At 37.9% G+C, this 43,696-nt stretch carries 37 protein-coding genes and 1 pseudogene; 10 read left to right on the forward strand and 28 right to left on the reverse strand.

The genetic code is table 11. The features are described 5' to 3' along the window. Nucleotides 1-294 precede the first annotated feature (294 nt). Complete coding sequence (locus K9V48_RS18130; protein WP_224140561.1) at nucleotides 295-1,299, forward strand: DUF3231 family protein; 1,005 nt, start codon at nucleotides 295-297, stop codon at nucleotides 1,297-1,299. A 163-nt stretch (nucleotides 1,300-1,462) separates the two neighbouring features. Here K9V48_RS18130 and helD read toward each other — a convergent pair whose 3' ends face one another. Further along, entirely contained in the window at nucleotides 1,463-3,814 is a 2,352-nt protein-coding gene (gene helD, locus K9V48_RS18135) for an RNA polymerase recycling motor HelD (RefSeq protein WP_224140563.1), read from the reverse strand. A 700-nt stretch (nucleotides 3,815-4,514) separates the two neighbouring features. Between helD and ybaK the strand changes: the two genes are divergently transcribed. Further along, nucleotides 4,515-4,997, forward strand: a complete 483-nt coding sequence (gene ybaK, locus K9V48_RS18140) for a Cys-tRNA(Pro) deacylase (RefSeq protein ID WP_224140565.1) — start codon at nucleotides 4,515-4,517, stop codon at nucleotides 4,995-4,997. Nucleotides 4,998-5,189: 192 nt separating this feature from the next. On the opposite strand, the gene K9V48_RS18145 is transcribed toward ybaK, so the two are convergent. From K9V48_RS18145 to K9V48_RS18155, 3 genes are all read right to left on the reverse strand, one after another. Further along, nucleotides 5,190-5,747: a YdhK family protein gene (locus K9V48_RS18145; protein ID WP_224140567.1), complete on the reverse strand. Its 558-nt coding sequence runs from the start codon at nucleotides 5,745-5,747 to the stop codon at nucleotides 5,190-5,192. A 208-nt stretch (nucleotides 5,748-5,955) separates the two neighbouring features. Next, the gene (locus tag K9V48_RS18150) at nucleotides 5,956-6,633 is read right to left on the reverse strand and encodes a response regulator transcription factor (RefSeq protein ID WP_224140569.1); all 678 of its coding nucleotides are present in this window, start codon (nucleotides 6,631-6,633) and stop codon (nucleotides 5,956-5,958) included. Beyond that, nucleotides 6,630-8,006, reverse strand: a complete 1,377-nt coding sequence (locus K9V48_RS18155; protein ID WP_224140571.1) for a HAMP domain-containing sensor histidine kinase — start codon at nucleotides 8,004-8,006, stop codon at nucleotides 6,630-6,632. The genes K9V48_RS18150 and K9V48_RS18155 overlap by 4 nt, the downstream gene beginning before the upstream one ends. A gap of 581 nt (nucleotides 8,007-8,587) precedes the next feature. Between K9V48_RS18155 and K9V48_RS18160 the strand changes: the two genes are divergently transcribed. From K9V48_RS18160 to K9V48_RS18170, 3 genes are all read left to right on the forward strand, one after another. Continuing rightward, the gene (locus tag K9V48_RS18160; RefSeq protein ID WP_224140573.1) at nucleotides 8,588-9,148 is read left to right on the forward strand and encodes a hypothetical protein; all 561 of its coding nucleotides are present in this window, start codon (nucleotides 8,588-8,590) and stop codon (nucleotides 9,146-9,148) included. A gap of 378 nt (nucleotides 9,149-9,526) precedes the next feature. Beyond that, complete coding sequence (locus K9V48_RS18165) at nucleotides 9,527-10,633, forward strand: GerAB/ArcD/ProY family transporter (RefSeq protein ID WP_224140574.1); 1,107 nt, start codon at nucleotides 9,527-9,529, stop codon at nucleotides 10,631-10,633. Between the two features lie 257 nt (nucleotides 10,634-10,890). Further along, on the forward strand, nucleotides 10,891-12,015 hold the full coding sequence (locus K9V48_RS18170; RefSeq protein WP_224140576.1) for a GerAB/ArcD/ProY family transporter: 1,125 nt from the start codon (nucleotides 10,891-10,893) through the stop codon (nucleotides 12,013-12,015). A 199-nt stretch (nucleotides 12,016-12,214) separates the two neighbouring features. Here the strand turns inward: K9V48_RS18170 and K9V48_RS18175 are convergent. After that, nucleotides 12,215-12,454 (reverse strand): annotated as a pseudogene (locus K9V48_RS18175) (helix-turn-helix domain-containing protein); the annotation flags it as partial. A gap of 156 nt (nucleotides 12,455-12,610) precedes the next feature. Here K9V48_RS18175 and solA point away from each other — a divergent pair. The 3 genes from solA (at nucleotide 12,611) to K9V48_RS18190 (ending at nucleotide 15,345) form a co-directional block, all read left to right on the forward strand. Further along, nucleotides 12,611-13,747 carry an N-methyl-L-tryptophan oxidase gene (solA, locus tag K9V48_RS18180; protein ID WP_224140578.1) on the forward strand — a complete coding sequence of 379 codons (1,137 nt, stop codon included), beginning with the start codon at nucleotides 12,611-12,613 and terminating at the stop codon, nucleotides 13,745-13,747. A gap of 221 nt (nucleotides 13,748-13,968) precedes the next feature. Further along, nucleotides 13,969-14,727 carry an AAA family ATPase gene (locus K9V48_RS18185; protein ID WP_224140580.1) on the forward strand — a complete coding sequence of 253 codons (759 nt, stop codon included), beginning with the start codon at nucleotides 13,969-13,971 and terminating at the stop codon, nucleotides 14,725-14,727. Between the two features lie 267 nt (nucleotides 14,728-14,994). After that, the gene (locus tag K9V48_RS18190) at nucleotides 14,995-15,345 is read left to right on the forward strand and encodes a hypothetical protein (protein ID WP_224140582.1); all 351 of its coding nucleotides are present in this window, start codon (nucleotides 14,995-14,997) and stop codon (nucleotides 15,343-15,345) included. A 156-nt stretch (nucleotides 15,346-15,501) separates the two neighbouring features. Here the strand turns inward: K9V48_RS18190 and K9V48_RS18195 are convergent, their stop codons facing one another. From K9V48_RS18195 to K9V48_RS18210, 4 genes are all read right to left on the reverse strand, one after another. Then, nucleotides 15,502-15,987: a DUF2798 domain-containing protein gene (locus K9V48_RS18195; RefSeq protein WP_224140584.1), complete on the reverse strand. Its 486-nt coding sequence runs from the start codon at nucleotides 15,985-15,987 to the stop codon at nucleotides 15,502-15,504. A gap of 238 nt (nucleotides 15,988-16,225) precedes the next feature. Then, nucleotides 16,226-17,413, reverse strand: a complete 1,188-nt coding sequence (locus K9V48_RS18200; RefSeq protein ID WP_224140585.1) for a PDZ domain-containing protein — start codon at nucleotides 17,411-17,413, stop codon at nucleotides 16,226-16,228. Between the two features lie 81 nt (nucleotides 17,414-17,494). Next, complete coding sequence (locus tag K9V48_RS18205) at nucleotides 17,495-17,842, reverse strand: swarming motility protein SwrAA (RefSeq protein WP_224140587.1); 348 nt, start codon at nucleotides 17,840-17,842, stop codon at nucleotides 17,495-17,497. Nucleotides 17,843-18,162: 320 nt separating this feature from the next. Next, the gene (locus K9V48_RS18210) at nucleotides 18,163-19,620 is read right to left on the reverse strand and encodes a S41 family peptidase (protein ID WP_224140589.1); all 1,458 of its coding nucleotides are present in this window, start codon (nucleotides 19,618-19,620) and stop codon (nucleotides 18,163-18,165) included. 683 nt (nucleotides 19,621-20,303) lie between these two features. On the opposite strand from K9V48_RS18210, the gene K9V48_RS18215 reads away from it, so the two are divergent. Next, entirely contained in the window at nucleotides 20,304-21,977 is a 1,674-nt protein-coding gene (locus tag K9V48_RS18215) for an alkaline phosphatase (RefSeq protein ID WP_224140591.1), read from the forward strand. Nucleotides 21,978-22,330: 353 nt separating this feature from the next. Here K9V48_RS18215 and K9V48_RS18220 read toward each other — a convergent pair whose 3' ends face one another. The 3 genes from K9V48_RS18220 to K9V48_RS18230 all read right to left on the reverse strand — a co-directional run bounded on the left by K9V48_RS18220 (nucleotide 22,331) and on the right by K9V48_RS18230 (nucleotide 25,376). After that, nucleotides 22,331-23,440 (reverse strand): citrate/2-methylcitrate synthase, encoded by a 1,110-nt coding sequence (locus tag K9V48_RS18220; protein ID WP_224140593.1) that lies wholly within the window; start codon nucleotides 23,438-23,440, stop codon nucleotides 22,331-22,333. 359 nt (nucleotides 23,441-23,799) lie between these two features. After that, nucleotides 23,800-24,450, reverse strand: a complete 651-nt coding sequence (locus tag K9V48_RS18225) for a 3-oxoacid CoA-transferase subunit B (RefSeq protein ID WP_224140594.1) — start codon at nucleotides 24,448-24,450, stop codon at nucleotides 23,800-23,802. Nucleotides 24,451-24,680: 230 nt separating this feature from the next. Then, nucleotides 24,681-25,376: a CoA transferase subunit A gene (locus K9V48_RS18230; protein ID WP_263432880.1), complete on the reverse strand. Its 696-nt coding sequence runs from the start codon at nucleotides 25,374-25,376 to the stop codon at nucleotides 24,681-24,683. A 118-nt stretch (nucleotides 25,377-25,494) separates the two neighbouring features. On the opposite strand from K9V48_RS18230, the gene K9V48_RS18235 reads away from it, so the two are divergent. After that, nucleotides 25,495-26,376, forward strand: coding sequence for a LysR family transcriptional regulator (locus K9V48_RS18235; protein WP_224140596.1), 882 nt, complete (start codon nucleotides 25,495-25,497; stop codon nucleotides 26,374-26,376). Nucleotides 26,377-26,660: 284 nt separating this feature from the next. On the opposite strand, the gene K9V48_RS18240 is transcribed toward K9V48_RS18235, so the two are convergent. The 16 genes from K9V48_RS18240 to K9V48_RS18315 all read right to left on the reverse strand — a co-directional run bounded on the left by K9V48_RS18240 (nucleotide 26,661) and on the right by K9V48_RS18315 (nucleotide 43,119). Next, nucleotides 26,661-28,091: a murein hydrolase activator EnvC family protein gene (locus K9V48_RS18240; RefSeq protein WP_224140598.1), complete on the reverse strand. Its 1,431-nt coding sequence runs from the start codon at nucleotides 28,089-28,091 to the stop codon at nucleotides 26,661-26,663. Nucleotides 28,092-28,154: 63 nt separating this feature from the next. Beyond that, a complete protein-coding gene (gene ftsX, locus K9V48_RS18245; RefSeq protein WP_224140599.1) occupies nucleotides 28,155-29,045 on the reverse strand; it encodes a permease-like cell division protein FtsX in 891 nt (296 codons plus the stop codon). Next, nucleotides 29,038-29,724 (reverse strand): cell division ATP-binding protein FtsE, encoded by a 687-nt coding sequence (ftsE, locus tag K9V48_RS18250; RefSeq protein WP_224140601.1) that lies wholly within the window; start codon nucleotides 29,722-29,724, stop codon nucleotides 29,038-29,040. Before ftsE ends, ftsX begins: the two co-directional genes overlap by 8 nt. A gap of 715 nt (nucleotides 29,725-30,439) precedes the next feature. Further along, nucleotides 30,440-30,754 (reverse strand): cytochrome c551, encoded by a 315-nt coding sequence (gene cccB, locus K9V48_RS18255; RefSeq protein WP_224140603.1) that lies wholly within the window; start codon nucleotides 30,752-30,754, stop codon nucleotides 30,440-30,442. Between the two features lie 69 nt (nucleotides 30,755-30,823). Further along, nucleotides 30,824-31,690: a YitT family protein gene (locus K9V48_RS18260; protein WP_224140604.1), complete on the reverse strand. Its 867-nt coding sequence runs from the start codon at nucleotides 31,688-31,690 to the stop codon at nucleotides 30,824-30,826. A gap of 740 nt (nucleotides 31,691-32,430) precedes the next feature. Next, nucleotides 32,431-33,532, reverse strand: a protein-coding gene (gene prfB, locus K9V48_RS18265; RefSeq protein ID WP_224140615.1) for a peptide chain release factor 2 whose coding sequence is annotated in 2 segments (ribosomal slippage) — nucleotides 32,431-33,459 and nucleotides 33,461-33,532 — 1,101 coding nt in all. Because the reading frame shifts where the segments join, the coding sequence is not laid out codon by codon here. Next, nucleotides 33,458-33,622: a hypothetical protein gene (locus tag K9V48_RS18270; protein WP_224140616.1), complete on the reverse strand. Its 165-nt coding sequence runs from the start codon at nucleotides 33,620-33,622 to the stop codon at nucleotides 33,458-33,460. Before K9V48_RS18270 ends, prfB begins: the two co-directional genes overlap by 75 nt. A 123-nt stretch (nucleotides 33,623-33,745) precedes the next feature. Continuing rightward, complete coding sequence (secA, locus tag K9V48_RS18275; protein ID WP_224140605.1) at nucleotides 33,746-36,250, reverse strand: preprotein translocase subunit SecA; 2,505 nt, start codon at nucleotides 36,248-36,250, stop codon at nucleotides 33,746-33,748. A 195-nt stretch (nucleotides 36,251-36,445) separates the two neighbouring features. Continuing rightward, nucleotides 36,446-37,339 carry a ribokinase gene (rbsK, locus tag K9V48_RS18280; RefSeq protein ID WP_224140606.1) on the reverse strand — a complete coding sequence of 298 codons (894 nt, stop codon included), beginning with the start codon at nucleotides 37,337-37,339 and terminating at the stop codon, nucleotides 36,446-36,448. A gap of 166 nt (nucleotides 37,340-37,505) precedes the next feature. Then, nucleotides 37,506-38,060 (reverse strand): ribosome hibernation-promoting factor, HPF/YfiA family, encoded by a 555-nt coding sequence (hpf, locus tag K9V48_RS18285; protein WP_224140607.1) that lies wholly within the window; start codon nucleotides 38,058-38,060, stop codon nucleotides 37,506-37,508. Nucleotides 38,061-38,506: 446 nt separating this feature from the next. Then, entirely contained in the window at nucleotides 38,507-38,860 is a 354-nt protein-coding gene (gene fliT / locus K9V48_RS18290; protein WP_224140608.1) for a flagellar protein FliT, read from the reverse strand. Continuing rightward, entirely contained in the window at nucleotides 38,860-39,261 is a 402-nt protein-coding gene (fliS, locus tag K9V48_RS18295; protein ID WP_224140609.1) for a flagellar export chaperone FliS, read from the reverse strand. The genes fliT and fliS overlap by 1 nt, the downstream gene beginning before the upstream one ends. Before the next feature lie 21 nt (nucleotides 39,262-39,282). After that, nucleotides 39,283-40,767 (reverse strand): flagellar hook-associated protein 2, encoded by a 1,485-nt coding sequence (locus K9V48_RS18300; RefSeq protein ID WP_224140610.1) that lies wholly within the window; start codon nucleotides 40,765-40,767, stop codon nucleotides 39,283-39,285. Between the two features lie 13 nt (nucleotides 40,768-40,780). Continuing rightward, complete coding sequence (flaG, locus tag K9V48_RS18305; RefSeq protein WP_224140611.1) at nucleotides 40,781-41,149, reverse strand: flagellar protein FlaG; 369 nt, start codon at nucleotides 41,147-41,149, stop codon at nucleotides 40,781-40,783. A 249-nt stretch (nucleotides 41,150-41,398) separates the two neighbouring features. Then, nucleotides 41,399-41,755 carry a DUF4387 domain-containing protein gene (locus K9V48_RS18310; RefSeq protein ID WP_224140612.1) on the reverse strand — a complete coding sequence of 119 codons (357 nt, stop codon included), beginning with the start codon at nucleotides 41,753-41,755 and terminating at the stop codon, nucleotides 41,399-41,401. Continuing rightward, the gene (locus tag K9V48_RS18315) at nucleotides 41,755-43,119 is read right to left on the reverse strand and encodes an acyclic terpene utilization AtuA family protein (RefSeq protein ID WP_224140613.1); all 1,365 of its coding nucleotides are present in this window, start codon (nucleotides 43,117-43,119) and stop codon (nucleotides 41,755-41,757) included. Before K9V48_RS18315 ends, K9V48_RS18310 begins: the two co-directional genes overlap by 1 nt. Nucleotides 43,120-43,696: the final 577 nt, after the last annotated feature.

Here is a 43,696-nt window from a genome sequence, read left to right on the forward strand (position 1 = left end):
AATAAAACCTTGAGCTTGGACAAAAAATCTCAAGTTCTGACAATAAATCATGATTATGGACGATACATCATTTCGAAAAGTTGAATTAGAAATCAAGTAAGTTTAAAAACAACAAAGTTTACTAAAACAGCCTTGCTTTAAGATGTAAATTTTTCAACTTTTTTATACCCTGGGGACATTAAAGCCACTATACCTATGAATTCCTTACATGTATTACCCTTGGTGAATCTTCTCTCATGTATTTTCCAATAATGGGCATATTATTCCTTGATATATAAATAGGAGGTTGCTCAAATGGAGGATAAAACAAATATCCAATTAACTGCTGCTGAAATGTCAAGCTTATGGACCCAGTATATAAATGACACATTGGCAGTCTGTGTAAATAAATACTTCTTAGAAAAGGTGGAAGATACGGAAGTACGTCCTGTTATTGAATGGACATTAAATACAGCAGAAAATAATATTTCAATTATGAGAGACATTTTTACAAAGGGAAAGTTCCCTATACCTATTGGATTTACAGATCAAGATGTAAATCTACAAGCCCCAAGACTCTTTTCAGATACATTTGTCTTAATGTATTTACGACAAATGTCTATTCTTGCAATGTCAGCGAATGGTTCAGCATTGGGACTAGTAACTCGACCAGATGTGGTTAATTTCCATAAAAAGGTGTTAAATGCAGCAGTTGAATTACAGGACAAAACAAGGGAATTAATGTTAAAACAAGGTACCTATGTAAGACCCCCTTATATATCAACTCCTGACGAGGTCGATTTTGTAGAGAAACAACACTTTTTGGCTGGATTTTTTGGTAAAAAAAGATCACTTACTTCAGTAGAAGTCACTCATTTATTTTTAAATATTCAAAAAAATTATATTGGAAAGGCACTTATAACAGGGTTTGCTCAGACTACCAACAATAAAGAAGTGAAACAATATTTATTAAGAGGAAAACAACTCTCCCAAAAATATGTAGACATATTTAGCAATGTATTAATAAAAGAGGATTTACCTGCTCCACTGAGTTGGGATTCATTTGTATCAGATAGTACAACAAATGTTTTTTCTGACAAGTTAATCATGTTTCATATATCAGCGATGATAGTAGCAGGGATCGGAAATTTTGGAATGGCAATGGCAGCAAGTCCAAGAAGAGATTTAGGAGTGAAATATGCATCATTAATCCCAGAAATTTCACTTTACGCTGAAGATGGAGCTAATATTATGATTAAACACGGATGGATGGAGGAACCTCCACTGGCAGATGATCGTGAAGATTTGGCAAATGGTTAGAATGATGTGGCGAATGAAAAAGAAACGTTATTATGGAGCATTGCCTTTCCAGGTTTCGGTCAATTGTTGAATGAAACAACACTACTTTTTTACTTTAGGGGCGCTTATCCCCTCTCTAAGATTGCGCCCCATTGTGAAAGGTTAAAAATAGAATTGGCGTTTTTTATGAAAGCCCCTGCTTATGTTCAAATATTTGTTGATCAGAAGCATTTTGTAAAAACGGACTCGGCTCACCTACACTGTACAGATGCAAATGATGCATAGCCCTCGTACAAGCAGTGTAGAACACTCTGCGTAGGCTCTCATCGCCATATACTTGCTCTGATGCATTATAAATCATGACGGCATCGAATTCGATACCTTTGGACAAGTATGACGGTATGACAACAACGCCTTGTTCATATTCCATGGAGCCGTTCTTCACGAGCTTCACTTCCTCGATGCTGGATAGGGCTTCATAGGCATTCATGCTTTCCTCAGCTGATTTGCAGATGATTGCAATCGTACTATATCCGAGATTTTTCCAGTCGCGTATTTTCTCAGCAATATGCCGATGCAGTTCGGTACGATCGGACACTTGCGTCAGCACTGGCCGTTCGCCGTCACGTTCGAAAGGGATAATCTGTTCGCCATTAGGCACAAGTGAGCGTGTAAATTCAATAATCGGTTTTGTCGATCGATAACTGCGCGTCATGTTGATCACTTCTGTTGCATCTCGTCCATATAAGCTAGTAAGTGTGTGAAAATCAACCATTTCACTCGCATGGGCAAAGATTGCTTGATTAAAGTCGCCAAGTACAGTCATCCTTGCTGAAGGAAACAAACGCTTCAAAAACTCGAATTGAAACGGTGAATAATCTTGTGCCTCATCAACGAGTATATGTTTAATCGAGCTGTTCGTCTGAAAGCCTTGGATGAGCTCTTTCATCAGTAAAAACGGAGTAGCATCTTCATAAAATAATTTATCTTCATCTAGCATTTCTAGCGTCGCTTGGCAAATATCTGTCCACTCCGCAGGCATGTTCCCCTCCATCCACTGGTTAATCTGTAGAGGATCGGCAAAAAGCTGCTTGTATATCCCTTTAATATCAACGAAACGAAATGCTCGGATTCGTTTCCGCAATGGCTTCAACTTTTGGCGAACAATCAATCGGGCAAGCGCTTTAGGCTCCATCTCATAATCAGCAATATCTTCCCTTTTAAAGCCACGTTTTTTCGCTAAGTAAGCATGTGCCTTATGGTACTCCTCGTTGCTAAGTAGCTCGATCTCCTCCTGTACCCACGGCTTCTTCCATTCACGCTTTTCCATTTCATTTAGTTTCTCAATCAGCCAATCCTTCAGCTTTTCAAGCCTGTTATGGAAGCGGAGTGAGGTATCACTGCTATAAAATCTTTCTACCATTTGCTGAGCAGTAGCAATGGATCTTCCTTTGAAAAGAATATCCTTAAACTGCATACCAGCTAATTCTAAAGACTGCTTATATGATTTCATCGCCTCAAAAAAATGAATAGATGCCTTAAAACGGATAGCAGCAACTCTTGATCGATATGAAGGAGCATCTTCTGCAGTTAACACATATTCCAATTGCTCGTAAGGATTTTCAACATCAAACTCTTTGCTCAACCGATGGTCCAAATATTCCTGAAATGTGACCTGCTGCATATTCTCTTCGCCAAGCTCTGGCAATACATTGGACACGTAGCTTTTAAACATCGCATTAGGGGAAAAAAGAATAATTTGATCCGAATGAAGCTGATTCCGATATTTGTAGAGTAAATAAGCAATCCGTTGCAGAGCGGCCGATGTCTTTCCACTTCCAGCAGCACCGTGTACAATAAGCAGTCGACCGTTATCATGGCGGATGATTCGATTTTGCTCCTGTTGAATGGTCGCTACGATACTGTGCATATATTTGTCAGTCCCTTTGCCCAGCACCTGCTGTAAAATCTCGTCGCCAATGGTGAGACTCGTGTCGAACACAGATTGAAGAACACCGCCGCGAATAAGGTATTGCCACTTTTTCTCAAATGTACCCTTAATTATGCCTCCAGGTGTTTCATATTGAGCTGGTCCTGGCTGGTAATCGTAGTATACACTCGCGATCGGGGACCTCCAGTCATAGATAAGGAACTGATCACCACTTGTATCCGTAAGTGTAGAGATGCCAATATAGATTTTTTCCTCGATTGAAGTTCCTTCTTCCATGAAATCGATTCGTCCAAAATAGGGGGCATCCTTCATCCGGCGCAGCACGGACATTTTTTTTGCTGCATGTCTATGTGTGCTTTGGCTTGTAGACAGAAGTTGAGCCTCTTGTCTCAAGCCGATGATGGTCTCAAGATAATCATCGAATGTATCAACATTCACTTTCACTTCATCCCAAAAGTGTTTACGAATATGAACCACTTCGTTCAAACGCCGAGAAGCTTCTTCCTCCAGCCTACTTATTTGCTCCGTAATTGTCTCAATGACGCTGTCCACTCGCTTTTGTTCCTGATGAAATGCTGAATTCATCGCAAACACTCCTTTTTTAAAAAATAAATGTAAGGGGGTTGACTAATAAAGAATTTTGTTGTATTATTAAAATAGGATAAATATACACAAAATTAAAATTAATATGTTTATCTATATTAATTTACCACAGATTCTCATTTTTTACAACGGTATTGGACAGGCCTCTGCTCCACTAACTTACGTATCTCTCTTCAAAACTCCACTTTAACTCTAACTTCATTCTCCCATTTACTTAGTAATATCTCAGAACCTTTACAATCAGTATGTGTATCATTGAAGTTCACAATCAATTCTTTCACTACATATCTTCAGCTAGTTCAACTTGCACATACAGCATGGGTTCGTTTCCATGCTATTAAAGGTGTGTATTTAATGTTTCAATTAAAGTTGATAGTGATAGGACAGCCGTAGCAAAGAAATTTTTCGTTTATAAAGCGAGACTTCCATCAGTGGGGGTTTTCCTTATCCCCCACTGATGGATAGCGAGACTTACCTTAGCTTTTACGGGCAGTTATCCCCCACTTTCTCCTCTTTGTGATTCACTCAAGCTTAGAGGTGGGGGTATTACTGCCCGTTAATGCGGGATAAAAAGATTGGATTTAAAGAGAATTTGCCAATTACATATGAGAATCCTGACCGCAATTCAATTATATTTTTACTAGAACGATAGCTCGAGGAAAGATGGAGGCTGAGGAATAGGATGGCAAAAAAGGGAACAAAAACAAATGCAGTTCGTTTGATTGAACAGCAAAAAATAGATTATGAATTATTAAGTTACGAAACAGAAGCTGGGAAAGCCGTAGATGGCATCTCTGTTTCTGAAAAAATAGGTTATCCTTTTGAGTATGTTTATAAAACATTAGTTGCAACAGCAGGAAAAAATCAATATTACGTCTTTGTTGTACCCGTTGCAGAGGAGCTAGATTTAAAAAAGGCGGCAAAGGTAATAGGTGAGAAAAAGATTGAAATGATTGCAGTGAAGGAGCTTCTAGGATTAACTGGCTATGTTCGTGGAGGTTGTTCTCCAATTGGAATGAAAAAATTGTTCCCTACCTATATTGATTCCACTGCAGAAACGCTTGATTTTATCATTGTCAGTGCAGGGAAAATCGGTATGCAGCTAAAAGTAGATCCACAAGATTTAGCAAAAATATGCCAAGCGAAATTTGACGTCATTGTATGATAAAAATGGTATGGGACCAGCTTCTTTACCTAAGCTTAGGTCTTCTTTGCAGCAAAATGGGTTATCATTCAGAAACTAAGTACCAAGAATGATAATACTTGCAGGAAGTATTTTATAGTCCTCAAAGCGTAAGCACCTACCTTATCTTCATTGAAGATGAGGTAGGTGCCTATGTTGTGATCTGATCATACTTTATTGAGCAGATAACTCACTTTCTGTTACCCATTTATGATTTTTCACTTCTTCTCCACCAGTAGTAGAAGTGAAATCAACCATATACACAGTCGTTTCCTCGGCTGAATCAATAGTAGCTGTTGCTCCATTCATCCCTTCCATATGATCTGCATTTAAGGTTACTTCTGTTCCAGGCTCTAATGGTGCTTCTCCAACATCTTGCAGCTCTTCATGAATAACCCATTTGTGATTTTCCACTCTTTCTCCGCCAGTTGTCGGAGTGTACGAAACAGTATAAACAGTAGTATTATACGCACCTACTATTGTTGCCTCAGCACCGTTCATACCTTCCATGTGATCTGACTGGATAATTGCTTGACTTCCAACTTCAAAGGTCGGATTTTCTGCTTCTTCTAATCCTTCGGGAACTTCACCTGAGCTAGAATGATTCATACTACCATGATCCATGTTGCTATGGTCCATTTCTTCCGTGTTTTCATCATTAGCGTTTGCACATGCACCAAGTACTAAGAAAAGGGATGCAATGAAAGAGAATAGAACTTGTTTTTTTAGCATGTAAATCTCCTCCTTTAACGATTGACACTATCATACCAAGTAAATGTGCAGAAATTATGGAGTAAGCCTAATTTTAAAAATAGGCTGTTTTCGCAAAGTTTGTTGCTATTGTCATATAGAGTGCCATCAACAGTGACCAGTTCGGTGACCACTTTAGCTTCATTTCTTAGGATTAACACTTATCATTTACAATCTAGTAAATTATTATTTATTCCTTGTTTACCCACTTATATCCAACTCCCCAAACGGTTGCAAGGTATTGATCAATAGGAAAGTTTACTTGTCTAAGTTTTTCACGGATATTTCGAACATGAGAGTCAATCGTCCTATCTTCTATAAAAGCATTATTTCCCCAAACGGTTTCCAGTAAATTCGTTCGTGAAAAGACTTTATTTGGATTTTTTAATAATAATCCGATTACTGAAAATTCCTTAGGAGTTAGCTGAATGATATGTTTTTCATATGTTAATTCATGGAATTCCTCATCCCACCACAACCCCTTAAAATGGATCCTCTTTTTTTCTTTATCATTTATTCTCCTAAATAAGGCATCTATTCTAGCCAACAATTCTCCTTCATCAAATGGTTTTGTTACATAGTCATCTGCCCCTAATTGTAGTCCCTTAACTACATCTGGCTTTTCACTTCTTGCTGTGATCATAATAATAGGAAGAGTAGAAAATCGCCTTATATGACTGCAAGTACTCCAACCATCCATTTCTGGCATCATGATATCTAATAAAATTAAATCTGCATGAGAATCTTTCAAATAGTCAATCGCCTTTTGACCAGAATTTACTTTTATACAATGATAATATGGTGATAAGTAAATACTTAATAAATCAAGCATCCTTTCTTCATCATCCACGAGCAATATCGTTTTCATTCTGTCATCTCCTTAAAGATAAGCGTAAAGGTACTTCCTTTCCCAGGTTCACTTGCTACCTCAATGTTACCTCCATGAGCTTCAATCAGTTCCTTCACAATCGATAACCCTAATCCTGATCCACCAGAATCTCTAGAACGTGATTTTTCTGTTCTATAAAAACGCTCAAAGATGAAGGGCAGATCTTCCGTAGAAATACCAGATCCTTCATCTGTAATCATAATACGTACCTTTCCCTTTTCTTCTTTGACAGATAAACTTGTTTTAGTATAAGGCTCAGAGTATTTGAGTGCATTATTTAGCAAATTTAATAATAGTTGTTCAAATCTCATAGGATCTATCCTGACATTGATGTTTTCTCTACAATTTAACTCTAGTTCTATTTTTTTCTCTTTAAAAGCTGGGAGTACCTTCTCATAAAGAGTATGTAGGTAGTTACAAAGCTGTACGTTAACTCGATTGATGACAAATGTATTTCTATCTATTTTGGCTAGATTAAATAAATCCGTTATCATGTCAGATAACTTTTCGGATTCCTCAAATATAATCTCAAGATAATGATCTCGATCTTTATCAGCAATATTTTCCCTTTTAGCTATATCTGCATAACCTTTAATATAAGTTAAGGGAGTTCGCAACTCATGGGATATGCTTGCTAAGAACTCACTCCTCTCCTCTTTAAGATGTTTTAAATCATTTGCAAGGATTGTAATAGATTGAGATAATTCACTTAATTCATCATTTCCCATTTTTGGAAAATGAACTGAAAAATCACCCTTACTTAATTTTTCTGTAGCCTTTTTCATTTGAATAAGTGGAGTAGTTAGAACTTTTGTTAAAAATACAATAGTCAAAAGTAAAAAAAATCCAGTCACAACTGCTGCAACAACAAAATGATGATTTAAATTTGAAATAATGCCTTGTACATGATCGGTACTCAGAAACATATACACATACCCTTTTTGATTTTCATTTATAGAGTAAGGAGTAACTGTAGAAATATACTGTTCATCTTTCCAACGTTTTGCTATTACTTCTCCATTACGAGAAACATTCTTTAAACGATAAGATAATATTTTCTCGATAGCATGATCCACTTCAGAAGAGTTGATGATGATATTTTGACTTTTGTCTGTAATAATAACATCCAGCTCACCCTTTGATTCCATTAAAGCGATATGATGTAATGTTTCAGGACGATATGATTCTTCAAGAACATCTCTATGATTGTTACCTCTCGCTTGTAACGTAGATAATTCCTCTTGTATTTGTGTATCTATGATGTTTTCATGTAAAAAATAGAGTAAAAATATTTCTATTATGAGCATCACAACTAGAAACCAGATACCTAATTTTAAAGATAGTTTGTTCAAGTAATATCACCAGCTTTTTGATTAGTAAAAAAATAGTTATTGTATTCATATCAAAACTTTGTGCAGTTTTTAAGGATTTTTTATAAAGTGAGACTTCCATCAGTGGGGGTTTTCTTCATCCCCCACTGATGGTTAGCGAGACTTATCGGATCTTTACGGGCAGTTATCTCCCACTTATCTTCTTTGCTTCTCTCGAATCTTGAAGTCGGAGTTTTACTGCCCGTTAAGGTGGGATAAAAAATTGAAAAACCATGTATTTAACAAGCAACTATATAGTTACTACAATTAATTGGAATTACTGTAAGTCCACAATAGTTTAATAGTTTCTCCATAATTTTTCGATATTAATATTTTACAATCTTTCTGAGAAATAACTTGGAGGTGTAAAAAATTGCAAAAAACCAAAGATATAAGAATTGGATTTTTAGTCTGTCTTACAAATTTAGATTTGTCTGATTTTATAGAAGTTTATTGATGGGATTACTAATCGGTTCATTTTCCTCAAAAGTCCTATGAACTTCATGGAGGATTAACGAGTAAGATTACAATCGACATGTTTAATTGGGAGTGAAACTATTTATATGAAAAGAGAGATTAGATTACTGATTATAAGTTTATTAATTATCATGTCTGGATGTAGTTATTCAACATTAAATGAGGCAATAAAAGGGGATACTCCGTACAAGGTTAATAATGTTATACATATAGAGAAGGTTGAGGGTATTTCAATTGTATTATATGATACATTACCCGAACGAAAAGAATTTCCTCATCTTATTGAACCTGTACTAGGAGTATCATTTTTTAAGGGAAATGATGAGGATGGTTGGAAAAATATCGGCCCTAATGGTTGGCAACATCAAGAGAATGATCAATTTACAATCTATCATGATTTTTTTAGAGAGTATACTCATGAAGGAAACTTAGTTATTGATATCCCTGTTGGCTTTGGTGAGATAAACAATGAAGATATAAAGAAAATAGTGACTCTAGAACAAGGTGATCGGGAAAATTATATGGATGCAGTAATTATTGAAAAAGATTATGGTCGGTATTATTTAGCTAGTGGTCGTGTTACGAGCATTAAAGGTCTCTCGAAAAACGGGGAAATTATAGAACAAGTTGATTGGGAGACTAATTAAGGAGTCGTAGCTATCTCTTTATAGCGTTATTCAACAAAAGGGCCATTATATTGAATAAGAGGTTGCATAAAACTCCACATTTTTATGCAGCTGCTAGGTTTCTTAAGAAGCTAAAAACGTTTATATATCAACGTTGTATAAATTCATGCATAAATGATAAAAATGAACAAACACCAAACCCTTTATACACATAGATTTGGCAATTTTGAGTACTTCTTAAACTTGGTTTTATGTTAACTAGGAATGTATATATAATGCATTACTAGTCTTAAAAGTATTGAAAACAGGAAAGTAGGATAGGATGAATAACTAGATGTGACGTACAGGCGTAACGGATCAATCCATACAATGGATAAAGAAGGCGAGGTATCCTAGACGGTGGAAAAAGCCAAAATTAGCGCCATTCAATTATTTGTCTTGATGTTTCTGTTTGAGATGGGGACTGTATTGGTCATAGGTTTTGGATTAGACGCAAAAAAGGACGCCTGGCTGGCCATTCTTTTAGGAATGTTTGGGGGAATTATCTTTTTTTTCATTTATTCCTTTTTATTTCGCCAATATCCAAATCTACCACTTACCGGATATGCCAGAAAAGTATTTGGTAAATACCTGGGGTGGATCATTGGCCTGTTATACATTATCTACTTTTTGTATTCTGCTATCGATAATATTCGTAGTTTCGGGGAGTTGCTGCTTTCATCGACTATGCCCGAAACACCGTTATTGGCTCTCATTATCTTATTCGTTCTTGTCATTTGTTATGTACTTTATCTAGGGATTGAAGTATTGGGGAGAACAGCAGAAGTATTTATTGTCATCTTAATCCTTTTGGGGTTGGCAGGGAATTTTTTAGTATATGCTTCAGGCAATGTCGATCTCCATAATTTGCAACCGTTTCTTGAAAATGGATGGAAACCAATCTTAACGACGGCCCTTCTGGAGACTAGCAATTTTCCTTTTGGTCAAATGGTTGTCTTTATAATGCTGCTTCCTTATTTGAATCGACCTGAATCAGTGAAAAAAGTATGGTTGTCTGCCTTAATTTCAAGTGGGCTCGTCTTAAGTTATACAATAAGTTTAAATATCGCTGTTCTTGGTGTTGAGGAAGTAGAGAGATCTACTTTTCCTTTGTTATCAACCATCGGAAAGGTCAATCTTCTGGAGTTTATCCAACGAATGGATGTTATTGTTGTTTTTACTTTGTTGATTACGGTATTTTTCAAGGCATCCATCTTTTTTTATGTTACCCTAATTGGAATCGTAGATTTGTTCAAGCTAAAAAATTATCAACAGATTATTTTACCAGTTGGTTTTATTCTTATCTTTGGGTCAATGGTTTGGGCCCCAAATTTTGCAGAACACATAGAGAAAGGTAAATATTTTGATCGTTACATTAACGTTTATTTTCATATTATTATTCCATTACTAATGCTAATTGTTACCTTGATTCGTAATCGTTTCAAAAAGAAAAATAGATCGGAATGAAATGCAACATAATAGCTATTATGCTATATTCCAAAGCCATCGGGTTTAAACAAATTCCGAGGGTTTTTTTAACTTCCTAGAACATTTGATTATGTTAACTAGATTTGTATAGAGTATACATTCCTCACTCCTTAAAAGTATTCAAAATAGGAAAGTAGGAGATGATGAATGACTAGATGGGACGTACAAGCGCTCATCAGTCAAACAAGCGTGCGAATCAAACCATATAATGGGTAAAGGAGGGGGATCCCTCGACGATGGAGAAAGCCAAAATTAGCGTTATTCAACTATTTGCCATGATATTTATGTTTGAACTTGGAAGTGCATTGGTCGTAAGTTATGGAATAACTGCCAAAAAAGATGCCTGGCTCGCGATTCTTTTAGGGATGTTTGGTGGACTTATTTTATTTTTCATTTACTATTTTTTATTTCGTCAATATCCGAACCTGCCGTTAACCGGATATGCCAGGAAAATATTTGGTAAATATGTTGGCTGGATAATTGGTCTATTATACGTCGTATTCCTTTTGTACGATGCAGCTCGAGATTTGCGTGACTTTGGTGATTTGCTGCTTTCATCGACATTGACAGAAACACCGTTATTGGCGATCAATATATTGTTGGTTCTTGCCATTTGTTATGTACTTTATCTAGGGATTGAAGTATTAGCGAGGACAGCAGAAGTATTTGTTGTCATTCTGATCTTTATAGGCTTCACAGGAAATTTGTTAGTCTATTTTTCAGGTAATGTCGATATCCATAATTTGCAGCCGTTTCTTGAAAATGGATGGAAACCAATCGTAACGACAGCATTTCCTTTAACTACTTTTTTCCCCTTTGGAGAAATGATTGTCTTTACCATGCTGCTTCCTTATCTAAATCGGCCCGAATTAGCTAAAAAAGTTTGGCTTTCTTCCGTCATTTTAAGTGGGCTTATCTTGAGTTATACAACAAGTTTAAATATAGCCGTTCTTAGTGTCGAAGTAGTGGAGAGATCTACTTTTCCTTTGTTATCAACCATCGGAAAAGTCAACCTTTTTGATTTTATACAACGGATGGATGTTCTTGTTGTCTTTACTCTTCTGATCAATATGTTTTTCAAAATAGCCATTCTTTTTTATGGTGCAGTTATTGGAATAGTCGATTTGTTCAATTTAAAAAATCATCAACAAATTGTTTTACCAGCCGGGATTATTCTCATCTTTTTATCAATGACGATTGCCTCAGATTTTTCGGAACATATTGAAGAAGGGCAAAAAACGGCACAATATTACTTTTTTCCACTTATCATGGTGATCATGCCGTTGTTCATGTTACTTGTTACCATGATTCGTAATGGTTTCAAGAAGAAAAGTAGATCGAAATCAAATGCAACAAAATAATTATTATGTTATGCTTCAGGCCTATCGGATTTATTTAAACCCAATGGCTTTTTTTATTACCTATAAGAGGCTTTATGTAAACTAGTTTTGTATAGAGTATTCATTAAATACTTTGGTATCTTGTTGAACTAAAGGGCTTAGTGACAGGGTTCTTGCTGTAGACCGCAAAGTAAATTTGAAGAAATAATAAAACGCACCCCTATTTTTTTATTTCTTCAAGCTTTCTTCTATTGACTGCTCTATATAAGGAACCTTGAGATATTCCAGTTGCCGAGACTATCTCCTTTATAGAATATTCTTTACTATCATACATCCGTAGCGCAACAGCAAGCTTTTCTTTATCCAACTTGGGTCTACCTAATGTTTTCCCACGCCTTTTACTTGCTTCGAGTCCTTCCTTTACTCTCTCAGCAATAAGGTTTCTTTCTAATTCAGCAATCGGGTCATTTTATGGAATAACACTCTTTAAGAAAATTAGATAACTATGTTAAAGTTTAGAAGTGATTGTGAAGTGTTAGAATATTAATAAAAATAGGAAAATGTAAACTTAAGGTTGTTTGTAGGAATAATTATTTACGGGGGTTAGTTAAATAATATGCATTATGATGTAATTGTAATTGGAGCAGGTTCAATGGGGATGGCAGCAGGTTATTTTTTATCAAAGAGTGGAAAAAGAACTTTATTATTAGATTCCTTTAACCCACCTCATGACAAGGGAAGTCATCACGGAGACACAAGAATTATTAGGCATGCTTATGGAGAAGGAGAAGATTATGTTCCGTTAGCTCTCAAAGCTCAAGAATTATGGCATGACTTAGAGAAAGTTACTCAAAAACAGTTATTTCTCCAAACTGGAGTTCTTAACGTTGGTAATGAAAAATCGGATTTCATCCAAAACATAATCTCTAGTTCAGAGAGATATTCGTTGCCACTTGATGTTCTAGATTCAAGTGAAGTGAATAAGCGTTGGGCTGGTATCACTTTACCTAACGATTACATTGGGTGCTTTGAACCAACATCAGGAGTGCTAAAATGTGAAGATTGCATTGAAGCATATAGGGAACTTGCAGAGCTACATGGAGCTTCAATCTTAACAAACAGTAAAGTAAAAGAAATAGTAGTTCATGACAAAAAAGTAACGATCAAGACCGAGGAACAGACTTTTTACTCTGATGCATTAGTTGTTTCAGCAGGGGCATGGTCAGGGAGTCTCCTTTCCATGTTAAATTTGAACCTTCCTCTGAAACCGACTAGAAAAACATTTGCTTGGTTCGATGCCAATGAACATTTGTATAATCATAAAGATTTTCCAGCTTTTTCATTTGAGACATCTCAAGGCCTTTATTATGGCTTTCCAAGCATAAATGGCTCTGGATTAAAAGTAGGTCGTCATGATGGAGGAGAAAAAATAAATCCAGATGAATCGATACTAGGGTTTGGTGAAGTAGAGGAAGATGAAGCAGATTTAATGCAATTTTTGAATGACTACATGCCTTTTAAACAACAATTAAAGTACGGTAAAACATGCATGTATACACTTACTCCTGATGAACACTTTATTATTGATTTGCATCCTACATATTCAAATGTTGCCATTGCATCAGGTTTCTCAGGACATGGCTTTAAATTTAGTAGTGTTGTTGGTCAGATTTTAGGAGAATTGATTATTTCAGGGAAGACTGAACAAAATATTTCTCCATTTTCAATCAATCGATTTATAAAAAGCCTCTAATGAAAGAGGACGTTAGATAGTGGTGAAGTATTAATTTTGTATATTAAGCTCTTACGCAATCGGGCGCAATTCTAGTACAAGGAATTGTGTCTTTTTTAGTTATCATGAACTATTTGATGCCATTCGGAAAACAATCAGGGAGTAATCTTAACATTTTCTCAACTAATTGATTCTAAATGGTACTATGAAAGTATTATGTTTAACGCGAGGTGATGATGTAGATGTTAAAGTTAACTCGAGATACCCAATACATTAGGAGCGTCTATCTTAAAAGAGATCTTATCTCCTCTTATGATCATTTCCCACTTAACCTCCCAGTCGTTCAGAACTTCCAGGAATTATCCTTTCATCCCAACGTTACTTATATTGTCGGTGAAAATGGGATGGGAAAGTCTACTCTACTCGAAGGTATTGCGGTTGCATTTGGATTTAACCCAGAAGGTGGTACGCTAAACTTTAACTTTTCGAATTACGATTCACATTCTAATTTAGATCAATACCTCCGATTAGCCCAGGGTGTTTACAAGGCAAAAGATCATTTTTTCTTTAGGGCAGAAACCTTTTATAATTTAGCGACAAATATAGAGGACTTAGATAACGAGCCAATGAGTGGCCCTAGGATTATTGATTCCTTTGGCGGAAAATCACTCCACCAGCAATCTCATGGGGAATCCTTTTTCTCAGCTTTTATCGAACGTTTTGGGGGCAATGGGATATACATCCTAGATGAGCCTGAAGCTGCGTTGTCGCCATTAAGACAAATGTCGATGTTAGCCAGAATCAATGACCTTGTGAATCAAGGATCCCAGTTTATCATTTCTACTCATTCACCAATTATTATGGCATACCCAAATGCTAAAATTGTCCAACTAACAGAAGAGGGCATGAGTGAATCAAGATTGGAAGACACGAATCATTATTTGATTATGAAACAGTTTTTTGAAGATAAAGATCGGCTACTGCACCATCTTTTCCAATAAAGTATCGTGCTAATGTTATTTATTTTTAATGCAAGGGTGCTTTAAGGGGAATACAACATTTGCAATAATCTTCCGCAATCGGACGCAGTTCTCTAGTAAGAATTGTGTTCTTTGTTTTTGTTGGGAGCTTTTCTGGAACATAGAAAGTGTCTTTTTAATAGAGTAAAGGATTGTGTTAAATAACAAATTTTGAAATAATTGGTATTAAGTAGTATGGTAGGATTATTGAAGAACCTTATTATACAAAAGAGAACCTTGGAGGTGCCTATGTATACATACGACTCATTTGAAACATTAGGAGCATTCACATTATTAAGACCTATCTTTGTCACGTTTATAATTGCAGCTTTATTTATGTTTTTCATTATCATCATACCTAAATTAAGAAGAAAAATGACGAGTGGTTTATCTGTGGTGGGGTTATCATTTGTTTCAATAATCGCATCTGCTCAATTGCTATACTATGATGCAATAATCGTTGATGAACTTGGTTTAGGCGGAGATGAAATTACTACCTATATGTTCTTTGTAATCTTACTTTTTAGTATCATTAACCCAATTATCTTTTATATTAGGCGTAAAAGAACAGAAGTATCACAAATAAATCTTCCCCAATAAGAGCGCGATTCTTCGATAAAGAAGGTCGCTCTTTTTCTTATTCAAGTAACAGGTTAGGTTAAGCTTATGCTGAATTTGATTCATAATGGCACGATGCGTTTTAGTAAACTACATCGTGCCATGCCGGGTGTTACCCCAAAAGTAGCTCTTTTGTTTTTACTTGTTTAATTCTGGCTTTAGTTGCGGTGATGGTTTAACGTATTTCGTTAATAACCAACGTGAGATTGGTCCAACAATTAGTAACTGAGCTGGAAATGCTACGATAAAGTTTAGACCAACTGTTTTAAGATACGCTGTGAAAATTGAACCTTCAATTCCGATCATTAACGCCGTTAAAATAAGTCCATATACTGACATAATTAGAACCATTAAAGGGACCATACAAAAGGCAAGCGCCACAATAAAGTTGATTTCCTTGGATTTATCATAAGGTAGTGATAATGCCATTTTACGCGCTTTCGGTTCAACTATTGACTCTACGATAAAAGCGATGATAAATGTTATGACAAATTGAATCACTGCACTTCCTACTGTAAACGATGAAAACCCGTGTAAAGCTGTGTTGTAAACTGACATAATCAGAACCATTCCAAAACACATAAATAGTCCAAAAATAATGCCTTCTTTTTTATTACTTGGCAAATTAAAACATCCTTCCTTTTTAAAACATAGATTTGATTATATATAACTAAAAGCTTTTACATAAGTGACAACTTTATGACTTTTTTAGGCTATGTTAAATTACACTACTATTTTGACGTATCCGCTATCCCACTTGAGTATTGATCAACAGTACAAGAATTTTATAGTTTCCTATAACGCAGAAAAGGAGAATGGATTCCTCCATTCTCCCAATCTACCTATTTATTAAGTGACAAAATCAAACTGCTTCTGTCTCCCACTTTTTATCATCTTGTACGAATAAAATCCCTAGCTCATGATGCTCTCCATCATATAATGTCCGTTGCGTAAAACGAATTTCTCCATTAATTCCGATGACATCAAGTTTGCACATGGCACCATTTTTCTGGAGTGATTCGTAAAATTCATCAACTGTTTTAACAGCTTGTCCATTTACCTTCACGATCATTTCTCCAACCTGCAGATTCATTCTTTCAGCTGGTGATTGTGGCAAAATACCTAAAATCATCAACCCTTGATCTCTTTTTGAGAAGTAAAAAGCAGCCGAATTGTCGTTCATTCGTTGACGAATTGTAATAATCTCACGCCCAACAATTGCGATGATGACGGCGATAAACGCAACGATTGGCAGCCAGATACTTACCGCTGCTACTGCGAGTGTAAGGACACCTAGCCAAATGACACGTTTTCCAGTCACTTTTATACTCTCCTGTGGTAATGAACCTTGTATGCGCTGATGGAATCCGATAAAAAATGGAATAAACATCAGCAAAAACGGCTCGCCATTAAGGGTCAACACAGGCCACCACGGCAAAGTGGACGTAAGCTCTCCACCTGGTACAAGAAATAATAGTGGAAGCATCCACGTCCGATTCGCAACATGTGTACCAATCGGCAGACCTCTTGTACTTATTTTTAAGTAAGGTGACGTATGTTTATGTCCTGAACGGTAAATTAACACACCTTCAGCAATGACGAGTATGCCTAGTAATATACTTAATGACGCATAGCTAGTATTTGGAAGCCCAACAAAGAACTCCGCAATTCCATCCATTTGCCCATTCGTTAAAATCACTGTAGCAAGAAGCGTTAATCCAATTGAATAAACAGCAGATAGCAGACGCAATTGGAATGTAACCGCCAACACAGCTGTTACTATCGTTAATAAGACAAATATTCCAAAGGGCAGACTTAAGCCAATTCCAAACAGAATAAGCGAGGCAATACAGCCAATGACTAATCCCTTCGTATACGTAAACTTCATTTCATCATACGTGTCTTGAATGCGTATATGGAAAGATTTCCTTTCACGCTTGATACGAATAGATCCGTACGCATGTGTCATAAGGAGGAACAAATAAAATAGTGGATGAATAAAGAAGCGGCCAATAGCCCATAGTAACTCAAGTAACCAATTTTCTATCAAAGCAGTATCCCACCTTATTGTTTCTACCTTCATCTAGTAGGTTACTCATATTTTACCATCTTAGGTGAAAATTGAGTATGCTTATTTTAAGTTGTTCCAGAGACTCGTATTCGAGAGTGAAAAATCGCTCAATAAGCTGTCCACTTCAATATGCAATAGATCCTTTATCATTTGCATCGACTTCTTAATATCCGTCAAATTAATAAAGAGCCGCTTATGATTTTCAATTAAATAAGTAAAATATTGCTCAACACATAGTTTATCAACCTGGTCGATCCTTTTGATTGCTGAATAATTTGCTAAATACATGCAAAAGAGTCTGATCCATTTACTTGAACTAGCAGGTGTATGAGACGTTGAATTTTTTTTACTTAACTCAGTTATCAAACGTTGATAAATCTGTTCCTTCTGATAGCTAGACTTTTTCATCCTGAATATCCCGCCTTTCTCCACTTTACGGAAGTCTACTGAACAATGTTTCTATACTAATTCGGACCAATCGTCACTTTTACGTCCTCTTTTGTTGAAAATCGTTTCGCAAGAAAAACGCAAGCGCTTTGTTCAGACTCGGGCATAGCATAAGACGCTTTTGAATAGAAGGTGTACTTTGCCTTCAATTCAAAAGCGACTGTAGACTCAAGAGGGGCTGGACGCTTGCGCTGGACACGAAAACTAAGTCAAAAAATTTATACTTTATCCTTCACAAAAGGCTAAAAGAGACTGACGTATTGATCAGCCTCTTTGATTGCTTATTTAAACAACGCCTTCATTGCCATTTTTAGTTGGAGATCATTCTCATCTTTTGCTTTTAGTTCATCAATTTTTGTATTCATCGTATCCGCGGTTTGAATATCGATTTTTCCACTCAGCGGCAGCTCATTTATTTGCTGAAAGGCCTTTACAGCTGTTTCTGTTTCCTCGCTAAAATAACCATCTTCTCTTCCTGGTTCGAAGCCTAGGCCTTTTAACACTAATTGTGCCGTTTTGACTTGGTCATTGTTCATGTCTAACACTAAGCTTTTTTCCAACTGAAGTGGACTAAGTTGGAAAATCGGAGGCTGTTCAACTTTCATTGTCGGTTCAACACCTTTTTTATGAATCCAGTTCCCTTCAGGTGTTAACCATTTATAAAGCGTTAGTTTTATGTTGCTTCCATCTCCCATTGGCACCGCTTGTTGAACGGTTCCTTTTCCAAACGAGGTTTCGCCAACTAGTTCATAATCGGATGCTTCCTTTAAAGCCCCAGCAAGAATTTCAGATGCTGATGCACTTCCCTTATCAATTAAGACAGTAATAGGGTATTCCTTTTTCTTAGACAGCTTTGAGAAATAACGTTTTTTATCTCCGTTACGCTCTTCGATTTGGATGTAAGGATGGTCCTTTGTCACAAATTGCTTTAAGATTTCTTCTACACTTTGCAAATAACCACCAGGATTTCCCCGGACATCTAAGACGAGCCCTTTAATTTGCTCTTCTTCTAATTTCGTTAAACTTTTTTGAAAATCCTTTGCCGTGTTTTCTGAAAAAGTAGTAATTTGAATGTAGCCAACCTTTTTCCCATCTTGCTCTTTCGTAGACGCAAACACTGTTTCAAGTGGAATCTCATCGCGCACTACGTCAAACGAAAGCTTTTCTTTTGAATTTGGCCGTATTACTTCAATCGCAACCTTAGTTCCCTTTTTTCCACGGATTTTCAACACCGTCTCATTCAAGCCTAGGCCTTCAACGTTATCACCATCTATGCTAACAATTTGGTCATTTGGTCGAAGTCCAGCCTTTTCTGCCGGGGAACCTTTAAAAGGAGAGACAATCGTCACTTTCCCACTTTGCATTCCAACCTCTGCACCAATGCCTTCAAAGGAAGAATCCAATGACTGTGAGAATTGCTGTGCCGTTTCTTTATCCATGTAGACGGAGTACGGATCATCCAACGTCGAGAGCATGCCTTGGATTGCTCCTTCTAACAGCTTCTCTTCGTCTACATCCTCAACATATTTCGTTGAAATTAATTCAAGTGCTTGTTGAAACTTATCAAACCCCTCAATTTCTGCTGCTTGTTCTTCCGCAGGTGTCACGTTTCCTAGTGTCGGAATCGCTTCCTCCTCTGTTGGAGCATCAGCGTGAGAAAGCTCACCCCCAACATACATGCCACCTGCGCCAATGACTAAGCCTAGTGCTATCAACAATGCGGTTACTCTCTGTTTCATCGTCTACCTCCTATTTCCAACGTAGCTAGGTTTATGTAAGACAGCTTCTATTTAGACTTTTTTTAGTATATGCGAAGCTTGTACAAATCATGTAAAACAATTGAGAAAAGCGCAAGCGCCTTGATCAGCCCAAGGCAGGCATAAAACGCACATGAATAGAAGGCGTTCTTTGCCTTCAATTCATGTACGTCTTATGACCTCGAGGCAGTTACGAACGCGACGTCCTGTCGCTGTAACTGCACTTGCACGTCCTGTGCTTCGGGGCTAGGCCGCTTGTGCTAGACACCAAAACTACGATCAAAAAACTTATACTTTCTTATCTTGTGAGAAATACGGAAGGTCGTTACTAAAACATTGGCAAGCGATTGGAGCTAGTGAAACAGATGTAGGAAAATCAACGTGCGATACGAGTTATTGAGAGGCTAATTTCGTCTGAAGGTGTTTTTTAGATGTAAGAGCTTTTAAACACGTATATACAAAGGATTTAGATCAATTTAGATAGGAAGTCATGTGTGTAAATACTTAAAAACTGTATTTATGTTGCGAATTCATTAAAATATGAAAAGTGTAGTTCCTCATACACAGTTAATAAGGCACGAATCGATTTTTTATTAACATTTCTGTAAAGTTAAATTTACATAATTCGTAAATTCCCTTAATTTTGCTCTACTATTATTAATTTTATGTTGAAAAATTTCATAGGGGGAATCATAGTGAACGTTTCGAAAAAGGTAATCGGCGTGACATTGGCAGGCGCTTTAGTCTTAGGCTCTTTGGGCTTGGCGAATAATGGAGAAAAGGTTGAAGCTAAAAAAGATCCAACAAAGGCAAAAAACGTCATTATGTTGGTCATGGACGGGACAAGCGCTGGTGCAACAACCTTAGCTAGATATTACAAGGGAGAAAAGCTTGCATTGGACGAGATTATGACAGGTGGAGTTAGTACATTTTCTGCAGAGTCTGCCATAACAGATTCAGCTCCTGCGGCTACAGCATTAGCAACTGGAAACAAATCCAATGATAAATATGTTGGGGTGTTACCGAGTGTAGTTAACTCACCAGGAGTAGATCCATCCTTAACTAAAAATGCATTTAAACCAGTAGTAAATGTGCTGGAAGGTGCAAAAGCATCTGGAAAAGCAACAGGGATTATCGCAACATCTGAAATCCAGCATGCAACACCAGCAGGTTTCTCCGCACACGTAGATCAACGTAGTAATTATGATACAATTGCCGAACAACAGGTATATCAAGGGATAGATGTTGTCCTTGGTGGAGGTAAAGAAGCATTAGAGCTTGGTTCGGGAAAAAATAACCGTAAAGACGGCGAAAACTTAATTGAAGTAATTGAAGAAAAGGGATATGACTTAGTTGAAACAAAAGACGCTCTTTTGAACTCTAAATCCAAGAAAATTTGGGGTGCTTTTGCTCCAAACGCATTGGCTTATGATTTTGATCGTGAAGAAACAAAACCAGAAGAACCAACATTAGCGGATATGACTGGTAAAGCAATTAACACATTATCCAAAGATAAAGATGGCTTTTTCTTATTCGTAGAGGGAAGTAAGGTTGACTGGGCTGCACATTCCAATGATCCAATTGGAATCATTGGAGACGTATTAGCATTTGATTCAGCAGTAGAAAAAGCATTAGACTTTGCAAAGAAAGACAAAAATACGCTAGTTATTGCCATTACTGACCATGCTAATAGTGGAATTACAATAGGTAACTTGAATACTTCAAGTTCATATCCATCTATTCCAGTTTCTGCATACATTGATCCATTGAAGAAAGCTTCAATGACACTTGAAGGAGCTTTAACAAAATATAATGCCGGAGAGGTTTCACTTACTGAGGCAGCAGCTTTATATGGTTTAGATCAGTTATCAAATGAAGAATCAGCAAAGTTAAAAGCGTCTAAAAACTTAGGAAAAACGTTTGTCGAGTTACTTTCAGCACGAGCTAATATCGGCTTTACAACAGGTGGTCATACTGGTGAAGATGTATTCTTATACTCTTATGGACCAGGAAATCCAGTAGGATTCATTGACAACACAGATATTGCACATACAATGGCTGCTTCAATGGGCTTTGATCTGAAAAGGCTTGATAAAAACATGTTCATTAAAGCAAGTGATGCTTTTAAAGGAGCAACGCTAAAAACCGATAATACGGACGGAAAAAATCCGGTATTAACTGTTAAAAAGGGTAAAAAGGTTGCAGCTTTCCCAGTCAATAAAAATATCATGATCATTAATGGGAAAGAAACGGAATTAAATAGCATCGTTGTCCAAAGCAAAACAGGTGAATTTTACGTATCAAAAGATACAGTAAATACATTCGAAAAAGCAAAATAAGTTCTAATGGGGCAATTGTTGAATATGAACAATTGCCCTTCTTTCATTTTTAAACTAAATCAGATAAAGTGATACTTCCATCCGTGGTGGTTTTCTTCATCCCCCACTGATGGTTAGCGAGACTTATCACGCTCAGGAACGCCAATCCTGTGGCTTCGCCTGACTTGGACGTCAATCGTTCGTCGGATCTTTACGGGCAGTTATCTCCCACTTATCTTCTTTGCTTCTCTCCAATCTTTCGTTAAGAGTTTTACTGCCCGTTAAGGTGGGATAAACTTTGCCTACATCGTTACCATTTTCGCAAAGTTACATGTTTGCTTTTTTCATAGATTTCATATCAAAACGTTGCTGAATTATCTCTCTTCTAGTGGAACATAGCTTCTACTCTGTGATCCAACATACTCTGCTCTTGGACGAATTAAACGATTATTTGCATACTGTTCAAGAATATGTGCTGTCCAGCCCGAGGTTCTGCTAACGGCAAAGATCGGAGTAAAGAGATCTCTTGCTATCCCTAGACTATGATAGGTAGATGCTGAGTAAAAGTCCACGTTAGGAAGAAGCCCTTTTTCTTTTGTAAGGATTTCATCAATTTTGACGGAAATTTCATATAATTTGTCCTGTCCTTTAAGCGCAGTCAATTCTTTTGACATGCTCTTTAAAAATTTGGCACGTGGATCCCCAGTCTTATAGACGCGATGACCAAATCCCATAATTTTCTTCTTCTCAGCTATCGCTTGTCGAATATAAAACTCAACATGTTCAATGTCTCCAATTTCCTCTAGCATTTCCATAACAGATTCATTCGCGCCTCCGTGCAAAGGACCACTTAATGTTCCAATCGCCGATACAACGCCAGTATAAATGTTCGCAAGCGTCCCGACCGTTACACGCGCGGCAAAGGTTGAGGCATTTAGTTCATGATCTGCATGAAGGATCAGCGCTGTATCCAATGATTTGATCGCGATCGCCTCAGGGTTTTCACCATTTAACATATATAAGAAGTTTTGAGCAAAGGTAAACTCTCGTTTTGGTGATAGGATCTCCTTATCTTCTCTTACACGTTGAATCGCAGCTACTACACTTGAAATCTTTGCTTGTATATTTAATGCCTTGCGAAAATTCGCGCTCTCCGACATATCATGTGCATCTGGGTCATACATCTCGAGCGCTGATACAACTGTTCTAAGGATCGCCATTGGGTGAGTATGTTTAGGGAAAGTTTTTAGTAGGGAAATGATTTCGTCGGGTAAAATACCTTGAGAAGCAAGCTCCTTCTTTAGCTGAGTTAATTGTTCAAATGTAGGCAATTCATCATGCCACAGCAAGTAGAGAACCTCTTCGAATCTAGCATGCCTCGCTAATTCATCAATATTGATTCCCCTATAGGTTAGTACACCATCAATAATCGAGCTAATTCCGGATTGTGTCGCCACAACCCCTTCTAATCCTGCTGTTGTCATAGTAATCGCTCCCTTTTACTGTTATTTATAGTAAAATAGTAAAAATATGAATTGGCTATTCATTCAGCGGGGTTTTCTTTAACCCCACTGAAGACTAGCCAGACCTATCTTCATCTCTTTACGGGTAATGATTGATTCTCCCTGAATCATGGGGTAGGGATTTTTCAGCCCGTTAAAAATGAGATAAAGCGAGACTTCCATCAGTGGGGGTTTTCCTTATCCCCCACTGATGGATAGCGAGACTTATCGGGCTTTTACGGGCAGTTATCCCCCACTTTCGCCTCTTTGTGATTCACTCAAGCTTAGAGGTGGGGGTATTACTGCCCGTTAATGCGGGATAAAAAGACCAGGCAATCTTACTATTTAGCTAAAAGTTCAGCAGCCACTGTAAACTCTGCTTCTGTTTTTTCTTTTACTTCATCCACAGTCACATCACCTAGCGTTTCAATCAGCACCATACCCTCAGGCGTAAAATCAAAAACAGCAAGGTCCGTAATTAATCTGTGCACAACCTGCAGACCAGTGAGAGGCAGTGTACATTCTTTTTTGATTTTCGTTTCTCCGTGCTTATTCACATGCTCCATAATGACAACGACCCGTTTTGCCCCATTGACAAGGTCCATCGCTCCACCCATTCCTTTGACCATCTTTCCAGGAATCATCCAATTGGCGAGATCTCCCTTTTCAGACACTTCCATTCCACCAAGGATGGCAAGGTCGATATGTCCCCCACGTATCATCGCAAACGATTCCGCACTATCGAAAAAAGAGGATCCCGGAACCGTCGTTATCGTTTCTTTTCCAGCATTAATTAAATCTGCGTCTTCCTCACCAGACACGGGATAAGGTCCAATCCCAAGCAAACCATTTTCCGACTGAAGCAATACATTAAAATCTGATGGTATCTCATTTGCAATTAGTGTTGGCATACCGATGCCAAGGTTTACATTCATTCCATCCTCAATTTCCTGAACTGCTCTTTTTATAATTGCTTGACGTGAATTCATCATCTACGACCACTCCATTTCCCGAAAATTTGTCCCACCTTAACGGGCAGTAAAACTCCCACTTCAAGATTAGAGAGAAGCAAAGAAGATAAGTGAGAGATAACTGCCCGTAAAGATCCGACGAACGATTGACGTCCAAGTCAGGCGAAGCCACAGGATGTGGCGTTCCTGAGCGTGATAAGTCTCGCTAACCATCAGTGGGGGATGAAGCCCCCACTGATGGAAGTCTCACTTTATGGTTGAACAACTGTCCGTCTTTCGATTCGTTTTTGATAATTGGTTCCGACCAATAAGCGTTGTACATAAATCCCTGGTGTATGAATCTCATTTGGATCCAACTCACCTGGTTCAACAAGTTCTTCTACTTCTGCAATGGTAATTTTCCCGGCCATTGCAGCCAATGGATTAAAGTTACGAGCTGTTTTCCGGTATACAAGATTTCCAAGCTTATCAGCTTTCCAGGCCTTTACAAGTGCAAAGTCACAAACAATGCCTTCTTCAAGTAAATATGTTTTTCCGTTAAATTCTTTCGTTTCTTTGCCCTCAGCGATTGGCGTCCCAACACCTGTCGCAGTATAAAAACCTGGAATACCTGCTCCGCCCGCTCTCATGCGTTCAGCAAGCGTACCTTGTGGCGTCAATTCAACTTCTAGTTCGCCACTTAAATATTGCTGTTCGAAGATTTTGTTTTCCCCAACGTACGAGGCAACCATTTTTTTAATTTGTTTATTTGCAAGGAGAAGACCAAGACCCCAATCATCCACTCCACAGTTATTACTATAAACCGTTAAATCCTTTGTTCCTTGTTCCCGAAGTGCCTGTATCGCCATTTCCGGAATTCCGGATAGACCGAAGCCACCCACAACAATTGATGCTCCGTCTCGAATGTCTGAAACTGCTTCTGAAAATGAACTTATGATTTTCCCCATAAAAATACCTCCCCTATTTATCCTTATATGTAAGAGTTTACATTTTGCTATTCTATAAGTAAAATACATATAGAGAATAAACTTTATTCTTATATTGAATAAATATAGGAGGATTGTGATGGAACTACGTGATATAAAATCATTCATCGGTGTTGCAGATCACAAAAGCTTTACAAAAGCAGCAGAGCATTCTTATTTGTCACAGCCGTCGTTAAGTAAAGCTGTTAAAAAGCTTGAAGATGAGCTACATGTTGAACTGTTCGATCGCTCGACCCGTTACCTACGCTTAACAGATGCTGGGCAAATTGTATATACACAAGGGAAAAAAACACTTGCGGCATTAACAGAGCTAACGACTTTGCTGGACGAGCTTACTGATGGCGAAGCCGGTGAGATAAAGATGGGGGTTCCACCACTCATCGGGACTCTTTTCTTTCCAAAGATTGCCCGATTATTTCACGAACAATATCCGAATGTAACACTTGAGCTGATTGAAATGGGTGCAAAAATCATCGAACAGCTTGTCAAAGAAGGTCAGATTGACGTCGGCCTAATTGTCCTACCAGTAGACGAAACTGCATTCAACATTTATCCCTTCATCACAGACGATTTTGTCCTATACGTTCACCAAGACCACCCACTTGCTAGAAAAAACGCTGTTTCTTTATCTGAATTGAAAGACGAGAAATTCATAGTGTTCTCAGAGCATTTTTCACTGCATGACCATATTATTAATGCGTGCAAAGAAGCGGGATTTACCCCCTCTATTTCATATGAAAGTTCCCAATGGGATTTAATTCTAGAGCTCGTTGCTTCTAAACTCGGTATTGCCTTGCTACCAAATTCTATTTTTGAAAAACAAAACAATCCATCAATAAAGACAATCCCGCTTCAAGCACCCTCACTTCTCTGGAAATTAGGCGTCATTACCAAAAAGGAATCCTATCATTCATTCGCACTTAGAAGATTACTAGAAATTATCAAAAAAGACCTTAATTAATCTATTTCTAGTTCCCGTTATGAAAGCTTATTTGTTTATTTGAAGTAGGTGTTTTTCAAAATGTCTATGGTACGCCAAAATCCCGCTAAAACATTAAGTTTAGCGGGATTTTAATTCGTTATAAAGTGAGACTTCCATCAGTGGGAGTTTTCTGCATCCCCCACTGATGGTTAGCGAGACTTATCGGATCTTTACGGGCAGTTATCTCTCACTTATCTTCTTTGCTTCTCTCGAATCTTGAAGTCGGAGTTTTACTGCCCGTTAAGGTGGGATAAACGCTTATTTTATTGTAGATAATCCATTGGATTCACAGAGCTTGATGGTCCGCTCCATGGACCTTTATGAACTTCAAAATGTAAATGCTGGCCAGTCGAGCGACCAGTAGTACCCATAATCCCAATTTGTTGGCCTTTAGACACTGATTGACCTGCACTTACATGAAGAACTTCCATATGTGCATAAAGGGTTGTATATACTTGTCCGCCAATGTTGTGTGTAATGTAAACAACATTTCCATAGCTACTAGAATGTTCCGCACGGATTACTGTTCCACTTGCTGCCGCAACAATTGGAACATCTGCACTATTGGCAATGTCTATACCAGCATGTAATTTCTTTCCACCTGTAATAGGATGAATTCGATTACCATAGCCAGAAGTAAACGTACCTGATGCTGGCCACATAAAGCTACCGCTTGTAACGGCTGGTTTTTGTGATGAAGATGATGAACTACTTGAGCTTGAACTTGAACTTGAGCTTGAGCTTGAGCTTGAACTTGAACTTGAACTTGAGCTTGAGCTTGAGCTTGAACTTGAACTTGAACTTGAGCTATTACTAGCATTTGAGCTTGAGCTAGAAGTAACTTTTGCTTGTGCCTGTGCTTGCTTCTTAGCTTCAGCTTGCCTTTTCGCTTCTTCTTCTGCTACTCGAGCCGCTGCTTCTGCTGCTTCTTTTTGTCTTTGTTGCTCTAACTCTATTGCCTTTTTCTGCTCAGCTAAAAAGGCTGCTTCATCTTCTAATGCATGCATTTCATGAATAGCTTCGCCGTGTTGAACCTGTACGTTCTTCATAAGTTCTTGCTTTTGTTTAGCTTGAGTAGCTAATTGTCCTTTTAGTGTTTCTAATTCTTTCAATGATGTTTCTAGCTGCTTTAACTCACTATTTAGATCTGCTTCTGCTTGCTCTAGCAGTTTTTTATCCTCTTCGTGTGCTTTAAGAAGCTCACGGTCTGCTTCAACAATCGTCGTAACAGCACTTACCCTTGCGACAAGATTACTAAAGCTTTGAGCACCTAGGAGCACATCTAAATAGCTAACCGTACCGCCGCTCTCTTGAAGAGCACGAGCGCGTTCTTCGAGTAATTTATTACGTTCAGCGATTCTAGCTTTCACTTCTTCAATTTCGGCTTTTAACTTTTCGATTTCTTTCTTCGTTTCTTCAATTTCCGCTTCTTTTTCTCTTATCTTGCCATTGGTTTCAGCAACTTGGAAATCCAATTTTTTAATCTCTTCATCTAACTTTGCTTCCTCTTGTTCAAGCTTTGTGATTTCACCTTCCTTTTCATTTAGGTTTGATGAAACATCTGATTGTTGACTTTCGATCTTTTGCTTTTTCTCATCTAACGTTTCAGCGAAAGCATGATTGTTTTTTGGGAGTAACAAGCCACTTGTCCCCAAAACAGCCACCAAGCTTAGCGTTACTATCTTACTTTTCATCGTGTTTCCTCCTCTAAGTTATGTAAAAAGGCTAGTAAACTAGCAATCGAAATGACTGCTAGTTTACACTTTTAAGAATTTACGTACAGACATCAAACTTCCCCAGACACCGATTAATGCACCGATAATTAAAAGGATGCTTGATATTTGAAAGACAAATGGGTTATACGGTAGGAACTCAATGAATGAGCCTTGAATCTTTGGTAATGCCCACGAGTATAACGTGTTATATATCGTAATCAGGAGTGCAATTGGTACGATTGAGCCAAGCACACCTAAAAATAATCCTTCTAAGAAAAACGGCCAACGAATAAAACTATTTGTCGCCCCTACTAGTTTCATAATCTCGATTTCACGTCTACGTGCAAAAATCGTAATTTTAATGGTATTTGAAATTAAGAACATCGCAGTAAAAATCAAACCGATAATTAAACCGATACCGATGTTTCGAGCAATTGAGATAGCTTCAAAAAGCTTTTCGACTTCTTCTTTTCCATATTTTACTTTCGATGCATTTTCAAACTTTTCTATTTTCATTGCGACCTGTTCCGTCGTTTGTGGATCCTTCGCTTTGACGATAAATACATCGTTTAATGGGTTATTTTGTTCAAATAATTGAAAGGCTTGTCCTTCTTCACCTAAACTATTAACTAAATCTTCTAGTTCCTTTTCTTTAGCAGAATAAACGACAGTATCTACCTGTTCAATGCTTTCTATCTCACTTTTAAGCTTTGTTTGTGCCTCTTCATTTGCTGTTACATCTATAAGAACACGAATTTCAACATCATTCTCAAGATTTGATGCCACATTATTTAAGTTCATCATAATCATTAAAAACGTACCAACTAAAATTAATGTGACAGTTACTGCACTGACAGATGCGAACGTCATCCATGTATTTCTTGCTAAACTTTTTAAACTTTCACGAAAATGCCGACCAAGAGTATTAATCATATATACCGTACTCCCCTATTGCTTCGTCACGCACAATTTTTCCATCTTCAATTGCGATGACTCGTTTTTTCAACGTGTTTACGATTTCCTTGTTATGTGTTGCCATAACAATTGTTGTTCCACGATTATTAATCTGCTCAAATAGGTTCATAATTTCCCATGATGTATCAGGGTCAAGGTTACCAGTTGGTTCATCAGCGATCATGACGGCTGGATTATTTATAATGGAACGTGCAATAGAAACACGTTGCTGCTCTCCACCAGATAATTCATCCGGGAAGAATCGTGCTTTATGTTTGAGCTGAACTAAATCTAATAGGTCTAGTACTCTCTTTTTTATATTCTTTGGGTTTTCACCAATTACTTCTAATGCAAATGCTACATTTTCGAAAACTGTTAGCTTCGGTAATAATTTAAAATCTTGGAACACAACACCAATGCTACGTCTAAGCATTGGAACTTTCGATTCTTTAAGCTTTGATAAATCGACACCATTAATGATAATTTTCCCGCTTGAAGGTTTTTCCTCACGGTACATCATTTTTATAAATGTTGACTTACCAGCACCACTCGGGCCAACAACATAAACAAATTCACCTTGATTTATCATTATATCGATCCCATTTATGGCTAAAACGCCATTTGGGTATGTTTTATATACTTCTGACATTTCAATCATAAAAAAACCACCTAATAGTTGTTTTTTGGGGAGCTCGTCGGTTATTGTCACAATTTGTCGACTTTGCAGACATAGTTACTCCTTGTCTTATAAACTACAAAACTTATTATAACATCAATTTTCGCCAAAAATAGACTAAATTTATATTACAGTTTCATTTCAGAGTCATTACCGTCGATAAGCGCGTAGTTTAGAGCTTTTCTCTCATATCCTTGGCATATTGTAACAATATCGTAAAGATTCTTGAAACGCTTTATTTACCATTTTTAGAATAAAAGCGCAAGCTCCTTGATCAGCCTAAGGCAAGTATAAGACGCTTTTGCTTTTGAATCGAATAGGCGTACTTTACCTTATGACTTTAGATCCAAGAGGGGCCGGACGCTTGCGCTGGATGTTGTGCGCTTATCCACAGTACAAGAATTTTATAAAGTGAGACTTCCATCAGTGGGGGTTTTCTGCATCCCCCACTGATGGTTAGCGAGACTTATCATGCTCAGGAACGCCACATCCTGTGGCTTCGCCTGACTTGGACGTCAATCCTTCGTCGGATCTTTACGGGCAGTTATCTTCCACTTATCTTCTTTGCTTCTCTCGAATCTTGAAGTCGGAGTTTTACTGCCCGTTAAGGTGGGATAAATTCCTGGCAATAAAAAAGGATAACCTTTAATAAAAGGCCACCCTTATTCTTATACTATTTATTTCGGTATTAAAACGTCTATTTTTTCTCAGCTAGCCACTGGGCTACAGCTTCTGCTTTCGCATCATCTAATAGTCCGCTAGGCATACCACCCTGCCCATTAATAATGATATCTTTAATTTCATCTTTGCTGTATTTTGCACCAACTTCAGTTAGAGGTGGCGCTGATCCGCCACCTAGATTTTGTCCATGGCAGCCAATACAGCTTTGTTGAGTGATTGTCTCTGCGTCAGCGATAGTCGTTTCACCAGTCGCTTCTTCTTCTTCTCCACTACTACAGGCTCCAAGAATGATGGATGTTCCTAGCAATAATGCAGATAGCTTTAGTTTCATCGTAGCATCCTCCTCATCATGACGAATTGTAAAATTTTTCTTGAATAATCAACGTTTATTATACCCTAACTACACTCGATTGAAACCCTCTCCAAGAACCTCTGAAGCATCCGTTACTGTAACAAAGGCATGTGGGTCAATACTTCTAACAAGTTGTTTCAACTTTGTGAATTCAGTTTGATCGACAACACACATTAAAATCGGTCGCTCATTGTTCGTAAAACCACCATGTGCTGTCAACCTTGTCACACCACGATCAATTTCATGAAGAATCGCATCCTGGATTTCCTGCTGCTTACTTGTAATGATCATCACCATTTTTGAACGTCCCCAGCCAATTTGGACAATATCAATTGTTTTACTTGTCACATATAGAGCGATTAGGGCATAAAGACCACTCTCGATATCAAACACAATTGCAGCTGATAAAACAATGAGTCCATCGATTAACGCGACACATGTACCAAGCGTAAGTCCTGAATACTTATGGATAATTTGTGCTGCAAGATCTGTCCCACCTGTTGAAGCCTTTCCCCTAAACACAATACCTATGCCTAAGCCGATCGCAATTCCACCGAATAAGGAACCTAATAGTGGATCGAGAGTTGCCGGTTCCCAGTTTCTCGTGAGGTATACCACAAATGGAACAAAAATCGTTCCAATTAATGTTTTAATGCCAAATTGTCTCCCCAACAAAAGAATCCCTACGATAAATAATGGAATGTTAAACGCCCATTGGACATATGCTGGCTCAAAGCCAAAGGTTGCCTCAAAAATTGTACTAATCCCACTAACCCCACCTGATGCAACACGATTAGGCAGTAAAAATAAATTAAAGCCAATTGCTACGAAAGCTGAGCCAATGACCACGTATATGTACTCCAGTAATTTTTCTAACTTTGGATTGTAGGAATTATTTTTTTTACGTAAATTCATGGGAATAAACCTCCTGATGCTATAAGTGCACATTTGCTTGTTAACCTATTTTTGCCAAGATTTTAGTATAGCACTCGTTATATGATCTGAGAATAACAGCTAAATAACGTGTTAACGAGGTAAAGAAGTTACGTGTTGCATGTATTTGTTGTTAGTGTTCTCAAGTTGGATGAAAAAGTTACAGGTTGGCTTCATGGAGAGAGCTGATTATGGAGATTTCCTTGATAGTAGATGATAATCTATCTACTTTGATTGAAAATCTATCAACTTTTTGGATTTATCTATCATTCAGCAAATTTCGACATTCACTCCTGAGGTTAATCTTCCAAGAACAAAAGCCCAAGCGCCTTGATCAGCCTCGGGCAAATAAGCCAATCAGGAATAGAAGATGTTTTTTACCTTCAATTCCTGATTGGCTTAGACCCAAGAGGCAGTCAAGAACGCGACGTCCTGTCGCATTGACTGCACTTGCACGTCCTGTGCTTCGGGGCTGGATGTTGTGCGCTTATCCACAGTACAAGAATTTTATAAAGCGAGACTTCCATCAGTGGGGGTTTTCTTCATCCCCCACTGATGGTTAGTGAGACTTATCGGATCTTTACGGGCAGTTATCTCCCACTTATCTTCTTTGCTTCTCTCGAATCTCGAAGTCGGAGTTTTACTGCCCGTTAAGGTGGGATAAATTCCTAAACAATAAAAAAGCAACCCGGTTTGCACTTCGCAATCCGGGTTGCTCCCTTTTAGGATAATTTAGAGCGTAAGAACGCATTGATAAATGGATCTAATTCTCCGTCCATGACAGAGTGCACGTTACCGATTTCTGTGTTTGTGCGGTGATCTTTTACCATTGAATATGGGTGGAATACATAGGAACGAATTTGACTTCCCCAGCCAATGTCCTTTTGCTCACCACGAATTTCAGCTAGTTCAGCTTCTTGCTCTTCAATTCTTTTTTGATAGAGCTTCGCTTTAAGCATTTTCATCGCATGTTCACGGTTCTTAATTTGTGAACGCTCTGTTTGACATGTAACAACGACATTTGTTGGAAGGTGGGTAATCCGAACAGCAGAGTCAGTCGTATTAATATGCTGTCCACCCGCTCCACTTGCGCGGTACGTATCAATTTTCAAATCTTCCGTACGAATGTCAATTTCAATTTCTTCATTAAATTCTGGCATTACTTCACATGATACGAATGATGTATGGCGTCGCCCTGATGAGTCGAATGGCGAGATACGAACTAAGCGATGGACACCTTTTTCCGCTTTTAAATAGCCATATGCATTATGTCCTTTAATAAGAAGCGTGACACTTTTGATTCCAGCTTCATCACCTGGTAAATAATCAAGTGTTTCAACTTTAAAGCCGCGTTTCTCCGCCCAGCGTGTATACATACGAAGCAGCATCGATCCCCAATCTTGTGACTCAGTTCCGCCAGCACCTGGGTGGAGTTCAAGAATGGCATTATTTTTATCATGTTGTTCACTTAGTAATAGTTGGAGTTCAAAGTCATTTAACTTACCTACTAAATCCCCGATTTCTGTTTCGAGTTCAGCTTGTAAATCCTCATCTGCTTCTTCCTTCACTAACTCATACGTTAGTTGCAGATTCTCATAGGACTCATTTAAATCATGGAACTGATCAACCATTTCTTTTAACGCGTTTGTTTCATTAATGACAGCTTGTGCAGCATTTTGGTTATCCCAAAAATCAGGTGCAGTCATTTGACCTTCAAGCTGTTGTATACGAGCTTCTTTGATATCTAAGTCAAAGAGACCCCCTAAAGTCCGCTAAACGTTTTGCGGTATTTTCAAGCTCATGACGAATTTCTACTAATTCCATTGCAGTCACCTCGGGTTTAATTTGAATTGTTTTTAGATATTTTGTTGCTAATAAATAAAGGAAATCTGATGTGAAAGTTGAAGCGATCACCTTACGTCCTCATATTTTTTTCATATGCAACAATAATATGCGAAACAAGAGAGAGGTGTCTATCACCTCTCTCATTTAAAAGTAATTTCTATATTATATACTGTTATCGCCAATGAAAGCTATTTATTGTCCACAACAGTTTTTATATTTTTTACCGCTGCCACAATAACATGAATCATTTCGGCCAATTTCAACGACTTTACGCGTTGGTTTTTTCTTTACCTTTTCATCGCCTTCTTTTTGATGAACAGCTGTTTGGCCTTTTGCAACCTCTTGACGTTCAAGGTTGTTGCGAATTTGCGATTTCATGATGTATTTCGCAACATCCTCTTCTATTGAAGCAATCATTTCTTCAAACATTGCAAAGCCTTCCATCTGGTATTCGCGTAACGGATCGTTTTGACCGTATGCTCGTAAATGAATACCTTGACGAAGCTGATCCATTGCATCGATGTGATCCATCCACTTTGTATCAACGGCACGAAGAAGAATAACTTTTTCAAACTCACGCATTTGTTCTTCACCGAAGTCTTCTTCTTTTTGATCGTAAAGAGCGATTGCTTTCGTGTAAATCAGCTCAGTTATTTCTTCAGGATCCTTACCGAGAAGATCATTTTTTGCAAGCTCACCCTCTTGAAGGGTATTCGCATTCAAATAATCGATGAGAGCATCTAAATTCCAGTCTTCTTCTTCATTTTGCGTATACATACTGACGACACGTTCAATCGTAGACTGCAGCATTTTCTCGACAATCTCACGCAGATTATCAGAATCAAGAACTTCAAAGCGTTGTTTATAAATAACTTCACGTTGCTGACGTAAAACATCATCGTATTGAAGCAGCTGTTTACGCGCATCAAAGTTATTTCCTTCTACACGTTTCTGCGCTGATTCGACTGCACGAGAGACAATTTTACTTTGAATTGGCTGTGTATCGTCCATCCCCATCCGGTCCATCATATTCATCATATTATCAGAACCGAAACGGCGCATTAATTCATCTTCCATAGAAAGATAGAATTGAGTTGCACCAGGGTCGCCTTGACGTCCAGCACGTCCACGAAGCTGATTGTCAATACGACGTGATTCATGGCGTTCTGTACCAATAACAGCTAGTCCGCCTGCTTCACGAACACCTTCTCCAAGCTTGATATCTGTACCACGACCAGCCATGTTTGTTGCAATCGTAACCGCACCACGTTGACCTGCATTTTCGATAATCTCTGCTTCCTTCTCATGGTTTTTCGCGTTTAACACATGATGTGGTACTCCTTTTTTCTTAAGAAGTTGAGAAATTAATTCAGATGTTTCAACGGCAACTGTACCTACTAGCACAGGCTGACCAAGATCATAACGTTGGGAAACATCTTCGACAACAGCACGGAATTTCCCCTCCATTGAACGGTACACTAAATCGGGTTTATCATCACGCGCAATCGTCCGATTCGTTGGAATCGCCACAACCTGCATATTGTAGATATTACGGAACTCTTCTTCTTCTGTTTTCGCTGTACCAGTCATACCAGAAAGCTTTTTATACATACGGAAGTAGTTTTGGAATGTAATTGTCGCTAGTGTCATGCTTTCATTTTGGATTTCTAAGCCTTCCTTCGCTTCAATCGCTTGATGAAGACCATCGCTATAGCGACGTCCCTTCATTAGTCGTCCTGTAAATGAATCAACAATGACAACTTGCTCTTCCTCAACAACATAATCAACATCGCGCTGCATCACGAATTGGGCTTTTAACGCTTGGTTGATATGATGATTTAACGCGACATGTGAAATATCAAACAGATTTTCAATTCCAAAGGCTTTCTCAGCTTTTGTCATGCCTTCCTCTGTAAGCTGAACCGCTTTTGTTTTCACATCATACGTAAAATCTTCATCCTGCTTTAATTGACGAACAAATCCATTCGCTTGGATATAAAGCTTTGTTGATTTAGCTGCTTGCCCCGAAATGATAAGTGGTGTTCTTGCTTCATCGACTAAAATCGAGTCGACTTCATCGATAACCGCAAAATTAAGCGGACGTTGCACCATTTGTTCACGGTAAAGAACCATGTTATCACGTAAATAATCAAAGCCAAGCTCATTGTTTGTTGAATATGTAACATCCGCTGCATATGCTTCACGCTTTTCATCTTTGTTCAATGAATTTAAGTTAAGACCAACTGTTATACCAAGGAATTCGAACAATTGCCCCATTTCAGTTGCGTCACGGCTTGATAAGTATTCATTGACTGTCACAATATGAACACCTTCACCTGAAAGTGCGTTTAAATAAACAGGCATCGTTGAAGTTAATGTTTTCCCTTCACCTGTTTTCATCTCTGATATATTACCTTCGTGTAGGGAAATACCACCCATTAACTGAACCTTATATGGATGTAAACCTAACACACGCTTTGCTGCTTCACGCACGACAGCAAATGCATCTATTAAAAGATCATCAAGTGTTTCACCTTTTGCTAAACGACTTTTAAACTCCTCTGTTTTCGCCTTAAGCTCCTCATCAGATAAGCCAATCATTTTGCCTTCTAACGCCATAATCGAATTAGCCATCTTTTCATAACGACTTAACGAACGTTTGTTAGGGTCAAACACCTTATTTAAAATTCCAAGCATTCATAACGCTCCTCTTTGTATAGAGTGAAATCTTCATTTTCATTTGTTAATGGAATAAAAGTTAAACCATCCTTTATTTTAGCACTATTTTTTTTAAGGGACAACTGGCAGGAAGATGGACTGTCTTAGCGAAAAGGGCTAATTGTAAAATTGATAACGTTTTGTAAAGGGGGATGGTAGGAGAGAATCTCCCTCCTAATAAGCAGACATAAACTTTTCAACTTCCTCTAACGTCGGCATACCTGCTTGTGCGCCAAGCTTTGTTACAGATAAAGCACCGACAGCATTGGCGAATTGGCATGCCTCTTGTAGGGACATCCCCTTACTTAGAGAGACTGCTAATGCTCCATTGAATGAGTCACCAGCGCCTGTTGAATCAACAGCTTCGACAGGATAGCTCGGGATAAGTTGTTCTTCGGTTTGATAGAGTTTGACTCCTTTTGATCCTTGAGTTACGATACATTTTTCTTTGATTTGACTCAGTTCTGCAGCTGACAGCTCACTGTTCGATAGCAGCATTTCCTGTTCGTGTTCATTTGGTGTCATGTAATCTACTTGTAAGACGAGGTCTTTCGGTAGGTTTTGAATTGGAGCAGGGTTTAGGATGACAGGCACGTTATGCTTTTGGGCAAGCTCAGTTGCTTCTAGCACACTGCTTAATGGAATCTCAAGCTGTAACAACACGATATCACTTTTCGCAATTAGATGTTCATGATGTTTTACAACTTCAGGTGTAACAAAATTATTGGCACCAGGTACAACAATGATACTGTTATCTCCTTCTGATAGTGTGATTGCCGCTATACCAGTAGACGTATCAGAAATCGTCTTTATATAATCCGTACTCACTTCCTGTTGTGCTAGATGTCTTTTTAGCTCACCTCCAAAGGTGTCGTCCCCTACACAACCAATGAGAGTTACCTCTGCCCCTAATCTTGCGGCTGCAACAGCTTGATTTGCCCCTTTTCCACCGGGAATCGTGAAGTAGGATTCTCCGATGACTGTTTCACCAACTTTCGGAACCGTACTTGTCTTCGTAACAAGATCCATGTTAATACTGCCTATTACTGTTATTCTTGGTTTTTTCATCATTTTCACCTTTCTAAAACACACTAACAGCGCCCAATTAGGATTAGGCGCTGTTTATTTTTCATCTTCTATCTAATTCTTACAGTAATCAAAGACTTCGATAAAAAGTCCAATCTGTTCTATTATAACCTTCAGTGACATGAATAAACACTAATGAATATTCCTTTTAAACGTGGGGCTCAATTAAGCCATATTTTCCATCTTTTCGTTTATACACGACATTCGTTTTATTTGATTTAGAATCCGTAAATACAAAGAAACTATGACCAAGCATATCCATTTGCAAAATAGCTTCTTCACTGTCCATTGGCTTTAAATTAAAGCGCTTTGTACGGACAAGCTCTTGTGGATCCTCATCTTCAATAGGTGCATCTTCTTCAGGTAGTTGATTACTAAACACAAATTTTGGTGCACCGTGCTCACGAAGCTTACGATTAACTTTCGTTTTATGCTTACGAATTTGTCGTTCTAATTTATTGACTACAAGATCTATTGCTGCATACATATCTTGATGATGCTCTTCAGCACGCAACACAAGATCTGTCATTGGAATTGTTACTTCAATTTTTGACTCTTGATCACTATAAAATTTCAAATTTACATTTACATTTGCATCAAGTGAATCTTCAAAGTATCGCTCAAGCTTACCAATTTTCTTTTCTGCATATTCCCTTATTGCTGGAGTTATTTCAATATTTTCCCCTCTGACGTTATATCTCATGGTTGAATTCCTCCTTTTTGATAAAGCTATATATACTAATTCTATATTCCCTGCTTGTCTCCTGCTTAAACGTAAATTTAGTGTGAAGAATTTGTGAATTTTGTTTTATTTATGTTAAGAAAAGCGTAAGCGCCTTGTTCAGCCTCGGGCAAATAAGACGATCAGGAATAGAAGGTGTTTTTTACCTTCAATTCCTGATTGGCTTAGACCCAAGAGGCAGTCAAGAACGCGACGTCCTGTCGCATTGACTGCACTTACACGTCCTGTGCTTCGGGGCTAGGACGCTTGCGCTAGACACCAAAACAAAGTACAAAACATATAAATTCATATAAATTCTGATAATAAAATGAAAAACTCGCCATGAATGACGAGTTTTAAAATGTGATTTTCACCGGAACCCTCTCAAGCTAAATCGCGTTCGCTTGTAAAAACCCATTGTGCTTCATCTATTTTCGTTTATCATAAAACATCCCGTCTGACGTAGAGAGATTTTGGTATGGATTTACGTATTGTTGGTTTGATGATTTTGTTTTTTTCAATTGAATCATGTCTTTTTGAATATGTTGCTTGATCTCAGCAAACCTTTTCGTAATACTCTCATTCCAAAGAACAATTTGTTGAAATCGTTCCCTTTCATTAGCCGTAAACGGGGGATCGACATCTGTTATGAGCTGCTCTCGCTTATCTAACAACGATGTAATCTTTTGAATACATGCATCTCTTTCTTCCTTTTCAACCGGCTTTGACACCAAGTGGAAAAGTTGTTCCGTAATTGCGTATACTTGATCAAAGGCAGACACTACGCTTGTCCACCTTGACCATGCTGCTGTTGGCGATTGATTTGAATAACCTGTCTCCATGTATCACGAAATTCAACGACAAGTCCTTCAACTTCCGTTAAAATTGTTCGATCATTTTTCACGTTTGCCTCTGTAAGACGGTGATTCATATATTCGTACAGCACGGACATATTTTTCGAGATTTCGAGATCCATATTTAACGTAAGCATGAGCTCCCTAATAATTTTCTGAGCCTTTTGGATATTTGTATTTTTGGTTTCGATCTGTTTATTTTCCATCGCGAGACTTGCTTGTTTAATAAATTTCAGACAGCCATTATACAGCATTAACGTAACTTCACCTGGTGATGCGGTTGTCACTGCGTTTTGCTGATAGGCTGCGTATGGATTATTTAGTGCCATAGTTGACATTCCTTTCTATGTTTACGCGAATGATTGCATAAGGTAAGACATTTGAGAATTTGATTGTTGGATGGCTTTTTCCATTGCTGTGAATTGTCGCCAGTAGCGATCTTCGATTTTAGTTAAACGGTCTTCGAAGCGATCGATTTGAGTATTAATGTTGGTTAAATTTCTACCAATCATATATTGCTGATTGGTGAAAGTAGCCTTTCCTGCTTTTTGCTCAATATTTTTGATTGTACCACTAATCGTATCACGAACACGCCTAGCAATTCCTTTTTCCTCTGTCGTTGTTCCACTTGCATTAAATAACTGAAAGACTGCATGTGGATCTTTCTCAACAGCTTCTCTTAACTTTGCTTCGTCTATGATTAACTTTCCTTTTTCTAAATAGTTACTGGATGTTTTTATTCCAATTTGGGTAAGCTGGCTGTAGTCAGAGTTTACAGCTGTACCAGAAACAGGACTATAAAAATCATTACGCATTTTTGATAACCCGCTAGACAAAATGGAATCATTTTTGATAAGACCACTCTTAGCTCGCTCTTCCCATTGTTCCACTTGCTTTTCTGTCATACTTTCCTGCTCTTCAGTTGATAATGGCTGGTAACTACGATAGCGTTCCTCCGTAAGCTTTCCATTTATCTTCTCAAGCATTTCATTATACTTATTAACAAATTGGACGATTTTATCAACCATGTTATCTGTATCATTTGATAGAGCTATCGTTGCTTCAGAATTTTCTTTATGAAGTGTGTATGTGACATTGTCAATGGTAAATGTATTTATCGTACGAGACGTTGATAGGCCATTGATGGAAAATTTAGCATTCTGCCCTTTTGAACCTTCTGCCCCAACATTTAGTTCATTCTCTGCTAAAGCATCTTCGAATCCTAAAGAGCGAAATACACTAGCAGTAACTTCGTCGTTTAGTTTAATCGAAGCATTTTCACCTGTATCCTTTTTAGTCATAACAACTTTTCCCGTTTCTGAATCACGAAAAGCTGATATACCAAGCTCTGTTTTTTTCGAAAGTTTTGAGAGGACGTCATCAACCGTATCAGTTGCTTCTATTACAAGTTCGATATTATCTGTTGTTGTCCCGTCACCATTAGTGACCATTAAATTAAGAGTGCTTTGTGCGCCACTCATGAAGGTTGTTTCCTTTGTAGAAATCCATGTTGCTGATTTAGCTGTTTGGGTCACACTGATTTTTGTATTGATATTTGCCGCAGATGAATTCGCTGTTGCTGTAACAGCACTTGTATCAGAGCTTGTTACTTTCTTCTTTATAAGATTACTTTGAAGCGTCATATTGTCAAAAATAAATTTATCAAAGTCCTGTAATAATTTATTCATCTCGCGATAATCATCACGTTGCCACTCAAGAAGTTGCTTGTTCTGTGTTAATTTATTAAGTGGTAAGCGTTCAGCCTTCATTAATTCAAATACGATGCTATCCGTATCCATCCCACTAGCTAGTCCACCAATTCTCAATCCTGCCATTCATTGAGGCCCCCTAACTTTTTTTATCAACGAATAATCCAACAAATTCGGTCATGTCAGCATATAGATCTAGCCACTTTTTAGAAAGGTTCTCTCTGACTACTTCATTTGTGATGTTATCAACTACCGTGACATAATATTCGTTTAGTTTTTCGTGAAGTTCGAATTTAATATGTCTATTTGCCGGTTTCAATCCTTCGTTCATTTCATCAATCGCACGCATTATTTGTTCTTTTGATAGAGTGGATTGCTTCTCTTGAATAGGTTGTTGTCTATTTGTATGTGTAGGTTCTGTTAGTTCTTTATGGCTAGTAATTTTAGTCGTTTCTATGTTGTGAAGTGCTGTCTGTGAAGATAGTAGATCTATCGAGATCGGAGTCACTCCTCTAAATTTATCTACTATTTATATCGGTTACTCTTTGTAAAAGTTTAAGGAAAGGACAAATAAAACGGTGAGAACTTTTATTGTTGAAATGAGGGATTTTGTAAAGATTTAAATTGGATATGACATGGTTACAAGATCATGCACGTGTATTCCTGATCCATAGAAAAACTCCTTATCATTAGTCATTTGGACAAGGCTTCCAAAGCTAATGATAAGGAGCTTCTTTTTAACAAAACGATGGATTTTTTAATTCCCGCTAGGAACCATTATATCCAACAATGGTGCATGGTGCTGAGCTGCGTGCATATCTGTTTCCCCGATACTCCCTTGGGCTCTAGGTCTTGGAATCGTTGCTTTGACCGCGTTGGCTGCATCGAAATAAACGAATGTTATAACCTCTTCTACGGGAAGATTGTATAATTCGGCAATCCGTTCTTTTGTAATGGCGTCTGATGCTTTTACTGCCTCATAGTCTTCCACACTCTTAAAAATGATATCCATTGTTATTTCAAAAGGACCTGCATTTTTACTACGAATAATTTTGGCAATTTCTTTTAATGCTACCAATTTCGTTGCTTCTTTTACCGCTACCATTTGTGCCATTATGATACCTCCACATATTTAATTGGGAAAAGATCTGTAGGGTTTTCAACCTCTACTAAATGATACACATTAAATTTACAAACTTCTCCGAGTGGTATTTCTAATGGTGTAAACGGAAGCGCAATATTTCCAGCTGTCGCCATTCTTCCTTCATAAGGGCAGTGCAGCATTTCTGTACGAGCCCTGCTGCAAATCGATGTCGCCATCTCTTGTGTTGCTGCAGCTACTTCTAAGATGATACAAAGCTCATGTGGAGTAGCATCTTTTAACGGTTCTAACTCGCGCATGACCCCATTTTTACCGAACTGATGAAAAATCATTTGATAGCTTTCTACTGGAATATCTGAGAAATAGTCTTGAACTGTTTGCTCTACATGGGCAATAACATGATCTATTTGTTCAATAAGAATTGGATCCCTTACACCAGCTATGTAAATCGATCTGTAGCCTACACGTTTTGCTCCCTCCATTTTCACTGTGTAAGTTGGAGCTGGGATGAATCTACTTCCAGATACTTTGACACTACGGTCTGTCAATTGTTCAAACTTCGTTTCAGATAAGTCTAACGATCCACCTGGACCAGGAAGAATGTAAGGATGAGATTTTTCATAAAGTGTGTGAGCTGATACTGAATAAACCGTACACTTTTCCACTGGATTTAGTGGTTCAAGCACAAAATGGTCCCTTCTCAGAATACCTAATATGCTCTTTCCAGCTGGCTCTGCACAAATTGCTCCACATTCCATTACTTTTCCCATATGCCAACATAATCCTGGATCGAATCCTTCTTTTATGCCAAGTGCAGCGAAAGGTACAGGATCGTAAGCGCGGCCAGATATGATAATATCGACATCTTCGTGTTCCTCTAATACTTTTAAGTAAGGCTCTACACCCATTTGAGCAACGATGTTTGTCGAAGCAAGTACTTCTTCTTGTGTAAGAGGCTCTACTGGTCCACAAGGAATGACTTTGCCATCTTCAATTTGTTGTAAAGCATAATCCTTTTCGACATCACTGTAGATGGCGGCAAGTTTAAAGTGATATCCCTTTTCCCCTGATATATCCTTAATAATGTCGATAAAAGCATCAACATGATCGTTCGTACCGTCCCCTCCAGCCGAACTAATAAATATAGGAATTTTCTTTTCATGGCCTGCTTCAAGCATAAAGGAAATGTCTTTGTAATAAGCTTCTCGAGAACACGTCATGGAGCCTAAACCAAGCTTATGTGGTCCGCTGTCCGTTGAGCCTGAGTCAATTACAATCACATCAGGGTTCATTTCTAACCCCTTTTTAAACAAATCAATAGGAAAACCGTAGCCAAGCATACCTGCTGGTGTTAAAATTTTAATTTCCTCTTTCATTTTCTAAACCCCTCTTTTGACCATGATATGTTACTAGTTATCCCTCATTTTTGATCAATGCAATGATGTTATAAGACAATGTAAAGTAAAACTCGCTTAATCTATCACTTTCACTTACCTTTCATTCCTTTTCAGCCTCATCTCCCCTAGGTTTTAAATCTATCAAAATGAAAAACCTACTTTATGACCTTACTCTAATAACAAAATGTAAATATTAATAGTTTATGAACTTTAATTTAATTAAAAATAATATGCTAAATTTTGTATATAAAAACCTGTAACTTTTAAAAAACACAAGACAATCTGACAAAAGGTGTTCTTTCATTTTATTGGATTAGGTTGTGGTCTTGAGGAGTCAGGTGCTGGGGCTGGATGTCGTGCGCTTATCCACAGGACAAGAATTTTGGTGATTACAGAGATTTCCTTGATAGTAGCTGATAATCTATCGACTTTAGAGTTAGTCTTAAAAGTGGACACGTCGAAATGAGAATAAAGATATAATATAGATAATTTAATTAAAGGACGTGTTCAAATGGGGAAGCACCATACTCGAGAGTATAAAGAATATGTATCAAAA

It is taken from the genome of Metabacillus rhizolycopersici, from assembly GCF_020075705.1.

Coding starts and splice junctions, on each gene's coding strand:
- K9V48_RS18130 (WP_224140561.1), top strand. CDS start 295: ATGGAGGATAAAACAAATATCCAATTAACTGCTGCTGAAATGTCAAGC.
- helD (WP_224140563.1), bottom strand. CDS start 3,814: ATGAATTCAGCATTTCATCAGGAACAAAAGCGAGTGGACAGCGTCATT.
- ybaK (WP_224140565.1), top strand. CDS start 4,515: ATGGCAAAAAAGGGAACAAAAACAAATGCAGTTCGTTTGATTGAACAG.
- K9V48_RS18145 (WP_224140567.1), bottom strand. CDS start 5,747: ATGCTAAAAAAACAAGTTCTATTCTCTTTCATTGCATCCCTTTTCTTA.
- K9V48_RS18150 (WP_224140569.1), bottom strand. CDS start 6,633: ATGAAAACGATATTGCTCGTGGATGATGAAGAAAGGATGCTTGATTTA.
- K9V48_RS18160 (WP_224140573.1), top strand. CDS start 8,588: ATGAAAAGAGAGATTAGATTACTGATTATAAGTTTATTAATTATCATG.
- K9V48_RS18170 (WP_224140576.1), top strand. CDS start 10,891: ATGGAGAAAGCCAAAATTAGCGTTATTCAACTATTTGCCATGATATTT.
- solA (WP_224140578.1), top strand. CDS start 12,611: ATGCATTATGATGTAATTGTAATTGGAGCAGGTTCAATGGGGATGGCA.
- K9V48_RS18185 (WP_224140580.1), top strand. CDS start 13,969: ATGTTAAAGTTAACTCGAGATACCCAATACATTAGGAGCGTCTATCTT.
- K9V48_RS18190 (WP_224140582.1), top strand. CDS start 14,995: ATGTATACATACGACTCATTTGAAACATTAGGAGCATTCACATTATTA.
- K9V48_RS18205 (WP_224140587.1), bottom strand. CDS start 17,842: ATGAAAAAGTCTAGCTATCAGAAGGAACAGATTTATCAACGTTTGATA.
- K9V48_RS18210 (WP_224140589.1), bottom strand. CDS start 19,620: ATGAAACAGAGAGTAACCGCATTGTTGATAGCACTAGGCTTAGTCATT.
- K9V48_RS18215 (WP_224140591.1), top strand. CDS start 20,304: ATGTTGAAAAATTTCATAGGGGGAATCATAGTGAACGTTTCGAAAAAG.
- K9V48_RS18220 (WP_224140593.1), bottom strand. CDS start 23,440: ATGACAACAGCAGGATTAGAAGGGGTTGTGGCGACACAATCCGGAATT.
- K9V48_RS18225 (WP_224140594.1), bottom strand. CDS start 24,450: ATGATGAATTCACGTCAAGCAATTATAAAAAGAGCAGTTCAGGAAATT.
- K9V48_RS18230 (WP_263432880.1), bottom strand. CDS start 25,376: ATGGGGAAAATCATAAGTTCATTTTCAGAAGCAGTTTCAGACATTCGA.
- K9V48_RS18235 (WP_224140596.1), top strand. CDS start 25,495: ATGGAACTACGTGATATAAAATCATTCATCGGTGTTGCAGATCACAAA.
- K9V48_RS18240 (WP_224140598.1), bottom strand. CDS start 28,091: ATGAAAAGTAAGATAGTAACGCTAAGCTTGGTGGCTGTTTTGGGGACA.
- ftsX (WP_224140599.1), bottom strand. CDS start 29,045: ATGATTAATACTCTTGGTCGGCATTTTCGTGAAAGTTTAAAAAGTTTA.
- ftsE (WP_224140601.1), bottom strand. CDS start 29,724: ATGATTGAAATGTCAGAAGTATATAAAACATACCCAAATGGCGTTTTA.
- cccB (WP_224140603.1), bottom strand. CDS start 30,754: ATGAAACTAAAGCTATCTGCATTATTGCTAGGAACATCCATCATTCTT.
- K9V48_RS18260 (WP_224140604.1), bottom strand. CDS start 31,690: ATGAATTTACGTAAAAAAAATAATTCCTACAATCCAAAGTTAGAAAAA.
- secA (WP_224140605.1), bottom strand. CDS start 36,250: ATGCTTGGAATTTTAAATAAGGTGTTTGACCCTAACAAACGTTCGTTA.
- rbsK (WP_224140606.1), bottom strand. CDS start 37,339: ATGAAAAAACCAAGAATAACAGTAATAGGCAGTATTAACATGGATCTT.
- hpf (WP_224140607.1), bottom strand. CDS start 38,060: ATGAGATATAACGTCAGAGGGGAAAATATTGAAATAACTCCAGCAATA.
- fliS (WP_224140609.1), bottom strand. CDS start 39,261: ATGGCACTAAATAATCCATACGCAGCCTATCAGCAAAACGCAGTGACA.
- K9V48_RS18300 (WP_224140610.1), bottom strand. CDS start 40,767: ATGGCAGGATTGAGAATTGGTGGACTAGCTAGTGGGATGGATACGGAT.
- K9V48_RS18310 (WP_224140612.1), bottom strand. CDS start 41,755: ATGGCACAAATGGTAGCGGTAAAAGAAGCAACGAAATTGGTAGCATTA.
- K9V48_RS18315 (WP_224140613.1), bottom strand. CDS start 43,119: ATGAAAGAGGAAATTAAAATTTTAACACCAGCAGGTATGCTTGGCTAC.